68 protein-coding genes and 1 pseudogene (2 of these 69 running past the window's edge) are annotated in these 54,965 nt (G+C 49.0%); 32 read left to right on the plus strand and 37 right to left on the minus strand.

Features of this window, described 5'->3' with window-relative positions:
* Nucleotides 1-803, minus strand: the 5' portion of a protein-coding gene (locus JVX88_RS26420) for a cysteine peptidase family C39 domain-containing protein (RefSeq protein WP_211621580.1). Its footprint begins 721 nt before the window's first position; the window shows 803 of its 1,524 coding nt (coding positions 1-803); the start codon lies at nt 801-803; its stop codon lies off the left edge, out of view.
* 130 nt (nt 804-933) lie between these two features.
* Here JVX88_RS26420 and JVX88_RS26425 point away from each other — a divergent pair, with 130 nt between their 5' ends.
* The gene (locus JVX88_RS26425; protein WP_211621581.1) at nt 934-1,401 is read left to right on the plus strand and encodes a hypothetical protein; all 468 of its coding nucleotides are present in this window, start codon (nt 934-936) and stop codon (nt 1,399-1,401) included.
* Nucleotides 1,402-1,573: 172 nt separating this feature from the next.
* On the plus strand, nt 1,574-2,428 hold the full coding sequence (locus JVX88_RS26430) for a hypothetical protein (RefSeq protein ID WP_211621582.1): 855 nt from the start codon (nt 1,574-1,576) through the stop codon (nt 2,426-2,428).
* 67 nt (nt 2,429-2,495) lie between these two features.
* On the opposite strand, the gene msrB is transcribed toward JVX88_RS26430, so the two are convergent.
* The 5 genes from msrB to JVX88_RS26455 form a co-directional block, all read right to left on the minus strand.
* Nucleotides 2,496-2,783, minus strand: a complete 288-nt coding sequence (gene msrB, locus JVX88_RS26435) for a peptide-methionine (R)-S-oxide reductase MsrB (protein WP_211621583.1) — start codon at nt 2,781-2,783, stop codon at nt 2,496-2,498.
* A complete protein-coding gene (locus JVX88_RS26440; RefSeq protein ID WP_211621584.1) occupies nt 2,734-3,564 on the minus strand; it encodes an aminotransferase class III-fold pyridoxal phosphate-dependent enzyme in 831 nt (276 codons plus the stop codon). The genes msrB and JVX88_RS26440 overlap by 50 nt, the downstream gene beginning before the upstream one ends.
* 15 nt (nt 3,565-3,579) lie before the next feature.
* The gene (gene bioD, locus JVX88_RS26445) at nt 3,580-4,194 is read right to left on the minus strand and encodes a dethiobiotin synthase (RefSeq protein WP_211621585.1); all 615 of its coding nucleotides are present in this window, start codon (nt 4,192-4,194) and stop codon (nt 3,580-3,582) included.
* 77 nt (nt 4,195-4,271) lie between these two features.
* A complete protein-coding gene (locus JVX88_RS44430; protein ID WP_315875360.1) occupies nt 4,272-4,670 on the minus strand; it encodes an NAD(P)-binding domain-containing protein in 399 nt (132 codons plus the stop codon).
* Nucleotides 4,671-4,794: 124 nt separating this feature from the next.
* Nucleotides 4,795-5,352 carry a cell division protein SepF gene (locus JVX88_RS26455; protein ID WP_211621586.1) on the minus strand — a complete coding sequence of 186 codons (558 nt, stop codon included), beginning with the start codon at nt 5,350-5,352 and terminating at the stop codon, nt 4,795-4,797.
* Between the two features lie 889 nt (nt 5,353-6,241).
* Between JVX88_RS26455 and JVX88_RS26460 the strand changes: the two genes are divergently transcribed.
* Both JVX88_RS26460 and JVX88_RS26465 read left to right on the plus strand, forming a co-directional pair.
* Nucleotides 6,242-6,763 (plus strand): hypothetical protein, encoded by a 522-nt coding sequence (locus JVX88_RS26460; protein ID WP_317134449.1) that lies wholly within the window; start codon nt 6,242-6,244, stop codon nt 6,761-6,763.
* A gap of 362 nt (nt 6,764-7,125) precedes the next feature.
* Complete coding sequence (locus JVX88_RS26465) at nt 7,126-7,329, plus strand: hypothetical protein (protein ID WP_317134450.1); 204 nt, start codon at nt 7,126-7,128, stop codon at nt 7,327-7,329.
* Nucleotides 7,330-7,335: 6 nt separating this feature from the next.
* On the opposite strand, the gene moaC is transcribed toward JVX88_RS26465, so the two are convergent.
* The 5 genes from moaC to JVX88_RS26490 all read right to left on the minus strand — a co-directional run bounded on the left by moaC (nt 7,336) and on the right by JVX88_RS26490 (nt 11,227).
* The gene (gene moaC, locus JVX88_RS26470) at nt 7,336-7,839 is read right to left on the minus strand and encodes a cyclic pyranopterin monophosphate synthase MoaC (RefSeq protein ID WP_211621588.1); all 504 of its coding nucleotides are present in this window, start codon (nt 7,837-7,839) and stop codon (nt 7,336-7,338) included.
* Between the two features lie 47 nt (nt 7,840-7,886).
* Nucleotides 7,887-8,855, minus strand: coding sequence for a type I secretion C-terminal target domain-containing protein (locus JVX88_RS26475; RefSeq protein ID WP_211621589.1), 969 nt, complete (start codon nt 8,853-8,855; stop codon nt 7,887-7,889).
* A 252-nt stretch (nt 8,856-9,107) separates the two neighbouring features.
* On the minus strand, nt 9,108-9,455 hold the full coding sequence (locus tag JVX88_RS26480; RefSeq protein ID WP_211621590.1) for a NirD/YgiW/YdeI family stress tolerance protein: 348 nt from the start codon (nt 9,453-9,455) through the stop codon (nt 9,108-9,110).
* Nucleotides 9,456-9,521: 66 nt separating this feature from the next.
* Nucleotides 9,522-9,899 carry an AAA family ATPase gene (locus JVX88_RS26485; RefSeq protein WP_211621591.1) on the minus strand — a complete coding sequence of 126 codons (378 nt, stop codon included), beginning with the start codon at nt 9,897-9,899 and terminating at the stop codon, nt 9,522-9,524.
* Between the two features lie 128 nt (nt 9,900-10,027).
* Nucleotides 10,028-11,227: an alkaline phosphatase PhoX gene (locus JVX88_RS26490; RefSeq protein ID WP_211621592.1), complete on the minus strand. Its 1,200-nt coding sequence runs from the start codon at nt 11,225-11,227 to the stop codon at nt 10,028-10,030.
* A gap of 1,525 nt (nt 11,228-12,752) precedes the next feature.
* Between JVX88_RS26490 and JVX88_RS26495 the strand changes: the two genes are divergently transcribed.
* Complete coding sequence (locus tag JVX88_RS26495; RefSeq protein ID WP_263975261.1) at nt 12,753-13,031, plus strand: glycoside hydrolase family 15 protein; 279 nt, start codon at nt 12,753-12,755, stop codon at nt 13,029-13,031.
* Here JVX88_RS26495 and JVX88_RS26500 read toward each other — a convergent pair.
* From JVX88_RS26500 to JVX88_RS42335, 3 genes are all read right to left on the minus strand, one after another.
* A complete protein-coding gene (locus tag JVX88_RS26500) occupies nt 12,966-14,729 on the minus strand; it encodes a WD40 repeat domain-containing protein (RefSeq protein ID WP_211621593.1) in 1,764 nt (587 codons plus the stop codon). The two genes, JVX88_RS26495 and JVX88_RS26500, sit on opposite strands and share 66 nt — an antisense overlap.
* Before the next feature lie 195 nt (nt 14,730-14,924).
* Complete coding sequence (locus JVX88_RS26505; RefSeq protein ID WP_211621594.1) at nt 14,925-15,212, minus strand: hypothetical protein; 288 nt, start codon at nt 15,210-15,212, stop codon at nt 14,925-14,927.
* Nucleotides 15,213-15,399: 187 nt separating this feature from the next.
* Nucleotides 15,400-16,212: an acyltransferase gene (locus JVX88_RS42335; RefSeq protein ID WP_225931183.1), complete on the minus strand. Its 813-nt coding sequence runs from the start codon at nt 16,210-16,212 to the stop codon at nt 15,400-15,402.
* Nucleotides 16,213-16,377: 165 nt separating this feature from the next.
* Between JVX88_RS42335 and JVX88_RS26515 the strand changes: the two genes are divergently transcribed.
* Together JVX88_RS26515 and JVX88_RS26520 are read left to right on the plus strand one after the other, a co-directional pair.
* Nucleotides 16,378-17,142: a methionine gamma-lyase family protein gene (locus JVX88_RS26515; protein WP_317134451.1), complete on the plus strand. Its 765-nt coding sequence runs from the start codon at nt 16,378-16,380 to the stop codon at nt 17,140-17,142.
* Between the two features lie 361 nt (nt 17,143-17,503).
* The gene (locus JVX88_RS26520; protein ID WP_211621595.1) at nt 17,504-18,160 is read left to right on the plus strand and encodes a tetratricopeptide repeat protein; all 657 of its coding nucleotides are present in this window, start codon (nt 17,504-17,506) and stop codon (nt 18,158-18,160) included.
* Here the strand turns inward: JVX88_RS26520 and dnaX are convergent.
* Entirely contained in the window at nt 18,118-18,831 is a 714-nt protein-coding gene (gene dnaX / locus JVX88_RS26525) for a DNA polymerase III subunit gamma/tau (protein WP_317134452.1), read from the minus strand. The two genes, JVX88_RS26520 and dnaX, sit on opposite strands and share 43 nt — an antisense overlap.
* Before the next feature lie 248 nt (nt 18,832-19,079).
* On the opposite strand from dnaX, the gene psb29 reads away from it, so the two are divergent.
* The 3 genes from psb29 to JVX88_RS26540 all read left to right on the plus strand — a co-directional run bounded on the left by psb29 (nt 19,080) and on the right by JVX88_RS26540 (nt 22,108).
* Complete coding sequence (gene psb29 / locus JVX88_RS26530) at nt 19,080-19,832, plus strand: photosystem II biogenesis protein Psp29 (protein WP_211621596.1); 753 nt, start codon at nt 19,080-19,082, stop codon at nt 19,830-19,832.
* An 82-nt stretch (nt 19,833-19,914) separates the two neighbouring features.
* Nucleotides 19,915-21,588: a DUF3488 and DUF4129 domain-containing transglutaminase family protein gene (locus tag JVX88_RS26535; protein WP_225931738.1), complete on the plus strand. Its 1,674-nt coding sequence runs from the start codon at nt 19,915-19,917 to the stop codon at nt 21,586-21,588.
* The gene (locus JVX88_RS26540; protein ID WP_317134453.1) at nt 21,578-22,108 is read left to right on the plus strand and encodes a hypothetical protein; all 531 of its coding nucleotides are present in this window, start codon (nt 21,578-21,580) and stop codon (nt 22,106-22,108) included. The genes JVX88_RS26535 and JVX88_RS26540 overlap by 11 nt, the downstream gene beginning before the upstream one ends.
* Here the strand turns inward: JVX88_RS26540 and dapF are convergent.
* A complete protein-coding gene (dapF, locus tag JVX88_RS26545) occupies nt 22,105-22,935 on the minus strand; it encodes a diaminopimelate epimerase (RefSeq protein WP_211621598.1) in 831 nt (276 codons plus the stop codon). The genes JVX88_RS26540 and dapF overlap by 4 nt on opposite strands.
* Before the next feature lie 242 nt (nt 22,936-23,177).
* On the opposite strand from dapF, the gene JVX88_RS26550 reads away from it, so the two are divergent.
* A complete protein-coding gene (locus JVX88_RS26550; RefSeq protein ID WP_211621599.1) occupies nt 23,178-23,405 on the plus strand; it encodes an Hfq-like protein in 228 nt (75 codons plus the stop codon).
* A gap of 20 nt (nt 23,406-23,425) precedes the next feature.
* On the opposite strand, the gene JVX88_RS26555 is transcribed toward JVX88_RS26550, so the two are convergent.
* Nucleotides 23,426-23,800 carry a WGxxGxxG family protein gene (locus JVX88_RS26555; protein ID WP_211621600.1) on the minus strand — a complete coding sequence of 125 codons (375 nt, stop codon included), beginning with the start codon at nt 23,798-23,800 and terminating at the stop codon, nt 23,426-23,428.
* Between the two features lie 408 nt (nt 23,801-24,208).
* Nucleotides 24,209-24,991, minus strand: coding sequence for an ABC transporter ATP-binding protein (locus JVX88_RS26560; RefSeq protein ID WP_211621601.1), 783 nt, complete (start codon nt 24,989-24,991; stop codon nt 24,209-24,211).
* A 2-nt stretch (nt 24,992-24,993) separates the two neighbouring features.
* Between JVX88_RS26560 and JVX88_RS26565 the strand changes: the two genes are divergently transcribed.
* Nucleotides 24,994-25,716, plus strand: a complete 723-nt coding sequence (locus JVX88_RS26565) for an AzlC family ABC transporter permease (protein WP_211621602.1) — start codon at nt 24,994-24,996, stop codon at nt 25,714-25,716.
* Between the two features lie 45 nt (nt 25,717-25,761).
* Nucleotides 25,762-26,076: an AzlD domain-containing protein gene (locus JVX88_RS26570; RefSeq protein WP_211621603.1), complete on the plus strand. Its 315-nt coding sequence runs from the start codon at nt 25,762-25,764 to the stop codon at nt 26,074-26,076.
* Nucleotides 26,077-27,067: 991 nt separating this feature from the next.
* Here the strand turns inward: JVX88_RS26570 and JVX88_RS26575 are convergent.
* Together JVX88_RS26575 and JVX88_RS26580 are read right to left on the minus strand one after the other, a co-directional pair.
* Nucleotides 27,068-27,565 (minus strand): hypothetical protein, encoded by a 498-nt coding sequence (locus tag JVX88_RS26575; protein ID WP_211621604.1) that lies wholly within the window; start codon nt 27,563-27,565, stop codon nt 27,068-27,070.
* Between the two features lie 2 nt (nt 27,566-27,567).
* Nucleotides 27,568-28,422: a hypothetical protein gene (locus JVX88_RS26580; protein WP_211621605.1), complete on the minus strand. Its 855-nt coding sequence runs from the start codon at nt 28,420-28,422 to the stop codon at nt 27,568-27,570.
* Between the two features lie 154 nt (nt 28,423-28,576).
* Between JVX88_RS26580 and JVX88_RS26585 the strand changes: the two genes are divergently transcribed.
* Together JVX88_RS26585 and hemJ are read left to right on the plus strand one after the other, a co-directional pair.
* Entirely contained in the window at nt 28,577-28,801 is a 225-nt protein-coding gene (locus tag JVX88_RS26585) for a DUF2811 domain-containing protein (RefSeq protein ID WP_036006081.1), read from the plus strand.
* Nucleotides 28,802-29,129: 328 nt separating this feature from the next.
* Nucleotides 29,130-29,723 (plus strand): protoporphyrinogen oxidase HemJ, encoded by a 594-nt coding sequence (gene hemJ / locus JVX88_RS26590; RefSeq protein ID WP_211621606.1) that lies wholly within the window; start codon nt 29,130-29,132, stop codon nt 29,721-29,723.
* A gap of 15 nt (nt 29,724-29,738) precedes the next feature.
* On the opposite strand, the gene JVX88_RS26595 is transcribed toward hemJ, so the two are convergent.
* A complete protein-coding gene (locus JVX88_RS26595) occupies nt 29,739-30,095 on the minus strand; it encodes an adenylate/guanylate cyclase domain-containing protein (RefSeq protein ID WP_211621607.1) in 357 nt (118 codons plus the stop codon).
* 803 nt (nt 30,096-30,898) lie between these two features.
* Here JVX88_RS26595 and psb34 point away from each other — a divergent pair.
* On the plus strand, nt 30,899-31,069 hold the full coding sequence (gene psb34 / locus JVX88_RS26600) for a photosystem II assembly protein Psb34 (RefSeq protein ID WP_106406771.1): 171 nt from the start codon (nt 30,899-30,901) through the stop codon (nt 31,067-31,069).
* A gap of 633 nt (nt 31,070-31,702) precedes the next feature.
* Here the strand turns inward: psb34 and JVX88_RS26605 are convergent.
* From JVX88_RS26605 to JVX88_RS26615, 3 genes and pseudogenes are all read right to left on the minus strand, one after another.
* Entirely contained in the window at nt 31,703-32,341 is a 639-nt protein-coding gene (locus tag JVX88_RS26605; RefSeq protein WP_211621608.1) for a hypothetical protein, read from the minus strand.
* On the minus strand, nt 32,338-33,339 hold the full coding sequence (locus JVX88_RS26610; RefSeq protein ID WP_211621609.1) for a DNA/RNA non-specific endonuclease: 1,002 nt from the start codon (nt 33,337-33,339) through the stop codon (nt 32,338-32,340). The genes JVX88_RS26605 and JVX88_RS26610 overlap by 4 nt, the downstream gene beginning before the upstream one ends.
* Nucleotides 33,340-33,518: 179 nt before the next feature.
* Nucleotides 33,519-33,998: pseudogene (locus tag JVX88_RS26615) on the minus strand (NAD(P)-binding domain-containing protein); the annotation flags it as partial.
* 542 nt (nt 33,999-34,540) lie between these two features.
* Between JVX88_RS26615 and JVX88_RS26620 the strand changes: the two are divergent.
* The gene (locus tag JVX88_RS26620) at nt 34,541-34,912 is read left to right on the plus strand and encodes a hypothetical protein (RefSeq protein WP_211621611.1); all 372 of its coding nucleotides are present in this window, start codon (nt 34,541-34,543) and stop codon (nt 34,910-34,912) included.
* Between the two features lie 280 nt (nt 34,913-35,192).
* On the opposite strand, the gene JVX88_RS26625 is transcribed toward JVX88_RS26620, so the two are convergent.
* Nucleotides 35,193-35,447, minus strand: a complete 255-nt coding sequence (locus JVX88_RS26625; RefSeq protein ID WP_211621612.1) for a hypothetical protein — start codon at nt 35,445-35,447, stop codon at nt 35,193-35,195.
* A gap of 330 nt (nt 35,448-35,777) precedes the next feature.
* Between JVX88_RS26625 and JVX88_RS26630 the strand changes: the two genes are divergently transcribed.
* A complete protein-coding gene (locus tag JVX88_RS26630; RefSeq protein WP_263975262.1) occupies nt 35,778-36,074 on the plus strand; it encodes a VOC family protein in 297 nt (98 codons plus the stop codon).
* 54 nt (nt 36,075-36,128) lie between these two features.
* Here the strand turns inward: JVX88_RS26630 and JVX88_RS26635 are convergent, their stop codons facing one another.
* The 3 genes from JVX88_RS26635 to JVX88_RS26645 form a co-directional block, all read right to left on the minus strand.
* Nucleotides 36,129-36,572: an SRPBCC family protein gene (locus JVX88_RS26635; RefSeq protein WP_211621613.1), complete on the minus strand. Its 444-nt coding sequence runs from the start codon at nt 36,570-36,572 to the stop codon at nt 36,129-36,131.
* Nucleotides 36,573-36,743: 171 nt separating this feature from the next.
* Nucleotides 36,744-37,037, minus strand: a complete 294-nt coding sequence (locus tag JVX88_RS43330) for a hypothetical protein (protein WP_211621614.1) — start codon at nt 37,035-37,037, stop codon at nt 36,744-36,746.
* A 315-nt stretch (nt 37,038-37,352) separates the two neighbouring features.
* Nucleotides 37,353-38,570, minus strand: a complete 1,218-nt coding sequence (locus JVX88_RS26645) for a DUF3574 domain-containing protein (RefSeq protein ID WP_211621615.1) — start codon at nt 38,568-38,570, stop codon at nt 37,353-37,355.
* A gap of 47 nt (nt 38,571-38,617) precedes the next feature.
* Here JVX88_RS26645 and JVX88_RS26650 point away from each other — a divergent pair, with 47 nt between their 5' ends.
* The 3 genes from JVX88_RS26650 to JVX88_RS26660 all read left to right on the plus strand — a co-directional run bounded on the left by JVX88_RS26650 (nt 38,618) and on the right by JVX88_RS26660 (nt 40,946).
* Nucleotides 38,618-38,965, plus strand: a complete 348-nt coding sequence (locus JVX88_RS26650) for a cupin domain-containing protein (protein WP_211621616.1) — start codon at nt 38,618-38,620, stop codon at nt 38,963-38,965.
* A complete protein-coding gene (locus tag JVX88_RS26655) occupies nt 38,962-39,669 on the plus strand; it encodes a cyclase family protein (protein WP_211621617.1) in 708 nt (235 codons plus the stop codon). Before JVX88_RS26650 ends, JVX88_RS26655 begins: the two co-directional genes overlap by 4 nt.
* Before the next feature lie 92 nt (nt 39,670-39,761).
* Entirely contained in the window at nt 39,762-40,946 is a 1,185-nt protein-coding gene (locus tag JVX88_RS26660) for a DNA gyrase C-terminal beta-propeller domain-containing protein (protein WP_211621618.1), read from the plus strand.
* Nucleotides 40,947-40,980: 34 nt separating this feature from the next.
* Here the strand turns inward: JVX88_RS26660 and JVX88_RS26665 are convergent, their stop codons facing one another.
* Nucleotides 40,981-41,124: a hypothetical protein gene (locus JVX88_RS26665; RefSeq protein WP_211621619.1), complete on the minus strand. Its 144-nt coding sequence runs from the start codon at nt 41,122-41,124 to the stop codon at nt 40,981-40,983.
* Between the two features lie 557 nt (nt 41,125-41,681).
* Between JVX88_RS26665 and JVX88_RS26670 the strand changes: the two genes are divergently transcribed.
* The 3 genes from JVX88_RS26670 to JVX88_RS26680 all read left to right on the plus strand — a co-directional run bounded on the left by JVX88_RS26670 (nt 41,682) and on the right by JVX88_RS26680 (nt 43,726).
* Nucleotides 41,682-41,945, plus strand: a complete 264-nt coding sequence (locus JVX88_RS26670) for a CopG family antitoxin (protein ID WP_211621620.1) — start codon at nt 41,682-41,684, stop codon at nt 41,943-41,945.
* A 519-nt stretch (nt 41,946-42,464) separates the two neighbouring features.
* Nucleotides 42,465-43,181: a sigma-70 family RNA polymerase sigma factor gene (locus tag JVX88_RS26675; RefSeq protein WP_211621621.1), complete on the plus strand. Its 717-nt coding sequence runs from the start codon at nt 42,465-42,467 to the stop codon at nt 43,179-43,181.
* 110 nt (nt 43,182-43,291) lie between these two features.
* Nucleotides 43,292-43,726 (plus strand): hypothetical protein, encoded by a 435-nt coding sequence (locus JVX88_RS26680; RefSeq protein WP_211621622.1) that lies wholly within the window; start codon nt 43,292-43,294, stop codon nt 43,724-43,726.
* Here JVX88_RS26680 and JVX88_RS26685 read toward each other — a convergent pair.
* A complete protein-coding gene (locus JVX88_RS26685) occupies nt 43,704-45,200 on the minus strand; it encodes a DUF5995 family protein (protein WP_211621623.1) in 1,497 nt (498 codons plus the stop codon). The two genes, JVX88_RS26680 and JVX88_RS26685, sit on opposite strands and share 23 nt — an antisense overlap.
* Before the next feature lie 148 nt (nt 45,201-45,348).
* Here JVX88_RS26685 and JVX88_RS26690 point away from each other — a divergent pair, with 148 nt between their 5' ends.
* The 4 genes from JVX88_RS26690 to JVX88_RS26705 all read left to right on the plus strand — a co-directional run bounded on the left by JVX88_RS26690 (nt 45,349) and on the right by JVX88_RS26705 (nt 47,090).
* Entirely contained in the window at nt 45,349-45,732 is a 384-nt protein-coding gene (locus JVX88_RS26690) for a DUF1517 domain-containing protein (RefSeq protein WP_211628878.1), read from the plus strand.
* A 105-nt stretch (nt 45,733-45,837) separates the two neighbouring features.
* Nucleotides 45,838-46,317, plus strand: coding sequence for a flavin reductase family protein (locus JVX88_RS26695; protein WP_211621624.1), 480 nt, complete (start codon nt 45,838-45,840; stop codon nt 46,315-46,317).
* A gap of 6 nt (nt 46,318-46,323) precedes the next feature.
* Complete coding sequence (locus JVX88_RS26700) at nt 46,324-46,677, plus strand: phenylpyruvate tautomerase MIF-related protein (protein ID WP_211621625.1); 354 nt, start codon at nt 46,324-46,326, stop codon at nt 46,675-46,677.
* A 137-nt stretch (nt 46,678-46,814) separates the two neighbouring features.
* Complete coding sequence (locus JVX88_RS26705) at nt 46,815-47,090, plus strand: HAD hydrolase-like protein (RefSeq protein WP_211621626.1); 276 nt, start codon at nt 46,815-46,817, stop codon at nt 47,088-47,090.
* Between the two features lie 746 nt (nt 47,091-47,836).
* Here the strand turns inward: JVX88_RS26705 and JVX88_RS26710 are convergent.
* The gene (locus JVX88_RS26710) at nt 47,837-48,286 is read right to left on the minus strand and encodes a hypothetical protein (protein ID WP_211621627.1); all 450 of its coding nucleotides are present in this window, start codon (nt 48,284-48,286) and stop codon (nt 47,837-47,839) included.
* Between the two features lie 151 nt (nt 48,287-48,437).
* On the minus strand, nt 48,438-48,755 hold the full coding sequence (locus JVX88_RS26715) for a hypothetical protein (RefSeq protein WP_211621628.1): 318 nt from the start codon (nt 48,753-48,755) through the stop codon (nt 48,438-48,440).
* Here JVX88_RS26715 and JVX88_RS26720 point away from each other — a divergent pair.
* Both JVX88_RS26720 and grxD read left to right on the plus strand, forming a co-directional pair.
* A complete protein-coding gene (locus JVX88_RS26720; RefSeq protein WP_211621629.1) occupies nt 48,754-48,990 on the plus strand; it encodes a BolA family protein in 237 nt (78 codons plus the stop codon). The genes JVX88_RS26715 and JVX88_RS26720 overlap by 2 nt on opposite strands.
* Nucleotides 48,991-49,188: 198 nt before the next feature.
* Nucleotides 49,189-49,512, plus strand: coding sequence for a Grx4 family monothiol glutaredoxin (gene grxD / locus JVX88_RS26725; protein WP_211621630.1), 324 nt, complete (start codon nt 49,189-49,191; stop codon nt 49,510-49,512).
* Between the two features lie 167 nt (nt 49,513-49,679).
* On the opposite strand, the gene JVX88_RS26730 is transcribed toward grxD, so the two are convergent.
* The 4 genes from JVX88_RS26730 to JVX88_RS26745 form a co-directional block, all read right to left on the minus strand.
* Entirely contained in the window at nt 49,680-49,922 is a 243-nt protein-coding gene (locus tag JVX88_RS26730) for a DUF6761 family protein (RefSeq protein WP_211621631.1), read from the minus strand.
* A gap of 654 nt (nt 49,923-50,576) precedes the next feature.
* Entirely contained in the window at nt 50,577-51,068 is a 492-nt protein-coding gene (locus tag JVX88_RS26735) for a CU044_2847 family protein (protein WP_211621632.1), read from the minus strand.
* Between the two features lie 145 nt (nt 51,069-51,213).
* Nucleotides 51,214-51,774: a hypothetical protein gene (locus tag JVX88_RS26740; RefSeq protein ID WP_225931184.1), complete on the minus strand. Its 561-nt coding sequence runs from the start codon at nt 51,772-51,774 to the stop codon at nt 51,214-51,216.
* A 90-nt stretch (nt 51,775-51,864) separates the two neighbouring features.
* A complete protein-coding gene (locus tag JVX88_RS26745) occupies nt 51,865-52,134 on the minus strand; it encodes a hypothetical protein (protein WP_211621633.1) in 270 nt (89 codons plus the stop codon).
* Nucleotides 52,135-52,608: 474 nt separating this feature from the next.
* Here JVX88_RS26745 and JVX88_RS26750 point away from each other — a divergent pair, with 474 nt between their 5' ends.
* Nucleotides 52,609-53,199 carry a Uma2 family endonuclease gene (locus JVX88_RS26750; RefSeq protein WP_211621634.1) on the plus strand — a complete coding sequence of 197 codons (591 nt, stop codon included), beginning with the start codon at nt 52,609-52,611 and terminating at the stop codon, nt 53,197-53,199.
* An 85-nt stretch (nt 53,200-53,284) separates the two neighbouring features.
* Nucleotides 53,285-53,845, plus strand: a complete 561-nt coding sequence (locus tag JVX88_RS26755; RefSeq protein ID WP_211621635.1) for a hypothetical protein — start codon at nt 53,285-53,287, stop codon at nt 53,843-53,845.
* Here the strand turns inward: JVX88_RS26755 and JVX88_RS26760 are convergent.
* Nucleotides 53,781-54,965, minus strand: partial view of a WD40 repeat domain-containing protein gene (locus JVX88_RS26760; RefSeq protein ID WP_211621636.1) — the 3' portion only. The gene runs 513 nt beyond the window's last position; the window shows 1,185 of its 1,698 coding nt (coding positions 514-1,698); its start codon lies beyond the right edge, outside the window; its stop codon occupies nt 53,781-53,783. The two genes, JVX88_RS26755 and JVX88_RS26760, sit on opposite strands and share 65 nt — an antisense overlap.

Below are 54,965 nucleotides of genomic sequence, written 5' to 3' on the forward strand. Positions count from 1 at the left end.
GCAATCTCACCTGCAAACCGCTGACCATAGAAGCTAACGGGCAGATGCAAAATATGCCATAAAAATTGGCTGGACATACTGGTTGCTAACTTGATCTTCAACCGTCGCAAATGCAGCAAACGCAACCAAATTAAAACTCCGCGCAGGATCGCCGTGAGCAATACGCCAAGCAGCAAAGGGCGCAGCCAGTCTTGCATGCCTTGCACCAGAATATTATCTACAAAGACTTGGGAAAAGATCGAAATAGCTAGCCCTGGCAGCACCAGCAGGAATCCGGTCAGAACGCAGTAAGCTAGAGCTTTCCATGAGCCACGCAGACGAGCGATTAAACTGAAGAGCAGGTTGGGTTTGCTACCACCCTTTTGAAAATTTTCTCCTGGCTGCATTACTAACACCACGCCGGTATAAGCTTCATCAAACTCAGTTAATGTGACACTGCGTGGTCCTACAGCCGGATCATTGAGGTAAGCTCGCGATTGATCAAACCCTTCTACTACTAAAAAGTGGTTAAAGTTCCAAAAAACAATGTAGGGGCAAGCCAGATCTTGGAGATCATACAGTTCTTTCTTAAAGCCTTTGGCATTTAAGCCATAGCTCTGGGCGGCACTCAGCAAGTTAGACGCTTTAGTCCCATCTCTGGAAACACCACAGGCTTGCCGCAATTCCGTCAGAGGAACAATGCGGCCATAGTAGCCCAAGATGATGCCTAAGGCAGCGGCACCACATTCTACGGCTTCCATTTGCAGTAAGGTTGGAGTTTTAACCCGCGAGCGAGCTGAATGGTGGGAAGGTTTGCTAAACATATCCGATGAAATCACGCCAGTGATTAATAAATTCCGGTGAAGGATCGAAAAATAGGGAAAATGAAGGTAATCGGGGCGCGTTCTTCCACAATCACTCTCACAGTAGTAGTCGTTCCTGGCGTCAGTTTGAGTGGCGGACCTTGGGAAGAAGACCAACGATATCTACTCACGGTTGAGCGATCGGGTTCTAATCTGTAATAGTCAAGACTTAATGGCTCTCCGGGAAGGCAAGATCGCCCACGTTATACACAATTTTCGTGAGGCTGCTCGTTATGCGGACTCTCCTTCCGTTCGTCGATGGACCGAGCGGGAAGTCGAATATTTCTCTCGTTTGAACAATGACGAAGAGTATATGGAACTTGAGGTAAGTCGCGTTAACCTTGTTGATAGGCTTGCCGCAGCCCGGTCAACCGCTTTACGACTGACCGCGATCGGATTCCCGGTTATCATTGGTGGTCTCGTTCTAAATGAGATCCTCGTGGCCAATATCGGCTGGGCGATCTCTGGCGTAGCTGTTATTTCTTGGGGTATATTAAGTATTCTCATACGGATGCTCTCATCCCGCATTCCGGTCGAACTCGTTGAACCCGGCGATTGAGTTCGTGATCTCGTGCATTATTCTTTTTCACTTTGTCTCCTGTTCTTTCAGTGATCTACGTCTTTTACTAAAGACCAATGAGCAGAGACTGCGCAATTCGGAGCGTCTTTGCAAAAACGCAGGCCCGGATCGTTCAACCGGTACGGTGTTCTTTAGGCACGGAGGAGGAGATATGGATCTTCTGTATAGTTCGGAACTTCAAGATCCAGTGGATTGGGTCGGAATGAACGCGAAGTTAATATTGGCATCCGTGATGAAGGCCGGAGGATGGGCAAAGATATTTCCTGATGGAGTCCCGCGATGGCTACACAAGCTTAGAAACTATTTCAACGTTGAGCCAAGATCGCTGCGACTGGTGGACAGATCCATAAAGGACCATTGGATGAGCGAGATTCGTGCACACGGCAAGTTGAGCGGTATTGTGGGCAAGAGAACCTTGACCGGAGATGTGTATTTCGATGAGGAAGTAGAGGTCTGGTATCAAATGGGAGCGGGCGGCTCAATTTATCATTGGGGCCGGGATGTTATGGTAGCCAGCCTTGAGGCTGCCTTTACACATACGTTCAGAGGACAAGCCAGAACGCCGATCTTCAAGTTGATATGTCCGGATGGGACTGGCGGTTCTAAAGAGACCATCATTATGAATCCGCAAACGAACAAGATATATGTTCAGACCGGTACAGGTTGGCCGGGCTCACGCATTCCGGTAATGCAGGGAAGGGAAAAGATCGGCGAAATAAATAGACCGGAATTGGTGGTCAACCGGGTCGTGACCAAGATGAAGTATCAAGGTTCGTATAACTTCTCAGAGACAGCCGTTGTGGGTCTTGATGAACATAAGAAACGCGACGTAAAACCTCACGAGAAGGATCCGATCTATATCGATCCGCCCGACAGATTTGCTCCGCTGGATAAACGCGTTTTCTCCGAGGCTGTTCTGAAAGCCGCCGGTGCCAAGACAACGAGGGAAAAACGAGATCCGATGAAGGATCTTGATGACCCGCCAATGCGGAAAATGCGAGAGTAGATAAATATTTACATAAGCCCCGCTGATCCTAATTTGGAAAGGTGCTGGACGGCTTCCGGCCACTTGTTCAAGACTTTTGCGGGATCTCTTCGCCGTCAGGAAAAAACTCGAGTGAGGCGGAATTTAGACAGTAACGTTGGCCGGTTGGCGGTGGGCCGTCGGGGAAGACGTGGCCCTGGTGGCCTCCGCAGCGTGCGCAGCGGATCTCCGTGCGGATCATTCCGTAGCTCGTGTCGCGGATGTAGGCAAGATGCTCCTTGTCGAAAGGCGAGTGGAACGACGGCCAGCCCGTGCCCGAATCGAACTTAGCCACCAGTAATCCCTTTAGATAAACAAATAATATCTGGCTGAACATTGGATTTAACGCAAGCAAACCAATCGCCGGTACGACCAAAGCCTGTCATTACTTCGTCAAAGATTAACAGAGTGTTGAACTGATTGGCAATTTGGCGTAAACGCTGGAGGAATTCTGTCCGACACATCCGCATTCCGCCTGCGCCCTGCACGAGTGGCTCAATTAAGATACCGGCATAGGGCAACTGCTCCAGTTTGGTTTTCAACAGCTCAAGGACAGCATCTTCTTGAGACTGCACAGTAGTATCGCCCAGATAGGTGGCTGGAAACGGCACATACTCTACCTGAAATAACAGATCGGAGAACACTTGAGAAAACAATGAGCGTGCCCCAACTGCCATTGTGCCAAATGTGTCGCCATGATAGGCTCCGCTAAAGACAATAAACGTGCCGCGCTGCTCGACTAGTTTCACTTCTTGATTCACCCAGTACTGATAGGCCATCTTCAGCGCCACTTCAACAGCCGTGGAACCATTATCGGAATAGAACACTCGATTCAGGCCAGAGGGCAAATGCTGCAAAAGCTGCTCGGCCAACTGCTCGGCTGGGTCATGGGTCAATCCGGCAAAAATCACCTGCTCTAGGGTTGTAGCCTGCTGATAGATGGCGGCGGCAATTTCGGGATGGGCATGGCCATGCAGGTTTACCCACCAGCTCGAAATGCAGTCCATGACTCGACGGCCATCTTCTAACTCTAGCCAGATACCCTGAGCAGACTTGACCTTGAGCGGCGGTGGCGCGGTTTTGGCTTGGGTGTAGGGATACCAGAGATGGGGGTGCATAGGCAATAGAACCGGCTAAAGACGAGCGAACGCCTGTTTGAGTGTATCAGGATTGACGGCTGGTAGGGGTTCTAGTTCGCCTAAAATTGGCACCTGACCGTAGTGGGCAATCGCATCTCGGTTGCTGGGATTTTTGGGGCCATTTAGGATCACGCCTAGAATGGGTACACCAGCGTGACGCAGTTGGGCAATCGAGAGGAGGGTGTGGTTAATCGTGCCCAGCGTGCTGCGAGCCACCAAACACACGGGCAGATCGAGATGCTGGATTAAATCAATTATGAAATCCTGCTGATTTAAGGGCACCATCAGCCCTCCGGCTCCTTCCACAATCAGGTGCGGTTTGGTAGTGGTTGGAAGCTGAAAGTCGCTCAGGGCAATCTCGACTCCGTCAATGGCGGCTGAAGCGTGGGGCGACAGGGGTTGGGTGAGGCGAAACCGCTCTGGAATGAAGTGAGAATCGTCTAACCCGGTGGTTTGGCGCACGTACTCGGTGTCGGTGATTGGCTCTAGCCCAGACTGCACAGGCTTCCAATAGGCGGCTCCCAGTCCCAGCGTCAACATGGCTGAGACAACGGTTTTACCCACGTTGGTATCCGTACCTGTAACAAAAAAACGAGCGGGAAATAGCATAGGGTCGGCTAAGTCAATCGACACACTCACTGTAGCTCTCAATGGCATTCATCCTGAGTGCTTGAAAAAATTCTCTTTCACTGGCGGAATTGGCTATGGATATTGGGCCGGTGGTGACGCGCGCCAGTCTGCTGGAGGCATTGGAGTCGCTGGCATGGCGCAGTCTGATTGAACGGCGATCTGGAGCCTACACTGAGCAGCCCGTGGTGATGGAGTACGTGACCCATCGCCTGATCGAACAGATCTCCACCGAGCTGATCAGACTCCAGCTGATTCACAACCGCATCAAATACCTGAGGCTTGATTGCGAGCAGCAGGATCGGCGCGGCTATCAAGTCTTGATTCTCAGCTGTCACCTGTATGCCGTATTGCTGGGCTAAAACAGCGCGACGCTGTGCTTGCGGTTCGCTTACCAGTACAGCCTCAGGTGAATAGGACTTGTTGCTCAAAAGGCGGGATAAGAGAGCTTCTCCCATTACCCCGCCGCCAATAATTCCCAATTGAATGGACAACTGAATGAATACTCCTTAATCAGATCTCGTCTTATAGAGCTTTGAGCGCTCAACTTTTCTGATGACGAATTGATTAGGTGGACATAACCTAAGCCATCCGAACCTGGTCTGTCATCCAGGCAGAATTGGCGTTGACAGGACGACGCATCGTTGGTTGTTGAGTGGCGTTGAGATCGTTGCCATTGCCAAGTTGAGTGCTCACCTGCACACAGTTGGGCGTGAATAGGAAAATGCTTTCGCCAATCCGCTCTTGGTGACCATCGATAGCATAAGTACCGCCTGCCACAAAGTCTACAGCCCGCTGAGCCTGGTCTGGGTCCATAATCGTCAGATTCAGCACTACCGATTTCCGCTCGCGTAGCGCCCGAATCGCTTGGGGCATCTCTTCAAAGGTTCGAGGTTCCATCACCACAACTTCAGACATTCCGTTCACCGCGCCTGGCATTCCAATTACATTACTCATAGATGAACCTATACCCATATTAGTAGTAGTAGAGTCACTAGAAAGCATCGTTCTCTCCCGCATCCGCCGTCGTCGCGGTTCTTCTTCTGGGGCAACTTGGGGATGCTCTTCCTGATAGAGATTTTGGTACTCTTCTCCATCTACTTCTTCGTAATCATATTCGTAGTCTACAGGTTCAGTCATGCCTACAAAATCCCTCAACTTTGAAAAGATACTATTCACTGTTCACGCTCCATCACAACTAAGGTTAACTAGAAAAACCTCAGATTAGCCCAAGCAACATCCTCTAGCCGTGCATATGGTTCATACCGAAGATAACGAACTGGAGGTACTTTTAAGGCTACTCCTTTACCTCAACTCTCAGGTAATGCCTTAAGCGCAACTCATTAAACCACAGGTTTAACTCATTGAGTATTTTAGCCCTGTATTTAATTTATTTTGCTTGTTTCGCTTCAACCGATTCAGAATTGAGTCAACAGTATACAACCAAATCCCTGAAATCAATAACCAAACCAAAATTTAACAAAAGTAGTCAAACAGAACCGCTAAAACTATAGTTACGAGCACCAAGGACGCCAAAAAATTCGGCTACAAAACCACTTCAAAATTCATCGAAGCAATTCAGTAATCCGTATATTATCTAGCTTCAAGCAAATTAATAGAGTTAAAAACCATCGAGCCTGCACTGTTCAATAGTATGATATTCGGCTCCAATATTAAATCCGTTGAACCTAAAGTAATCCTTAAGATCAATCGCTCAATCGAGAAAAGCATTAGGCCGGTATATATACAGTTTATCTAAGCGGGAATAAGCCAAATAACAGGCCCGGAGGAAACCGGAATAACGAAAAACAAAGCCAATTTCAGCTACTTTTTCGCTTGCCTCTCCATTTGTCCCTAGTAGTGTAGCCCAACATTTTGGATCATACAAGAAAAATTTCAGATTTACCACCTGTAGCGCGACAAACTCAGAAAATGGGGTTAAGCACCCTACAGGCAGAGCCGTCGGCGCATCACCTTCCGCAAAAACGATCCGGTAGCGCTGGCCTGTTTGGATTATGGTTACAAGATCGTGCCATCTCAGTCCGACAAAGACGAAAACGGGCGATTGCTGGATGATCCGTTTGATCCTCGCTGTACCGAATGGCTGGTGGAAATTCCGGTGGAAGTCCTGTGGGCCAATCTACCCGGAGCTGACGAGATTGACATCTCCAAGTTTTCGGCTCTGGCCCAAACGGATTTCTACATGCAGGTGCAGAAATACTACACGGCTCACAATACCTCGGCCACGATTGAACTGCGGGAAAGCGAAGTCGAAGATTTAGCCAAACGGATCTATGACGCCATCCAAACCGACGAAGGCTATATTTCCGCCGCGCTGCTCGCTCGCTTCGACGATCACCAAACCTTCCCGCGTCTGCCCTTCGAGCCAATCTCCAAAGCTCAGTACGAACAGCTGCATCAAGAAGTGTTGTTGCGGCGACGCACCGATGATTTCCAGCAGTCGCTAAAACGCTATGACTCTGGTGAATTGTTTGAGGCGGGACCAGCGGGCTGCGACAGCGACAAATGCATGTTGCCAGAGCAGAAGTAGGCTAAGGGTAACGCATCTCAGTCAATCTCAGTGAATTGAGCGGAGGGTATGATGCTCTCCGCTTTTTGCTGTCATTCGTACCAGAGTCCACGTTTGGTGATCTTATCGTCCTCCAATTTTACCCAGCTAGAATGGCCAAAGCAGCCGAGTCCCTTGGGCTGCGGAGTCTGGAATCTCTCCTAATATTTGGGCTGCCTGTCGTCAGGTCACTTCTGAATCGGCAGTTTTGCCAAGCACGGCAAAGGGAATCAGTCCGGAGTATTGGTTCAATCTACTCGACCTGTGACTCGCTTGCCGAGAAAACGATTGCTCGCGCTAGGATCGATCTTGGCGAGTGTGATTAGAAGGGTTTGCGTATGTTTATGGATGAATTGACCCCAGTATTTCAGCAGCTCACTGGCTATCCAGTGGCGTTTCTAGGTGGCTTTGTTTCGGGGCTGCTGCGGTTAAATTTGGCCGAAGATCCGGTGAAAAGCTGGCTGGATCAGCAAACGGGTTCCTATACGCCCAGCACGCCCTCCAGCACCAATGGCAAAAATGGTCCCCAGTCGATCACGATTGAGTAGAATCTATCAGCCAGAAGCCAGATAATCGCCCGATTTGCCGCCGGTTTTGCGCACCAGATGAATCGCCTCGATCTGAATCGACTTTTCGAGTGCCTTTGCCATATCGTAGAGAGTGAGGGCCGCTACAGAAACGGCAGTCAAAGCTTCCATTTCTACCCCTGTTTCGGCTTTGGTTCTCACCTCGGCTTGAATTTGGTATCCGGGTAGGATTGGATCGGGCGTAATTTGAATTTCGACTTTTTGCAGCGGCAGCGGATGGCAGAGCGGAATTAAATTCGCCGTTTGCTTTGCGGCCATAATCCCCGCAATGCGGGCCGTTCCCAGCACATCACCTTTAGGCGCATTACCCGTTTGAATTGCTTCCAATGTTTGAGGCAACATCCGCACCCGGCCTATCGCCAACGCAGATCGCACCGTTACAGCCTTGTCAGAAACATCCACCATTTGCGCCTGTCCCTGCGAATCGAGGTGGGAGAGGGTAGTTGAGTCTGGTGTTGCAGGTTCTGTCATGGCACGATTACTCCTAGAAAAAAGTAGGTAACAACAACAATCGTTAGTCACCACGCGACTAGTTGTTGAAGGCCGCGATTGCTGCGATCTCCATCAGGATCAATGCGGATCACAGTGCGTGAACCCGACTGTACAACATCTACATAATCGCTAAAGGGTTGAGTGCTGCTATAGTTGCGTCTGGCAAAAATTTTGCTGAGATCAATCACATCTTCGGTAGCTGAAAAGTCGGTGATGCGATCGCTTCGATCCCGCACTGTTTCATAGACAAACCGATCGCGTCCGGCACCACCTGTTAAGGTATCATTGCCAAATCCGCCGATTAACATGTCATTGCCCGCGCCACCATTGAGCTGATCGCTACGTCTACCGCCAACCAAGATATCATCTGCCGCACTAGCTGCACTCGTTCCTAAGCGATCAAACACAACAGCACCATTGGCCTTCATGATGCGACGAGCTTGAAACTCGAAGTCATCGTTATCTAATTGCCCGATCACCGTGACACGATCCCCCCGCGCTACCGACAAACGGCGATCGTCTAAATTGGCATCGACTCGAATTCGTCTAGTACTATCTTGCAAGATAAATTCATCTTCATCGATAATCCGAGCAATTTGTCCTGCAATTGTTTGAACCGAGCTAGGAGTCAATCGATTAATATTGACGATGCCATTCTGCGGATTGAGGGTTAAGTTACTAGAGGTGTTGCTAGAGCTGTTTCCAGAGCTATTTGGATTAGCCGATTCCGGCATTAGCCGATCTAGGATAGCGGTACCGTCTGCTTGAGTAATCTTCAGCGCATCAAATTCAAAATCATCATCGAGCTGTCCTGTAACTGTTAGCGCTTGATTCAGGGTTACCGGCAGACGACGATCGTTGTCCAAATTGGCATCGACTCTGATTTGTCCAGTACCATCTTTGAGAATAAACTCGTCCTCATCGGTAATCCATTCGATGGTGCCTACGATAGTTTGTAGCATTCCGCGCTGTAAATTGCTAATGGTGATATTCATAGTTAAATTGAATCGTAAATCAAACGGTGGATTATTAGTGAAGCAACTAATGTTTAGAAACAGCGACGCAAGAGCTATCAACCGATAATCACTCAGTCAGAGAATGTAAACGGATCGGACCATCTTGGCTGGCTGACGCCCCTCGAACGGAGAAGCTAAATCTCTAGAACGGTCCTAGCTGGTTTGACTGCAGCTATATAACTTCTAGACTGTAGTGCTATCGATTGATAATCCTTTGCAAAATCTAATGAATCAATCATCAAAGATTTGAACAACATCGCCATTCTCACGGGTGAGCCGAATGGCATCGAAACTGTTGTCATCATCGTAGGTTCCGATAACCGTGACTTGTTCACCTTCGGCTAGATTGGCTTGCCACAGCGGGCTATCGTCGGCTTCTACTAAAATCTGCCCGGTGCCATCATCTAGAATGAAATCTTCATCATAGATGCGAACAATCCGTCCCGAGATAGATGTACTGTTGGCACGTTGCAAATTTTGAATTGTAGTTTGAGCCGTCATCCTAGGTTGAGCGGTGAGCAAGGATGGCACAGCTAAAATAGCGGCAAGAACGAAACCTGCTCCTAGGATAAATCTCATCTGAATTGACCTCCTGGTATTCTCTGCTTACTTTCTAGGTTGCCAAGCAAAAGTAACAAGAAGGTTTCAATGAAATGAGATGGGTAGGTGGCGGAGCCTGCGCGGAGCGCAGCGGGTGGATGGGTAGATGAGTGGATGGGTGGATGAGTCGCGCACGGCGGCCGTGAGTGGCCCGTCGTGCCAAACCGTTTCCTCTCCCTCAAGCAAAAACCGTCCGACAAGATCGGTGGCAGAAAGGTCCTCGTGGCATGCCACAGTGATCAGCGGCCGCCCGAGGCGGTGCGCCATATATTCAACAAAACGTGTCTTGCCGCAGCCTGTCGGGCCCTTTAACAATGCCGGGAGCTTTGCGGCATAAGCCGCTTCGAAGAGCTCAACCTCTTTTCCTACGGGAAGATAAAACGGTTCATCCGCAACCTTATATTTCTCAACGGCAAGTTCCATTCGGCTCTATCTTAGCAAATCAAAAGCCGGTTATCAGTTTTCACTTGTTAGTTATAAGGTATTTCTGCAGAGATCATTCGGACCATAGACTAGCTAAGAGCCGATCAAGTTCTTAAGAGATCCGGAAATTATGACCTGAATTTTGACCAATCGCCCCAGATGGCGAGCGTAACGCCAGCGGTTTGTAGATTTACAAACATGGTCTTCCCATCCGGCGAGAAAACAGAACCTGCGAATTCACTTCGCGGGAATTTCTCGCTTACATTTGCCGCGAAGTTGGCTATTCTCCCGTCGGCATTAAGTATCCTAAGGTAGTTTTTAGATTCAAGCCCGTCGTAATCGCCATCCTCGCAGATCATCAGCCGATCGCTATTCGGCATCAGGCAAATGTTATCGGGCATGAACAGAACATCTTTACTGGGCGATTCGAAGAGTAATCTCATTCGCCCCTCGTCTCGGCTGACCGGTTCGTACATCCAGATCTGGCCGGCTTTGCTGTTACCGCCGCTGGTTGCCGCAAAATAAACTCGGCCCTTGGCGTCGATCTCGCAACCTTCCAAGCGGGCAAATCGGGCGCCGCCCTTCTTTAATCCTTGTTCGTGTACCGCTAAGCGATTCACATCGGCCGACTCCGGATCCGGATCATCAATGGTTACCCAATTCACTGAATATTCGGCATTTACAGGCTGGTCGGTCCTTGTGTCAAATTCCGCCTTTTCGGCGACCGCAAGCATCTGAAGTACACCGCCATTGGCCAGTTTTCCGTAGCTCTTTGGCAGAAAACGATAAAACCCCGAAGAACCCATATCTTCGGTCATATATACGACGCCGGTTTTTCGATCGACAGCGACAGCTTCGTGCTCGAAGCGGCCCATTGCCTTGAGCGGTTCGGGTACAACCTCGCTGTTGGCGGATGCGGGAACTTCAAAACAATAGCCGTGGGGCTTCTTGAATCCGCCCGTGCGACGCCCGTCTGATTCACGCACACGCACCGTCTGCCCGAGAGTTGTTTCCTCGCAAGTGATCCAACTTCCCCAGGGCGTCGGCCCACCTGCACAATTTATCAACGTCCCGGAAAGGCTGACAAAATCACGAACAACGGTTCTTGTTTTTGGATCGATGACCAAAGTTGTAGTACCGCCGCCGCAAGTATCGTCATAATGATAGCGACTGCCTATTCCGGCATTCTCTGCTGGCAGGCTTCGGCCGGCAACCTCGTGATTCCGAACAATGCGAAGCTCTTTGCCGACCTTGAACGTCCATTGTCCGTCGTGAGCGGCTGGCGTCGGTCGCCCGTCCGACATTATTTCCTTAACACGGCCGAGCACTTTGTATTCGAATCCTTTGGGTAAAGCCAGCAGTGTTTCACCTGTATTCTTAGCCGCCGCAGGGAAGAGTTCGCCATAGCCCGCCGCCCTGTGTTTCAGGAAGACTCAAAAACGCGAGAAGAGTTTCTCAGCTTGATTCGCCATCGTCCAGCATTCTTCTAAGCTCAATTCCGGTTGGGTTGGTAATCAAAATCCAGATTTGTGATGTTTTGATTGTCAGCTCCATTAACAAATTGTGCTCGATTTAGCGGTAGAGGTGTTTTCTGACATCTCTATCGCTTTTGTCTGTTTGTATCCTGTAGTTTTTAGATTTTTACAATTTATGCGTTTCTATGCAGGTATAGCAATTCAATCTTGCTGATGAAGGCGAAAATTACTGACTGCTTCAGAAAAATTATCTGCACGAGTTGTTCTTGATCAAATTACTAAGTAGATCAACATCATTAATTTGAATTAATTTGAAGATCCGTAGCGCAAGCACCTGGCTGGTACGAGCCTCTCGCCCGCACTATATCTTGATCTTGTTAATTTGGTTGACCTACTTAGAACTGCCTGATTCCTGCTGATGGCTGCTGACCTCACAATAAAAATCAGGTAGAAATTGACAAGTCCAAAAGCACAGGTCGGTAAATAGGAAATGCAGGGGCAATCATTCTACTGATAGCGCTGTTGTAGGAATTGCCCCCACATGGCTCTGGGAAACCGGTTTCGCTGAATTCTAGAAGCCGCTTTTTAAGATTTGGTTGATAGAGTTGTTAGCGGATTCATCAGCCTCAAGGGTTACCAAACTGGTAATAAAACTTGCATAAGGACTTCATCTATGATGACCATGTCTATTTTGACGGTCCGTGACCTCGATCAATAATGTACCGAATCAAGAACACTGAATTAGTGACGCTAAATCAATAGCATTGGATCGATCCACCAAAAATGCGCTAAATCAGCAATGCCCTATCGATACAACCACTTTTGAAAAATGGAATGTAAACGTGGAATATAGGAAAATCGGTCGCGAGCCAATTCAAACGAGTGGTTCTGTTCACTGCTTAATAACGGCTCTGTTGTAATTCCATCTGTTGTAATTCCATATCATTCACTAGGTGGTACGGATTGATCGGGTGACATTCAGTATGAGATTGTTCGTTTCTATACGGTATCGGTCTATCCGTAAATTTACGGTCAAGTTCCTATCGTTCTGATAAATTTTTCAAAAATTTCTTGGCTGCCCAATAGGAAAATTGCTTCACAACCGTGTTTAATCACACTGAGTCAACTCAAGAACTATGCAACTGTAAGATAGCGATTAACGTCGATTTTGCTTTAAGCAGGTTTACCTTGTTCTAAACGCTTAGACAAGGTTAGACAAAACTTTCTAGATCTGGGGCTTTAAGGCAGGGGCATCGCTCGATCCAGTGCAATTAGGCGATAATCTTAAGGAAACATTAAGAGGAATTGTTCGCTGGCCTTAATCCTGGTTGGCATTTAGCAATTAGTTCTTGAACTCTAGCTACTGGTTAAGCTTCCTATGTGTGCTACCGCTGCTCCTCACGTCAACAGCTCTCAGCGAGCTTGGCCTGCTGATGCTCCTTCTGATCAACTCGAGGCGTATTATCAAGAAGTTCAGGCAATTATTTTAGCTCGCCAAAACCCAATTACGGGCCTGCTGCCGGCCAGTACCGCAATTACAGCCCACGGTAACTATACCGATGCTTGGGTGCGGGATAACGTCTACAGCATATTAGCTGTTTGGGGATTGGCCTTGGCCTATCGCAAGCTGGATGAGAATCCGGGTCGGGCCTACTAGCGTCTTGCCATCGGGGCTAAAAGCGACTGACCGAATCCAGTGGGTATGTCCTTTCAAGGTATTCAGACACTGATAGGTACGCACATCCCACAGTTTGACTGTCAAGTCGCTACTGCCGCTGGCGAGGGTGTTGCCATCCGGGCTAAAGGTAACCGACCAAACCCAGTCGGTGTGTCCAGATAGAATTGCTAGACATTGCCCAGTCATGACTTGCCAGAGCCGAACTGTTCTGTCACTGCTGCCGCTGGCGAGTACTTGCCCATCCGGGCTAAAAGCCACTGAATGCACACCATCCCCATGCCCAGAGAAAATCTTCAGGCATTCCCCAGTGCCCATATGCCAGAGGCGAATCGTGCAGTCCTCACTGCCGCTGGCAAGCAGACGGCCATCGGGGCTAAAGGCCACCGACCAAACGCGGCTCTTATGCTCCGATAGCTCAATTAGGCACTGTTCGGTCGCCATATTCCAAATTCGAACTGTTTGATCCTCACTACCGCTGGCCAGGGTTTGCCCATCCGGACTAAAGGCCACCGATCGAATGCCGCGAGCATAGCCCTGTAGGGTTTTCAGCCGTTGTCCGTTCTTCACATCCCACAGTTTCACGGTTTGATCATCGCTACCGCTCGCCAGAAGCTGACCATCGGGACTGAATTTGACCGAGCGCACCCAGCTTGTATGCCCATGCAGAGTCTTCAGCAGTTCACCCGTTTCCACCTGCCAGAGCCGCACGGTTTGATCTTCACTGCCGCTGGCCAAAAACTGACCACTTGGACTAAAGACTACTGACCAAACCCAGCCGCGATGCCCTTTTAAGGTGCGCCAGCATTTCCCAGTCTCTAGAGACCAGAGGCAAATTGTATGGTCACTACTGCCGCTAGCGAGGGTTTGTCCATCAGGACTGAAAGCCACCGAACGCACGCCACGCAGATGCTGCTTCAGCACTCGTATACATTCTCCTTGCCCCACATCCCAGAGACAAATTGTGTGGTCACTGCTACCGCTGGCTAGAAGCTGCCCATTGGGACTAAAGGCTACTGAACGCACCCAACTGGTATGGTTTTCCAGAATTCGGTTACACTGCCCAGTCGCCACATTCCACAAGCGAATCGTTTTGTCTTCACTGCCGCTAGCGAGCGTTTGCCCATCAGGACTGAAGACTACCGATCGCACCCAGTCCTCGTGCCCTTGCCAGGTGGCGATCTGTTCGCCTGTGACTAAATTCCAAATGCGGATTTGATTATCAGTGTCGCCAGTGGCCAACCGTTTGCCATCTGGACTAAACGCCAGCGACAGAATGCTGCCCAACTTTTCGGCGAAAACCGATTGGGCTAGATCGGCTCGCGTAAAGTTGACGCGATGCAGCGCGATGTCTTTAAGATAGGCTTGTCGCACCGTCAGTCGAGAAAAATTGCAGTCCCTTAGGTCCAAACGCATTTGTCCCATGAGGTTCAGCAGATTGCCCGCCATATAACCCGGTTTGAGTGGAGCCTGCCGCTGTTCGGCCACCAACTGCAAAAGGCGCTGTTGAACGGCTATCTCGTTGGCGAAATTAGTGGCTAAGCGTTCAATCAAGGGCTTTAAAATCAGCCCAATTTGCCGCTCGCGGATGTAGTCTTTTGCCTCAGCCTTGATCAAGGCGTGACTGTTGAGTAGCTTGATTTTTCCAGAGCTGATTTCTTCATAAACACGCTCAACCAAGCGATTCGCGCAAGTGACGTTTGAAGATCTAGCCCAAATTCCCTGGATTGGTGAATTTCAGGAAGCACTTGGGCTGTCACAGCCTTGATTTGAACCACTGATCCACCTATTGCCTATTGGCCTACCAGCTGGTAATCATAGCCTTCTGCGAAATAATCGGTGTTGGGCAGGCCAGAAAATCAGGTGGAGTAGCCACTAATGGGCCGACATCATCATTGAGCCATTCGCGATTGAGTTATCAATCATTGAGTCATTGATCTGTGAATCGCTCAGCGTAGATTCATCCAGAATCGGTGCTGAACTATCCACCGGATAGATCGCGAATGTTGCTTTAGTGTAGTTATTTGCGTAGTATGCAACGGCTTCTTCAGCTTCTGACAGGGTCGGGTACACTGCTGCTAGAGAACGAAGCGGGGTTGTTGTCAGCCAGCCCTTCGAGTCGCCTACAAGCCAGTCTTGGTGATCTACACTGATGATGTACATTTTGATGCCCTCTTAATTGTGTTGAAGTCGATTGTGTTGAACTCAAAAATTTATGTCTGAATTGATGTTACAGACGCTGTTTTTTGCCCTAAGCTGTGTTTCGTCTAATTAGATTTCTATATTTTTTTAATCTCACACAGCCTTCATAAAAATTTCAATTTATATTCCCTATCGCTCTATTTAGTGATTAAGCCGAACGTCGAGCCAGCTGTTTACCTCGCTGAGAAATCACCATAGCAGGAATACCAACCGCAACCGAATAAGGCGGAATATCTTTGGTGACAACCGCCCCAGCCCCAATCACGCTACCCTGACCGATAGTGACTCCATCTAAGACCTTGACACCTGTTCCGAGCCAGCAGTCATCTTCGATCACAATGCCTTCGTTCGTAGTGCCTTGATCCTTAATCGGAGTCATTGGATCAACAAAAATGTGATTATTAGCATAGATGCCAGAATGGGCAGCAATCATGCAATTCTCACCCACTTTGATATGGCCTGGTCCAGCCATACAGACGTAGGGGCCAATATAACTCCCACGACCAATTTCAATACAGCCTCCGTGTGCTTTGATATCCACACCTCGGTCGATACCAACGTTCTCTTGCACAATTATCTTGCCATACTCAAGGTGGCAATACATCCGCACATTATCGAGAATATAGGTATCATCATCGATTTGTATCTGACCGCCCCGAACATCTGCATCGAGACAGATCATGCGCCCTAGAAATACATTGTTGCCAATCTCGATTTGTTGTGTTCCTCGGTAATCGCTGCCCCATTCCACGCTGACAGCCTTACCCATCCGAGCAAACAGCCGAGGATACAGCAGACGCCGCAGCAGAATACCTGGTTTTTTGGGCAGCCAGCCTGCCAATCCAGTAATTAGCTCCTGCTGCACCCGCGACCACAGGTTAGAACGAGTTTGCCGATGAATTTCAGGTGCGAATTGGGTCGAGACAGACGGAATAGTTACCATGTTTCTTGATCGTTTCACTGCAATAAATTTCAAATTCTGTAACTTCGGTAAACCAAAACTGGTCTCCTAAGCTTGCTGCACTGGCGTTGGTTTACCTTCGATTTGAGTTAAAACGGTATGAATCAGTCGAACCAAATCAAATGGTTTGTGAAGAAAAGCAGATGCACCCTGTTTGAGAGCCAAATGATGCGTATTCCGATCGGTTTCGGAGCTACACACAATAAAAGGAATGGCAGCGGTGATCGGGTCTTGTTTGTTTATCTAGTGAAACAGCAGAATCCCGATACGGTTTGCTTCGTTGATAACTGCTATGGCGAGTTCGTGGCCGATCAGGAACCTCCTGCGGTGGGAGCCGATCTGATCGCCGGTTCGCTGATCAAAAATCCGGGTGGCACGATTGTTGCAGCCGGTGGCTATGTCGCCGGACGGGCCGATTTGGTCGAAGCTGCCACCTGTCGGTTAACCGCTCCCGGAATTGGCAGTGCTGGCGGAGCCACGTTTGACCAAAATCGGCTGCTGTTTCAGGGATTGTTTCTAGCCCCGCAGATGGTGGGAGAAGCGATGAAAGGCAATCACCTGACGGCCTATGTGTTCGACCAATTGGGCTATCCGGTAAATCCGCTGCCGCTAGCACCACGTCGAGATGTGATTCAGGCGATTCGGCTTGGCTCTCCCGAAAAAGTGATTGCCTTTTGCCATGCGATTCAGCAGTATTCGCCGATCGGCTCTTACCTCAGCCCTGTTCCTGCCGAAATGCCAGGATACGAGAGCGAACTAGTGATGGCGGGTGGCACTTTTATTGATGGCAGTACGTCTGAATTTTCGGCAGATGGTCCACTGCGAGAACCCTACGTCGTGTTTTGTCAAGGCGGCACCCACTGGACTCATGTGGCGATCGCCCTAGAGGCTGCCATTGAAGCGATTGGGCCAGCAAGGCTAGGAGCGTGAAGCGAGCGTGAAGCCGTAACTTGTGGAAGCCGTAAAGCAAAGTGCCCCAATTCCAGCAAACCTTTAAAGATACGTTGAAGCCCTGTCTTTGCAACCGCTTTCTACCGCAATTCTCCAAACTTTGCGAGTAAGATTTCATTAAAGCGGCTGGGCCGGGTGGAAGCTGGGAACACTGGAAATGAATCAGCTCTGCTCCTACCAGTGCGCCGTTGTGATAGAAGCCAAATCTTGCTCCTCAGCGCGTTTGATATCCATCCCCAGCTTGAACTTCTTGCTTCGACGGGGACTTCCTGATCTTGCTGGCTTTTGGCCAGTGCATCCAATCCTGTATATGGGAATCGACTCCAGGCTCAAGCTGACTATGAGTCAAAATCAAGAATTAAGAACCTGGTACGACCAAGGCAACGCTTTGTTTAAACTAGGCCGCTACGAAGGGGCAGTTGCTCGATTTGACAAGCTTTTGGACCAGCAGCCAGATCACTACGAAGCTTGGGGCCAGCGCGGCTGTGCTCTCTACGAACTTGGCTCCCACGAAGAGGCGATTGTTAGTTTTGAGAAGGCGCTCCGAATCAAGCCCAAATTTACGCTGGCTTGGCACGGTAAGGGGATTGCGCTGGCCAAACTGGGTCGTTATGACGAAGCGATTGTTAGTTTTGCCAAAGCCCTTAAGTTTGACCCGGAAAATGCCAAAGTTTGGTACAACCAAGGCCACACCTATGCCTGTCTCTACCGCTACAAAGAAGCGATTGCCAGCTTTGACAAAGCGATCGAGTACAAACCCGACAACTATCGGGCCTGGTACAGTCGAGCCGTGTCGTTGGCGGCGCTGCGGCGCTACGAAGATGCCTTGACCAGCCTGGATACGGCCCTAGCCCTCAAACGGAGCTGCTACTACGCCTGGAACTATCGCGGCCTGGTTTTGACCAAGCTGGACCGGCATGATGAGGCGATTGTGAGCTTCGATAAGTCGTTGCGCTACAAAAACGATAATCCCAATGCCTGGTATGGCAAAGCCTGATCGAGCATACTTTGAGCGTCGCGCAGACCGCCTTGGGCGATTTGGGCCACGAGCTGGATTGCATCTGGGCTAATGTCGATCGCTTCTTTGTCGGCAATCCGACTCAGGTGGTGCACCATCGCCTCTAGCTCAATCCGGCGAAAATCGAAGCGCTGGCAACGAGAAATAATCGTGGGCAACACGCGCTGGGGGTCGGTGGTGGCTAACACGAATGCGACTCGCTCGGGTGGCTCTTCCAAGGTTTTCAGCAGCGCATTGAAGGCTTGGTTGCTTAACATGTGACATTCGTCGATGCAGTACACCTTGTAACGGCACTGCACTGGAGCGAACTGCGCCCGTTCAATCAACTCTCGAATGTTGTCTACGCCGGTATTGCTGGCGGCGTCGATTTCAATCACATCTAGGGCGGAACCGTTAGCAATCGAACGGCAAACTTCGCAGACACCGCAGGGTGTTTCTGTAGGAACGGCTGATTTGAGGCAGTTGAGTGACTTAGCCAAGATCCTGGCGCTTGATGTTTTGCCGGTACCGCGTGCTCCGGTGAACAAATAGGCCGGGGCAATCTTTTGCTGGCGCAGGGCATTGGTCAGTGTGGTGGCAATTGCTGCTTGTCCAACCAGTTCAGCAAAGGTTTGCGGACGGTACTTGTGGTGCAGGGGTTCGTAAGCCATAGCGGGTGCTGAAATTCTCTCCTCTAGGGTAAGCGAGGAATGCTCGAACAGACGTACCAGTTTGGAAATTTCTGATCGATGGCTCTGTTGGAAATTTCTGATCGATGGCTCTGGTCGATGGCTCTAAGGTATAGCTACGGCTGTTAACAAGCTGTATCAGAAACAAGCTGCACCGGAATCGACAGCTTCTGCCCCATCCCCGCCGTCCTGTGGGATAATGAAGATCACATTGTGTTTAGATTTAGCCAGTGAGTAGTAACGTCCGCACAGTTTCCGAAACCAAGAGAGCCTTTTACACGCTTCATACCCGCCCGATTAACTCGATCTATCGGCGGGTTGTTGATGAATTGATGGTAGAGATGCACCTGCTCTCGGTCAATGCGGATTATCGCTATGACCCGATTTATGGTCTAGGCGTGGTCACTGCCTTTGATCGGTTTATGCAGGGCTATCGACCTGAGGCTGATAAAACTTCGATTTTCAATGCCCTGTGTCAAGCGTTGCAGGATGATGCCCAAAAATATCGCCGCGATGCTGAGCAGTTGCAATCTGAAGCCGCTGCGATTTCGGCAGATGATTTTTTGTCGCAAGTCAAGCAGCTTAACGATGCGACCGCTAGGGTACTTTATGTAAAGCAGCCAATCGATGCGTCAAGCAGTGTGCTTTACGAGGTGCTGCGGGCAGTGGCAAATAATCCCAAGTTTAAGTACAGTCGCCTGTTTGCGATTGGCCTATACACGGTGCTGGAGCTAATGGACCCCAGTTTAGTCAAGGATGAATCCAAGCGTAACCAAGCTCTGCAAACTCTGAGCGAGGTGCTGAACCTCTCCGGCGACAAGATGCAAAAAGATCTGGAGCTGTATCGCAGCAATCTGGATAAAATTGCCCAAGCTCAGATTGTTTTGGACGATATCCTCAAGGCCGATCGCAAAAAGAAAGAAGAGCGAGCCAAGGCTAAAGACACCGTAACGACACCGTCGGATTCTCAAGAGTCGAGCTGAGTGTTGTCTTGAACTGATTGATCTGCCTCAGTCTCTTACTAATTTCGCGATCGCAGAACGCAGCCGGCACCACAAAGGTCCGATCGGCGACCGGCCCCACTCCAAACTTTATAGCAAGAGCCTTCCGGCAATGGCTCTTTCGCTTCTCATTCTTATCACGTTTGTCGCGACTCCGTTGTTCTTTCTGCTTCCGCGCGTGGGCGGTGCAGGTGTCGGCTCATCCCTCGGCGGCGTTGCAACTTATTCAGGATTCTCAGATTCTGTACGTCTTGGCGGGATCGGACGGATCCAGCAGAACGATGAAGTTGTGATGAGGGTCCGGGTTGAGGACCGTGAGAAGCTCCGCGGACCGATCCGCTGGCGGGGTGTTGCCCTGGACACATTCGATAATCAAACTTGGAAACGGTCTCGTGCCGGCTCTCGCGAAAGCGTTACTAAGAACGATCGCGATCTTTTTGTTCTCGACCTCGCTGACACCCGCGAAAGTCTTATCATTCAAACGGTTTACCTCGAGCCGATCGATACGCAGGCCCTATTTGCGATCAACCGTGCGGTGGCAGTGCAGTCAAATTATCCGGTAATTTTTCGTGACCTCCATGATTCGCTTACTTTTCCGCGTTCCGGTGAAAGAACTTCGTATCGTGTTCTCTCTGATGTAAATCTGCCTTCAGAACGGGACCTCCGTCGTGATCGAGCTCCTTATCCGCCGAGTTTTCAAAACTATTTACAGCTTCCCAACGGGCTGGATCCGAGGATCGGCGAATTGGCATCGCGATTGACCGAGACCACGGAAAATCGGTTTGACGCAGCGAGATCGATCGAATTTCATCTCCAGAATGATTACGGTTACACGCTTGAGCAGCGTGCCGGCGGCGATCAGCCTCTCGCCGATTTTCTCTTCAATGTGCGTGAAGGGCATTGCGAATATTTTGCGACGGCGATGGTCATAATGCTCCGTACACAGGGGATCGCCGCCCGCGTTGTTAATGGATTTCAACAGGGGGAGTATAACGAGACTGCAGATGTTTACACGGTCCGCCAACGTGAGGCTCATTCGTGGGTAGAAGTGTATTTTCCGGGACAAAATACCTGGGTAGAATTCGACCCTACACCCGCTGCGGCACAAACCTTCGGCACCGGCACAGCGGGTTTTTATGATCGCATCAACAAGTATCTCGAAGCTCTTGAAATGATCTGGATACAATATTTCGTGGCATTTGATACGCAGGAGCAACGCTCGATGCTCACGTCGATCCGCCGCAGTATATCAGAATACAATGAACGGACGACGCCTTGGATCGAGACAGTTCGGGAGGTAGTATCCGCGTGGTGGTCAGAACTCCGCGGAGACTCCGGATTTGCTTCAAGCATCATCGCCGCGGCGATAGGACTTTCTGTGATCTTTGTCGTGACAGCTCTCTATCTGATCGCAAAGCGCATTACGAAATGGCTCGGGCTCAGGGAATTATGGAAACGCATCTTTAAGACGAACGACTTTTTAGATCAGAGCCCAACGGTAGATTTCTATCTTCGTATGGAGAACGCTCTTAGAAAACACGGCCTCGTAAGAAAAAGTTCGCAAACACCGCTGGAGTTCGCATATACACTCAAAATTCCCGAGGCGGTATTTGTAACCGAAAAATATAATCTGGTGCGGTTCGGAAATTCGAAGATCTCTTCTAACGAGCGGATGGCTCTCGAAGATGCGATCGAAAGACTCGAATCGTATGACGGAGCTATGATAAGTGCTGCATGAGAAATTTGGCATTGCCGAAGGTTTGATGACTACGGTTCATGCTATGACCGCAACCCAACCCACTGTAGACGGACCCAGCAAAAAAGATTGGCGCGGCGGACGGGGCGCATCCCAAAACATTATTCCTTCTTCCACTGGCGCAGCTAAGGCTGTAGCGCTTGTGCTACCGGAACTAAAAGGCAAACTGACTGGCATGGCCTTCCGTGTTGGTACACCGGATGTGTCCGTGGTCGATTTAACCTTCAAAACGGAAAAATCAACCAGTTACAGCGACATCTGTGCTGCCATGAAGGAAGCCGCCGAAGGCGAACTAGCCGGCATTCTCGGCTACACCGAAGATGAGGTAGTCTCGATGGACTTCCGCACCGATTCCCGCTCCAGCATTTTTGATGCCAAAGCCGGGATCGAGCTAAATTCCAACTTCTTCAAAGTCGTATCCTGGTACGACAACGAATGGGGCTACTCCTGCCGTGTCATCGACCTGATTCTGGCAATGGCCGGCAAAGAAGGACTACTTTAGACCTTGCCACTAAACACTCTGGTTGCTGGTCCAGTCATATAAAGCCGCTGGTCATCTGCCCATTCGATTTCTAAGCAGCCGCCCGGAAGTTCAATGGTGGCACGTCGGTCAGATTTACTGTTTAGAACACCGGCAACTAGAGAGGCACAGGCTCCGGTACCACAGGCCAACGTGATGCCAGCTCCCCGTTCCCAAACCCGCATTTTCAGATAGTTTGGTTTCACGACCTCGATAAATTCGGTGTTGATACGCTGAGGAAAGGCTGAATCATGTTCAAACTGAGGCCCGATTTCTTCTAGCGGGATCGCGGCCACATCCTCGACGAAGGTGATGCAGTGGGGATTGCCCATACTGACACAGGTAACCTGCCAAATTCGCCCTGCTACTTGCAGCGGGACATCGACCACTTTTGCATCAGCTGCCGTCAGCGTGGTGGGAATTTCAGCCGCCAATAGGCGAGGTACACCCATGTCTACCGTGACCTGTCCATCTGAATTGAGTTTTGGGGTAATTACCCCCGCTAAGGTGTGAATGCGGTAGGTAGCTTCAGATTGATTGTCTAGATCGGCAATGAATTTGGCGAGACAGCGAATGCCATTACCGCACATTTCCGGTTCAGACCCATCGGAGTTAAAAATCCGCATTGTGTAGTCTGTGCCATCCTGACCCGGTAATGCAAAAATCACCCCATCCGCTCCGATTCCAAAATGGCGATCGCACCAAGCAACAGCTTGTTCGGGTGTTAGGCAAGGTTCTGGGGAATGTCGGTTATCAATCAGAATAAAATCGTTGCCCAAACCGTGATATTTGACAAACTCAATCGCCATGCTGTGCTCCATTTTGGAATTCGATCAAATAATGAAAGATAGGAGATTCAATTACCCTGCGCAATTTTCTGACTCTACCTGGGATTTCTATAAGATGTAAAGCCACAATCATCCTACTTTAAGACAGATCAGCCCCTAGGTTGGTTATTCAATTCAGTAACAGATCCATAAGAGATCCGTAAGATCGATCCACATTGTTCTTCCTCTATAAACTCGATTACTTTTTCTAACCTGAAGGACCTATGCCTGAACTAGAAACTGGATTACCCAACGTGCGCCAAGTTCAATCCCTGATCCGTGAAGGCGTTGAAGTCGAACTAAAGCTGGTCACTAACGACTTACTGACCGGAGCACCGATCGGGGTTTTAAGTAAGTTGCACATCGCGTTTCATAGCAACCGTAAAGAAACAGTAAAGACCAGAGTAGCAAAAGCTTTTCTCTGGTCTTGTCCCCTGTTATCGAACTGTTGATTATCAGTGGAGCGTAACGTTTAGCGCCGGTAGTCTGGGCGAGTTGTGGAAGCAGGGTCTACATCGGCTGGGTCACGGTAGCGAACACGCTCTTCTGGTTTACGGGCCAAGCCTGCTAGGCCAAGCAAACCAAGGAGTCCCAGTAGTCCCCAGTCAAATCCATCGTTGTCATCTTCCACAGTTGTGGTCGTGGTGTCTGGAGTGGTGGTAGTACCCGTTGCCCCCGGAACCGTGGTGGTAGTTCCGGTTGTACCTGTCGTGCCGGTGGTGCCAGTAGTGTCTGGAGCAGTTCCGGTTCCGGTTTGAGCAGAACCAGAGAGGGCTAGAGGTGCTGTGAGGAGGCTCATCGCGATGGCACTGATCCAGAATGGCTTAGCAAGCTTAGATATTTTCATGAGGAAGTTCTCCTTGCTTCTACAGAGTAGAGATGATTTCTTACTGGTTAGTTGAGTACTCGTTTTTTGAGCACTTGCTGCTCATCTTTTGGGTCTAAGAGATGAGCAATAGGTTGAAAAACGGACAGGAGGAATGGGTTATTTTAGCTGCCAACTTTAGTCGTCTAAACTTTAGTCGTCAAAAAGATAGCCCGGTTATTAAGGATGACTCAGTTGATTGAGTTGGTTGATTGGTTCTTGCTCAGAAGCTGGTGAACTTTAGCCGATGCAGCAATCCAATGGAATCGCGATTCTGCTTTTAGTTTGCGCTAGAAAATCCGGTTTCATATCTAACTTTGGATTTATCTACGCTAACGGTCAGAGCTATACCTTACTTTTGGTATAGCTACCATTAACTAAAGCTGTATTCTAGGCTAAAAAGTTTTGAGCTGGATATGGAGCGATTGCCCTGCTTTGAGCAACAAAGGCAACTGCTTCAATTCCTACAGCATTCACAAATTGATTGTGAACAGGGGGTGTGGGGGCAACGCCCCCACGCAGGGGTGGAACCCCTGCACCCCGTTCAGATCCGATCAAGGATTGCTGTAGTTGGTTGTGAGACAGTAAAGGTAATGGAGAACTTGTCTCTGCCCCCCGTCCCAATTGCCAGGTTTGCGCTGCTGTATGCGCCTGCCACTGCTCCCGATAAAGTGAGCATGTTTCCAGTAATTCAGTATGGGATCCTTGAGCCATCACCTGTCCCTGAGCGATCACCAGAATCTGATCGGCTTCAGTGATAGTTGATAAGCGATGGGCGATCACCACTAGCGTTTTATTGCCCCGTGTTAATAGCCCTGCTAGTGCTTCTTGCACCAACGCTTCATTCTCTGGATCGACATAGGCTGTGGCTTCGTCTAATACAATAATTGGTGCATCTTTCAGCACAGCACGAGCGATTGACAAGCGCTGGCGTTGGCCTCCACTCAGTCGGATGCCGTTCTCACCAATCGGGGTGTGATAGCCCTGCGGCAAGGCGGTAATAAACTCATCACAGCGGGCAATGCGGGCAGCCGCCATCACTTCTGCTTCGCTAGCGTCCGGTTTGCCAATGCGAATATTTTCTAGGATTGTATCGTTAAACAAAAACACATCTTGAAAAACAAACGATACAGTATCCATTAATTGTTCAACCGGAATTTCTTGAATGTTCACGCATGGAACTTAGTCAGCGTCAGTTTTCCAGGAGAACGGCCCAGTCGGAGTTTTGGGCAGGATGTCGGGCAATTATCCCGCTGGTCGTGGGAGCGATTCCCTTCGGAATTATTTTTGGCACGTTAGCGGCCAGCAGCGGCCTCTCCCATGCTGGAGCAATGGCGATGTCTGCTTTTGTATTTGCTGGCTCCTCCCAATTTATTGCCTTAGGACTGTTGAGTGCCGGTACCGCCCTTCCGCTGATTATTTTGACCACGTTTGTCGTGAATTTACGCCATTTGCTCTACGCTGTGAGCCTAGTGCCCTATGTGCGCGATTTACCCCAAGTTTGGAAACTACCGATCGGCTTCTGGCTGACTGACGAAGCGTTTGCAGTGGCGATTGCCCGCTATTATCAACCAGATCCGTCTCCCTATAAACATTGGTTTTATCTGGGAGCGGCTTTTTTCATGTATGCGAACTGGCAACTTTGTACCTGGGTAGGGCTGACAGTTGGTCAATGGATTCCCAATGCAGCTGCCTGGGGTTTAGATTTTGCCATGTCTGTTACGTTCATTGGCATGATCATTCCCTATTTAGTTAACCATTCAATGATCGCCGCTGTTCTAGTAGCTGGACTTGTTTCTCTTTTAGCTCATGGATTGCCACACCAGCTTGGTCTCATGGTCGCCACCATTGCCGGAATTGCTACTGGCGCGCTAGTCGAGCAAATCAAAAAAGCTTGATTATTCTCCTTCCCCATTTTCTCATCCCCCATTCCCCTCACTTCTATGAATGAATTTCTCCTAATCACCGGCATGGCCATTGTCACCGTTTTGATTCGCTATCCGGTTTTGGCCATGAGTGGACGGCTTCAGCTAGCACCTTGGTTTTTGCAGCTGTTGCGCTTTGTGCCGCCCACAGTTCTAACGGCTATTGTAGTTCCTGCTGTTTTGATGCCAAACGACCAGCTCTGGCTTGATTTCACGAACGCTCGCTTGATCGGAGCTATAGCGGCTGTGGGAATTGGAGTGTGGCGCAAGAATCTGCTGCTGACAATCGTGATTGGCATGCTGGTGTTTCTCATCTGGCAATGGTTGATTTGAGCCACTATCCCCCTTTCCCGCACCAGCCAATATCACCCTCGCGGGTACTGGGCATCTTTTCAAGCAAGTGCCTAAATGGGTTTGTGAGGTAGCACTGCTCGACTGGCGCTGGGACTGCTTTCAGTAACGATTCAGCAACTATCGAGTAGGGCAACTGATCAGACGGTATGCTGATACTGAGTGGTCAACTACTGAGTGATCAACCGTGAGGTATAGCGTACAGTTTTGGACAGGATTGCTGGTGTGGAGTTTAATTGGGTTCAAGTCAATTCGTTCAAGTTAAGTACCTCGGCATAATTAAAAACCAGATTCAAAACCCTGCGCCGCCCGCTGCGCGGGCGGCGCAGGGTTTTGGGTTTTATGTTTAATTATGCTCACCTACTTAATTCAACTCATTTAATCAACCTGAATTTCTTCACTCGGTTGGTCACTCGATTGGTTCAACGTGGTATCAACTTCAATCACAGCAATCCTATCGCTTGATTTTCAACTGCTATTAAATCAAGAGGCAATTGGTAAGCCATGGTGAATAATCTGAATTCTATGACAGCTCAGCCTGAAATGACGGGGCGCTATCTGGTGCTATTTCGTGAAGGTGCAGTGAATGAAGGAATGCAAACGCTGCAGGAAGAAGTGTAAGGGTGGCTCGGTTGAGGAAGTTGTCGGGTTGAGCTGAGCATACCTAGCGCCTAACTCAATCAGCGCACTCACCAATCGAGGATCAGGGGTCTCCTCAGGTTCTAGGTTTTGTCCAACCGTCTGCACCAACTTTGTGGCAAACTTCAGCCATTGCAGCCGCGCTTCGGGTGTATCCAGTCCTGCAAACAGCTCACTAAGTTTTCCAGTCGCCTGATGCATAGCAATGGACTCAGCCTGTGTAGACTGTCTGCCACAGGGTGGCCAGAAATGCCTTGGTTCCGTCCAAGGCAGTCCCATTTCCATCAAGCAGATCTCCACGTATTCATGAGCTTTTCTGTTGCGTTTAAATTTTCTACTTATTAAGTTCTACGAATGGAGGTTTCTCAGCATAATCATGCCAATTTCTCATCTGAAAACCACCACCTGCTACGTCTATCCATCCATGTTCTGTTCTAAATGTCCCGCCTTGTTCAAATAGAACTAGTAAAGGTTCATATGGATCGGGTAAGGCAAATTGTTTGACTTGAGGCATATTATCAATAACAGCCCAATGAAGTGCCTGTTCACAGACCCGTTTTTCTGTTGCATTTACAGGGAACTGATTAAGATAGTCAAGCAATGCTTTAACTAGGTCCGAATCTGCTCGAATTGTAGGGTCAACGGAAGCAGCTATATCAGAGAAAGGACGAATAGGGTGAGAAGGAGCAAGTACCTTGGCCCAAAGAGCTGAGCGTCGCAAATACTCTGCCATTAGATCGATATAAAAATCTGAATCTGTGCAAGTCTTACGTCGCCAATCAATTGCTAGAATTCGATGATACATAGACATAGTGGTTGTATAATTTGTCATTTCTACTCTCCCATAAAGATTCGATATGTTTCGCTGACAATGTGGTCAAGGTTTGAAAGATCATCAGCTAGTGTTAAATCTCCTGACGAGCGATTAAGCCGTGTTTCCCATACAGTGAAAGGTGGTCTTTCAATATAAGCATATGGAGCAAGGTCATGTGCCCCGAAATGCTCAGGTGTCGGAAGATTTAGTCCAGTACGATTGTTGTATACGTCTGGATGGGACGAACGAAAAGGCAGTCCCATCTCCATCAATCTACTTTCCACATACTCATGGGCTAGAATTCGCTTAAAGCGTTCAGATTCTAAAGCTTGTAGATTGTTACTCATGGCTTTCATCCATAAATCAGCTATGTCTGAGTCTGGAGCAAAAAATGCTCTTTGTGTTAGATTAGGACCTATCGGTATTTCATGTTCAGTTAGGAAGAGGTTCTGTCTAGCCCTGGCGACTACATTTTCCGGAACACCAATAGCTTGAGTAATTCTTGAAACATCGTCAGTTGCTGCAACAATACGTCCATACGCAACCATATCCGCAGCTAGAATGTTCTCTGGTATCTCGGCATATGTTCTTGACAGTACTTCTAAAATTCCAAGACCTTCTTCTAAGGGCGAATTAGCTAAACTCTCCATCCAGAAGCGTGGGCTATTGCCTTCACTAACTACCTTGAAACGTTGTGCTAGTGCCTCAACTGCATCTGAACCAAATTCTAAGATTGCTCCCATTGCATCAGGATACTGAGACAACGCAGTGGCTACATCGGCATTTTGAGCAAGCTGTTCTGCGACTTGATTAACTTGCTGCCACCTCGTTCCGATGTTCTCTAACCACAGCGAGACCGAAAACAAGGCTCCCAAACAGGCTTCTACGAGCTTTGGGGCAATTGTTTGAGTTCGAGTTACGATGGCGCTACTTTTCGCTACAATGCAGCATTCCTAAACTGGCTGCCTGCGAAATCCAGTAGGTAGATTCACCTGTTTTAGCAATTCCCTAACCGAGGTAGAGGTCCCTATGTACACAACGGTCAGCATCCTGGCAGAAATCCCTGAAGAGCTGCATGAGTCTTTGCAGAGCTACCTGGAAACGCATCCAGACTGGGATCAAGACCGGGTGTTTTCAGCTGCCTTATCTTTGTTTCTGCTGCAAAACGGCAGTAGCAGCACACCAGATGCCTCTCGTAGTTACCGGCGAGCAGCACGGGTTTATCTAGATACCTTGTTTAAGCACGCGGTTTGAGCATGACGTGCAACTGGGGCAACTCCAGCTTTCCAAGCTCTGTTCATTTCCTTGAGCTATTGATTAGCTTGTTCCGTTTAGTTCGTCCTCAAGCCTAACTACAGTTTTTAGGAGTGTCCGCCTTAGGGGTGTCCGCCATCGATTGCTAGCAGTTCAAACAGAGCGTCAACTCTGATCGCACCATCCCAACATGCATCAAATCTTTACAGCTTCAGGTGGTTCGCGAAAATGCTCTCAACCAACTCGGTAAAATAGCGGATGGCGTCTCAAGCGTTCACTGCGCTTGGCGTAATTCTTTAATAAACCTGGACTGTAGAGGACATTATCCATGACATATCTCTGGTTCAAAGCCTTTCATATCGTTGGCATTGTGGCCTGGTTTGCAGGCATGTTCTATTTACCACGGCTGTTTGTTTACCATGCTGAAGCCAACGAGCAGCCAGAAGCCGTGCGGACGGTTTTGCAGCAGCAGTATCAGATTATGGAAAAGCGCCTCTACCGCATCATCATGACACCCGCTTTGGTACTAACCGTGGCGATGGCAATTGGCATGGTGGTAGTGGCTCCAGACCTACTCAAAGAAACCTGGCTGCATGTCAAGCTGGCGCTGGTGCTGGTTTTGATTGGCTACCATCACATTTGTGCTCGTTTAATGAAAGAAATGGCAGCGGGCAAGTTTCGCTTTACAGGGCAACAGTTCCGTTGGTTCAATGAGTTCCCGACGGTGCTGTTTGTGATTGTGGTGCTGCTGGCTGTATTTAAGAATAATTTCCCGACTTCAGCTGCGAGTTGGGCGGTAGTTGGCATGATTGTGGCGATGGCGGCCATTATTCAGCTCTATGCGCGTAAGCGTCGGTTGGCGCAGGAACAGGCGGCCCAAGCACTGGATCCCGAATCAACCACGGTGGCTAAAGCTGGGTAATCCGCTTGCTTAAATTCAAGCATTTTCAACAGCGACTGGCCCTAGCGTCGGCATGTTAATTGACTGCACCGCAAAGGTCAGGACAGTTTCATCGACGCCCTTGAGCTTCAGGGGACTGAATTTGGTGATCGAAACACTGTCGTCCAGGTAGTCTGCCACGGCTGCCGAAACCAGAATTGCATTGGGTTCTGCGGCTTCTTGTAGACGAGCGGCAATGTTTACGCTGGGACCAATGGCAGTGTAGTCAGACCGCTCCCGACTACCAAACATGCCCACTACGGCTGTACCTTGATGGATACCGCAGCGAAACTGGACGCGACTGATGCCTTGGGCTTGCCAGCGTTCGTTGAGGGCGTCAAGAGCGCGCTGCATTTGGTGAGCAGTGGCAATAGCACACCTTGCAGCGGATCACTCATGAGTTGGCGCGCTTGAGCCAACCATTTATCAACCGGCCAAGTTACCTGTTCCTGCGCCAAGGGCGCACCATATGGAACCCGCTCGGTGCGCACCAAATATTGGTTGTTCCCAACCGGAGTTACAGAGAGATCAAACTCCTGAGTCACTGCGCTAGCGCTCCCCTCATACTTTCCTAACTATGCCGAACGGTTTCAATCGTTTTTCGATTCAATCGTTGCTACAGGACATTTAGACTCACCTGCTTTATTGTTGCCTGTCTACTCTTGTCTGGTCTACTTTTGTCCGGTCTACTCTTACCTGGTCTACCGTGCCTGCTCAGCACCGCAACATTTTTTACTTTCCTCAGATTTATCCGGACAGAACCGCCAGCAGCCAGAACAGTGAATTGGTAGATGCACCCTGATTCAACTTCCCCCATCTCCTTTGCCGAGGTTGGGGGTTCCTTGTTTAAAGGCGCTCTTGCAGTGTGGTCTAAACCCCTAAGGTAACAGCAATGCAAACTCGATGTCAGATCAGTGATAGGTCAGATTGGTGATAGATAAGATGCGTAGATGCTTAGCCGATTGAAGATAAACAAAACAATTGAAAAATATGGTCAAGTTACAGTAGAACACGCATGAGCACTCTAGAATCCGCAAAAATCTGCAACCTTCAACCAGCATTTTTACGTGAGGATTTTCCCTAAAGTCACAATCAGTGACAAGATTGTAATTGTCTGTTACAGTCAATAAAATATTTTTGCAAGGATTGTCAGAGTTATGCCATACACGACTGAAGAGGGCGGTCGCCTCAATAATTTTGCCGTAGAGCCAAAGGTTTACCAGGCTGAACCTCCAACCAAAAGGCAACAGATCCAATATGTGATTTTGGGTACTGCTGGACTTATTTTAGTCGTTGGATTAATTTTTGTGGCGGTTGCAGTTTCATAAAACCCGATTGCTAAGCAATTACTCTATCAGACTTGCTTGATCAGAAATGAGCGAGTTGCTCTAATCAAAGCAGGTGACTGCATAAATACTTTCACAAATAAATATTTTGGAAAGACCAGGATTGCCTCAGCGCGCCTGGTCTTTTTAGTGCTTTATCAGGTTATTCAGAGTACCTGTGACGATAAATACCTACATGCATGTTTCGCTGAACCCAGCTCAGGACAATTCTTCAGTAACAGAGACAAATCCAATTGATGTCTTGCTATAGGAGTAGTTTTGCTTGATAGCACGGGTAAATTTGCAGGGAAATCTGTCTTCGAAAATCAAGATTGCAGTTCGTCTTATCCTGACTCTGGATCAGAAGCATTGAAATAAGCAGGTATACCTGAACGGAGTAAACCTACCGTCTGGCACAACCCTTTCGATGTTGACTTAGAGTGCAGCAGACCTATGAGAAAACTGCGGTATTTTTAGGTTGCATTTAATACAGCCTATCTCAGTAGAAGTAGCGACTCTCGTGTTGACGCTATTTCTGAATTTAGCCCTAAAACTTGGCATTTCATGGCAAATCTGGGAGTTTCGTCAGTTCCGTAACAGCTCACTCGTTAAGTTGAACAGTTTCTAAACCGTTGGTCAGTTTATGGTGCTTTGTTCCTTCCAGGTTGATTCCTCTTCTGCTTCTAGCGGTAGTTCCGTGACCGAGAATCCATTTCGCAACATTCTAGGATTAAACCAACAGACGTATGAACCAATGACCCGCATCCCTTCATACTTTTCAAGCTGGTCAAAGGTATTTGGCCGCATATCTTCGGCTGTGATCACGACAGGCTTTGGCAACGCGTTGCCTTTTGAGAGAACGCTGAAGATATCACGCCCGGGCGTAAAAACAAGATTCGTTATCGTCAGACCATAGTTATCGGCTTGCGGACGAAATTCTTCCACGCGCCCGGCGACCAGAACCATATTTCCCGGCACGGCCTCCGCGGGCGGGTCTGTTCGTGTAAAAACATAGATGCCTTCGGAGGTCATAGGATCTTTATCTGTGCGCGCATCCGGCGTCTGAACGAAAAACCCATTGCGGGTCCGGGCCGTTACGATACCCGAAATACGCACGATCTGTCTTTCATAAGGCGAAAGATTCGTCTTCCCCTGAACGGTGGAAATAGGCATTTCGCGCTGAGCAAAAACGCTCGCCTGTGCGGCAATTACGAACACAAATAGTAAAGAGGTGTGGAGCAATGACGTAGTGGTCCGTTTTGCAAAAAGTTTCATTCTCTATCTCTGCGGCGTTCTATTATCTCTTGAGTGCCTTTCGGGATCTTTGAGAAAAAGTCGTATCCGGTCAGGATCTCGACGGCATCTACCGTAACGCGGAAATTTCGCCACGGCGTACTCTGATTAAGCGGCGGCTGATTTGGGACGATTATGCCGAATGCGCGCGTGCCCTTATTTACTCGGCTAAGGTCATTGGTTCCATTCGGCAAGATAAGAACGACCTTCCAGGTAACCAGCGGGATCACGATCCGGCCCTGCGCGATGGTTCCGGCATTACCGTGTACGCCACTTATCACATAGATCTCGTTGCCCTGATTTGCAAGCGTGCGCGTATAGCTTTCGAACTGCTCCCACGGCCCCTGATTATTTGCAGGAAGCTGCGGCACCATATTCGTCATCAGGAACGTTGCTGAATTGTCCGGTATCGATCGCGTCCTATCGCCCGAAGGACACATATGCCCGCGGTCATAGCCTGAACCCGTATAATCCGCACTTTCGACACGATACCACCCAACCGGCAGAGCGGTATCGGGCCGAAAATCATCCTGCCGCGGAGCATCGCCCAGCCAGGTGGTATCAACGCGCCACGCGACCCAATTCGGGGTCGCCTTACTGCGGTTGTACGAAAGCGAATACTGCGGCTTCAGCATCAAATAGTTATTCTCGTTAGCGATGTCAGCGGTCGCATTGCTCGGATTTCCGAACAAAAGCGGATCGTCGTCCGGCAAGGGTGCATTTATCGTCAGGACCTGGTTCAGGTTGACGGTCCTGCCCTGCGCATCAGAGACTGTTGCCGTTACATTGCGAAAACCTCCGGTAATATCGCCCGGAATAACGGCCAGATATGAATAAATATTGTCTCCGGGGGTTTGATCTCCGTTCGTGCCGTCGTCGAAAAATTGCTGATTAGCGGAACCGCCGATATCCGTCAGGTTTCCGACCACCGCAATGCCTGTACTTGGCGGCGTGGTTGCCGGGATCACAGTAATCGTCAAACGGGTATTCCCGCCCGGTGAGACAACGTTCGGGCTTGCCTGTATGCCTGCTTGCAGCGTCCCGCCTAAGTTGCACGGATTCGTAGGTGCCGACGAATTGCGCGGAGCCGGGGCAACTATAGAAAAATCTGTAAGGTTGTTGTCGGTATCAAGGCAGCCTTCGTTCCCGCGCTTTATCGTGCAATTTTGGTGACGATGGGTTCAATTTCCCTGTAGGCCGCCTCGGTCCCCCCTGGCATCAAGCTGGGACCATTTAGTGCTCCTTCTTCGCCACCACTGACGCCCATGCCAATAAACCGGAGGTTCTGCGCTTCCATATCTTTGACGCGCCGCTCGGTATCGGTATAGAGCGAGTTGCCACCATCAATGATCATGTCGCCCTCTTCCAACAGAGGTTTGAGTTGATCCATGACTGCATCAACGGGGGCACCCGCTTTCACCATAATCAGGATTCGACGCGGACGTTCTAGTGATCGCACAAACTCTTCAAGCGAAAAAGTAGGTTTGATGTTTTTCCCTTGCGCTCGTTCTTCAATAAATTTCTTCGTGGTTGCAGCGGTGCGATTGTAAACCGAGATCGGGAACCCATTGCGCTCGACATTTAGCGCTAAGTTTTCCCCCATCACTGCCAGACCGATCAGACCAAAACTTTGTGCCATAACGACTCCGCTTTTCTCCGCATACTCTGGACAAGGTTCCGAACCCAAAAGGATTCTTGATTGGGGTCTATACCTGGGTAGCTTACATAGCTGTTATCAGGTTCGCACCTACCAGAGTAGACAATTGTTCCAGGGATCCCCCTGAGTAAAAGATTTTCTTTATCCTCAAGAGCGAAAACCATTGATAAATGGGCAAAAGTGGTTAGCTGCTATACCAAACCGAGCAGAGGGTAGCCTGAGATGTAACGGGGCGGGAATCTCCTACTTGTAGTTTGAATGAAACGCATGTGAAGCACAAAGGTATCGAACTTAACGAAATTAGGGTCACTCACTTCAGCATCTAAGCAATTTGTCGGCAAGAGGTTTCGTCGGCACCCATGTCATTTCCTGCTTTCAAAGTTCGATTCGAACTGAGATGAAGCGGCAGCAAATCGATTCTTGTAACCTTTCTTCATATAAAAGCAAATACTCACAATTGGAGACTCATTACTTAGCATTCAGACGTATCCTAGAGGACAAGCCGTTTGAAGAGCCATTTTTAAATGTTTGATATCCACCCTTTGTTTGAATTTTCCCGCAGCCACTGTATTGCCATTTGCGCCGCATTGGTGCCTGCGAATCTGCTCGCCACCTCGCAAACTATGCTGCTTGTAGGGTTCCGTCGGCCTGCCTCGCAAGTACATCTGATGGCTGCGGTTGCTAGCGTGTATGCTCTGGCGCTACTGCTGCATGTGTTTAGCTGGTTTGCGATTGGCGTGGTGATGGCCCCCACCTTCATCCTGACGTTTCTGGGCAGTCTTTGCTTAGTTATCAATTTTTGTGCAGTTTTATACCGAATACGGCTGGGAGATTTCGTACAGCACCTCCGCTATCCAGCTTCAGTCTCTTCAGTCGGTTCTACCTTGCTGCGGTGACTAGCACTGAGGGCGGATTGTTGGAGCAAATTGTTAGAGCAAACAGGTGAGTAGGCAGTTCAACGAAGCCGGTAGAATTGTGGCTAAACCTTCGTTTGCAGACAGTTTCGGTTCATTGCTCGATTCAACTTGTTCAGTTCAACTTGCTTAGTTCAACTGGGCTGCAACATAAAAGCCCCACAACTGGGTTGCAGGGCAGGGACAGTTAAACGCTTACCTCAAGTGTGTTCAACCCAACCTGTAAGAGCGACAAGAGGTGTGACGATTTTTGCGGTGTCCCCTAAAACGGTCTGCTGTGAGGGCTTCCAATCGCAGCATTGACGGAGGCTCCGGGTATGGGTACGGGCAGATTTGGCAAATAGGGCGTGTAGGAGCCGGTGATGCTGTTAAACGCGTCATACATTGCTAAATGCACAATTGCCAGAGCGCGAGCGGTGCGGGTGGGTCCACCTTGCTCTAAGGGGGCGGGTGATCCAGTATGGTCGCGGGCAACGGCTTCTAGGGCGACATCATTCCAGTAAAGAATTGCATCCATTCCTGTCTTCTCCTGTAGGTAACGATTTGGAACTCAATGCCACCATTCTGGAAAACCGCTCCAGCTTCGACATTACCCCTGTGGGTACTCTCGCTCACCCGCATAACTCATAGTCGTAATGAGTATGAATCTCTATGGTCAAATCAACTGATTTTGACTAGAGTTTTGATAGAAAAAACTTTAGAAAGTTCGGCTTCAGTGAGTTGGGTTCCACGCTATGGCAATTTTGGAGGACTTATGAATTTCCAACGATTTGAGCACATCAACCTTTCCTGTCGTGATATCAACGCGACGCGGCAGTTTTACCAAACTCTATTCCCCGATTGATATGTGCGAGCCGAAGGTGCAGGGTGGCTCCACGTGGGCAATGACCGGTTTTATCTCTCCCTTATGCAGGAGGCAAGCCAAACGCCCAGAAACCACCAGTCTTACTACAGCATTGGCATCAACCATGTTGGCTTTGTGGTTCAAGACGGTGAAGCGATGCAGGCCACGCTCGATAAACATGGCATTGAATACAGCTTGATGGATGATGCTCCAGAAACTCGATTCCGGGCCTACCTATACGACCCGGACGGGAACGAGTTGGAGCTGATCGAGTACCAGAGCAGCTATGCACTGAAATAGGTGAAGTTCTGGTGTGACAGCCTCTGAAGCAATGGTTGACATCTGACCCCAACCTCAGGGTTGATTCGTTTTTACCGCCAGATCGCGGAATCGCTGCAAGTCGGCATTAAGCGTAGACTCTACAATCCGGCCCAGAAATAGATTGTCCATCAGCTTGCCTAAAATGCCTGGGATTGCATAAGCAACCGTCATCTTCACAATGCTGTGGTCGCCTCGGTCGTAGAAGCGAATTGCGCCCCGGTTGGGTAAACCATCGACTGATTCCCATTGAATGATTTGATGGGTGACTACTCGAGTAACCCGCGATAACCAGCTAAATTCAAACCCACCGGATGCCAACTTCCACCGCGATAAATTTGGATCGTTCTCAACCACTTTCACTGACTCGATCCACTTCATCCATTTCGGCATTTGTTCTAAATCCGACCAAAGATCCCAAACAACGTTGATGGGGGTTTCAACTTCAATTTGTACAGTGTGTTCAAGCCAGTCGGACATGAGGATTAGGGGTATGAAGAACAGATAGCAGGTCGTTTTGCTGAAGGCAACTTGAGCAGATTACTCTATTTGAGCGCTCTCTTTATTGTGAGTGATGTATCGAGTTTTTCAACCGTTGCGATTTTCGTCCTTCTGTGTTCGATAGACAGCGGTTGAATCAAGGGTTAAGACCTAGGCAGCCTTGGTTGCAATGCCTCTATAAAGGTAACCAGCGAGTTTGGGCAATCCCTCTCCATAGAATTCTTCTATAGTTACTGTGGAGAACTGATTCTCAACCAGTTGACGGATGTTGCGGTTGAAGTGGCAGCCGTCTGCGATGATTTTCTGCAGCGGCGTCAGGCGATTAACGACTCCACTATTGACGAAAATTTGTCCGGCTGCATTTCGGCTGACTTCGATCGTATTGTCTAAGTTATCTCCGATGATGCTGAGGATGCCTGCGCTAAAGCTTGCAGAAACTGCCATAAAATCTGTTTCCTAATTCGTATTAAGTGGGAATAAAAGTGTCGTTGGGACGCAGTAAATCTGGAGTCAGAACATTGCTTTTGGCTCTTGAGTCGTTCCTGCAAAGTGGACGAGAGTTTGCCGTAACCAACCGAGCTAATCGGCTAGAGACTTCCCAATGGAAAGAAGTTTGTGAAAGTGAGCTATGAGATACTGACTAGTTTTTCAAAGCAGCGGACAGATCGACGATCGCGCATCCCATTCCACCAATGTTGTAACCGAATCGCCTCTGCTGATAGCGTAAAATTGTGGTGATATTCCAAGGCGGGCAATTGTTCAAAACAGGGGTAGAAGGTGAAACCCTAATTCTGAATGAGCAAAGCAATCGAGACTTGAATTACCTTTGAGTAAAGAATTGCTGCTGTCGATCATTCGATTGCTACTGCCATGATCTGAAGTAGAGTACGATCGCTGTATTTCAATGGGTACTGAACCAAAAGCAACTCCAATTTCTTCATCAACCACTTGCAGAACTGATTCTTGCTGAAACTGGCGTTTGTAAGCAGCAATAATCTGAGAGATAGATTGCTCATTCTCCTGCGTGTCTTCAGTAATTAGAGAAACAACTTTGCTTGGCTCACGAATCAACTTTTCTAATTGATCAAGGAATTGCCCTTTGGCGCTATAAACAGTCAGTCCATCGGGAAATTTTGGTGTCACAACATCATTCAAAAAATCCCGAAATTCTCGATTGGTCACTTTTCCAGTTGTGCCAATATTGCGTCCAAAATAAAGGTCAACCTGAATTAATTCGGGCACTGGATCATTATCAATCAAATCTTCTGAGCCGCCGAAACCGACTTTGACTTCTTCATTGACGACTTCCAAAACTGATTCTTGCTGAAATTGATCTTTGTACTGATTGATGATTGTGTCGATCGCTTGCTCGTTTGTTTCAGTGTCTTCAATAATTAGCGAAACTACCTTGCTCTGCTCTTGAATCAGTGTGTTAGAACTGTCCAGAAACTGCCCATCTGCGTTGTACACCGTTAATCCATCTGGAAACTGGGGAGTAATGTTTCGATTGAGAAACCGCTGAAACTGTCGCTCAGAAACTTCTCCAGTTGTGCCAATGTTGCGACCAAAGTAGAGGTCAACCTGAATTAATTCTGGCGTTGGATCATTCTCGATCGAATCATCAGCCGGATCAAAACTGACGGTGGTATCTCGATTTGCAACTCGCAGAACAGATTCTTGCTGAAACTGGTTCTTGTAAGCGTCGATGATGTGGTTGATTGATCGCTGGTTTGTCAGGCTGTCTTCATAGAGTAGGGAGACCACTTGACTCGGTTCACGAATCTGTGTGTTAGTGCTGTCTAAAAATTGTCCCTTGGCGTCGTAGACCGTTAGCCCATTGGGAAAAAGTGGTGTAATTGTTTGGTTGAGAAACTGCTGAAACTCTGCTTCTGTTACTTGTCCGGTTGTGCCAATATTGCGACCAAAATACAGATCTTCTTGAATTAGCGCCGGAGGATTGTGCTGAACCTGCGCCAATATTGGCTCTGCTTGATCAAGAACTGTTGACTGAATAAATACTGCCGATGAAACGAATTGCTCTGAATGACTTGCCTGAAGAATCAGTGTCCCACAATCCGGCTATCAAAAAGAAGGTAATGCTGCGTTTGGGTGAACTTCCCCACCTGACCAATTTCTCCCAAGCTCGGTTTGGCCCCGGCCAGGTTGCCGCAGCCCACGCTCACACCGATATGTGCGAGGTGTTTTTTGTCGAGGCGGGCACTGGACTGATTTGCATTGATAGCCAGGAGTATGCCCTGACGGTCGGCACCTGTGTGGCGGTGGAACCGGGTGAGCAGCATGAAGTACGCAATACGGGTTCCGAAGAGCTGGTGCTGACCTATTTTGGCCTGCGGGTGGAGCCAAGCCAATGAACGGTATGTCTTGGCGCGTGGTAGACCTGACCCATCCCCTCACCACTGCAATGCCGCTCTGGGCAGGCGATCCAGCTATCGAAATCCAACCTTGGGCTAGCTACGACCAGGAAGGCTACTTGATCAATCGCCTGACCATCGGCGAGCATAGCGGTACCCACTGGGGCACACCCAACAGTTTCATTCCTAACGCCAGAAGTGCTGATCAGTTTACGGCGCAGGAGCTGGTGGTTCCGGCAGTAGTGTTGGATAGGCGTGAATCAACTGAATCCAATCCCGATTACTGCTTTTCTTTAGCTGATCTCGAAGCTTGGGAGGCTAGGTATGGGCTAGTTCCGTCCGGCAGCCTCGTGATTCTGTTTACCGGCTGGCAAGATCGCTGGAACCATTCTCCTAGCTTTTTTAACCGAGATGCGCAAGGAACCTGTCACTTTCCGGGCTTTGGGGCAGAGGCCGTGGCCTTTCTGATTGCAGAACGCCACATTGTTGGCCTGGGAACCGATACGCATGGAGTCGATCCGGGAAGCGATCCTACCTACGCTGCTAGCACGGCTATCTACGAAGCTGACGGCCTAATTCTGGAATGTTTGGCTGGCCTCGATCAACTGCCCCCGACTGGGGCGATCCTGGTAATCGGAGGATTGCCGGTTCAAGGTGGTTCGGGCAGCCCTGCTAGGGTATTAGCTTTACTTCCGGCAGTATAGAAGGTTACTTGACAACTGACTGCTGCATCTCATAGCTGCTTGGGAATCTTGAGTATGGTCCTGCTCTAGACTTCCTTATGGGTAAACTACGATTGACTTCAGCCAACTCGCGGCAGCAGTTGCAACAGCTCCGCTTTCAACAGCACAACACTCTACGCCAATCCATTGCTGTGGGACAGGTCGGGTTGCTGACTTGCGGAATTTTGCTAACCCTATTGGCAGGTCATAGTACCGCCCACGAAGGCTATGCCCGTCAGCGCCTCCAATTTCAGCGAGAGCGGCTTTCTAGGCCAACGGCAGAGCAACCGCCTGCATTTAAGCCAGGAACACCGGGAGTTTGCCATCTGTATCAGTTGTCGGGCTATTTAGCGATTGGTTCACAGGGGCAGGTAGTGCCCTTGAGTGAGTACTGTGAGCAGCAGCGCAACTGGGCCTGGTACGAAACCAGCGACTTTTGGCAAGAATTCCGTGAAGTGGCCAGTGCGGAAACGCTCAGCTATACCCAAACTTTAGACCGAGACAAAGTCGAAGCCTACGCCCAGTCGATTTGCCCCTTTTTGGTCAACGGCGGCACAGTGCAGGAATTGGCCGAGATCAGAACAGATGCTCAATTCCCGGCAGATTTTGAGCAAGCGGTGACCGAGGAAACCGCCGAGCTGGATTTGATCATGCTGACGGCCCAAGCCCGGATCAAACGCCTGCCGCTGAGCGAATTCCAAAACCTGAGCGGACGCGGTCTGATTGCCCTAAAGCTGAAGGACGACGATGAACTGCGGTTTGCCAACTTGGCCGTCACCGATGAGCAGTTGCTGATCGCCACCTCGACCGGACGACTCCTGCGCTTGACCGTCACCGACGAGAATGTGCCGGTAATGGGCCGAGCTGCCCAAGGTCAACAAGCCCTGCGCTTAACCAAACAGGAAAAACTGGTGAGCTGTGTGGTGCTGAATCCTGAAGATGAGCTGCTGATTGTCACTGCTCTCGGCTATGCCAAACGCATCAAGATCCGCAGCCTGCGACCCGGCCAGCGCGGCGACATGGGCACCTATGCAATTCAGTTCACGACTAAAACCGATCAATTAATTGGCGCAGCTCCAGCCCTCCCCGATTCAGCCGTCACCGTCCTAACCGATGAGGAGCGACTGGTGCGGATCGATGTTGAGCAGGTCAACCACTATGGTAAGGATGGCCCGGGCGACCGGGCTATGAAGCTGCCCAAGAAGGAGAAACTAGTAGAAATTTGCAGCTTAGAAGTGCATGAAGAAGCTGAAGATTAATCAAGAGAAATCAAGCTTGTTATTGCCGAATTGGTCAAGGGCATCCTAGCGTTACCACCTGAAAGTCGGCACTTTCCGATTTTTCTGTCATAGACAGTATCGTGATTACCTCTTGCAGTCGCTGCCTACGGTTACTGTAGGAGGTTTCTTCGAGCTTCTGCTGTTGTTTAGTATTCACAGGTAAGCACTATGACCGTAATGGATGCTTTCGCGGCTCAGGCAGTGCCTGATCGGTTCGGCCCACGATTCATGGGCAATTTGCCCTGCGGCAAGTCAGTGTAAGTTCTCTACGTCAGTTTTCTACAAAAGCGCATTTCAAGTTATCTCCCAAATGATTGAAACGCGATACACAGGGGCTTGGGTCTCTGTGTTTTTTAATGTTTCTGAAAGCTAGAGACAAAAGCTGTGGCTGAATCAGGGAGGTTGAAGCAGAAGGCTAAAATCAAGGTGCTATAGGCTTTAGGGTTAGCAGTGTGAGGATCGAGGAAATCATTTGGCTAAATGCAGTTATAGAGAAGCTATCTGTAAAGCATCGTGTGGAGTCCAATGAAGTAGAAGAGGTTTTTAGCAACAAACCAAAATTTCGATTCGTAGAGAAGGGCAAGCGTAAGGGAACGGATGCTGGACACTATTTAGCAGTGTTCTTTATTTAGTGTTATTTATTTATTTACAAGCCCTCCGCTCAAGCTTTGATCTTAAGTGCAAGAAATATGGCAGATAAGGAGAGGGAACTGTATGGCCGAAAGTAATTCTAAGAAGCTACCTCAATTTGATTCAAATCAAGAACTTGTAGATTTTTTTGAGTCCCATGATATTGGTGCTTATGCAAGCGAACTACCAGAGGTATCGTTTGAGGTTGACATCAAAAGGAAGCATTATTTGGTTTCAGTTGATGGGAATTTGATGAGTCAGCTCTTAGAGGTAGCGAAAGAGCAGCAAGTTTCGGTTAAGATACTTTTAGACTATTGGCTGAAAGAGAAGCTCCTGAAAGTCAGCTAAGACAGGCAGTACAGAGACTGAACGAACAATAGTCAAATAGCGAACCAGGACATTCGTGAGCCGCCAGCATCCAGAGTTTTGTTAGTCAATCAGGGATTTGACCTGTGATTTAACCTATACATCAACCTATGCATCAGTATTCATCGCTAGTGCGCTATGGCAATAGATGAACATTCCCCTACATCTCTTCTCGATTGCTATAAGTAAAAGATTTGTGAATTCATCTTGAATGTCCTGAAGTTGACCAGTTGTCCTGAAGCCCTTTTCAAACTTGGATGCTGCCGCCCTGCGACGATTTTACCTTTGCAGATGAATTAACTTGCTCATTGTTTATGCAACGGTGTTTGCATATTTGTGCAAAGAACTTCTCCAACCTTGACAACCAATTTGCCACAAAGCAGTACTACTAATTCAGGCTCATTGATTTATTGTACTAATCAAACAGGCATAGCTTATGGAACATCTATAGGTTCAATGCATATGTTTTAACATCTACACTATCTCCACTCTGTGATAACCATGGGTATACCCACCCAAGAGCCTCAAAAATCCTTTGAGCAATGCTGGTTAGAGGTACGTGCCCGAGTTCTAGCTTTTTGCTATCGACTGATGCAGAATCGGAATGATGCGGAGGATCTGTTTCAAGAAGTTGCTATACGTGCTTGGCGAGGCTACAGTAGCTTTCGTGGAGAATCCTCTTTCTCAACTTGGGTACTAACGATTGTCCGACGAGAAGCGACCCGACGTTTGAAGCACTCAAAACATTTGCTGCCATTGCCTCAGCCTGAAACCATACCGGACCCAGAGCGAGATGATCCCGTTGATACTAGTTTCGTGATTCGAGCAATCAAAGAGGCTGAGCAAATGCATATCCTGAATTCCGATGAAGCAAAAGTACTTCAGATGAGATTGCAAAATTCTGAGTTGACTTGGCGTGAGCTAGGAGATTCACTGGGGCTATCAGCCAATGCCTGTGCTGTGAATCATACGCGAGCCTTACCGAAGCTAAGAGTTTATTTATTTATGTATCGACCTGAATGGCTTGGCGGTGATCTGGCGATCAGGACTGCGTTTGCTCAGGCCCAGCGGATGACCCAATCTCCTCTAAGCAGAGAGGAAGCAGAAGTATTTGAACAGATTGTCTTACGTCAGAATCATAATTATTCTCGTTCGGGTTGGAAAACCAGACTTTCCTCAGCCTGTACCAAGGTGATTCGGTTTATTCATTTGGATTAGGTAGATAGAAACCCATGTCCCAGCTTCCCCACCAACTCCCTGACCTGCCTGACTTGCCGGAGTTCTCGCTCCTCCATCAGCAACCGTCTAGACCAGTAACACTAACTCTAGTGAAAATCGATCAGCTACCAGTTGGACCATTAGATGCAACTGGAATTTGTACTTGGTTCGTTGATCTTTTTGGCGGTGTACTCCCAGTTGCTTCCCTTTCGCCACAGAGTACTTTACAAGATATAGAGGAATGGTTAGAAGGACAAGGCGTACCCGTGCATATTGAACAGGCTGCATCCCTGGAAGATCTGGCCTTGTACATTGAGTCAGGTCGCTGTGCCCTACTTTTGCTGCAGGAACCAAATCAGCCCTGTTTAGATAATTTTTTAGATGATTTTGCTATATCAGCTATATCAATTGATGGTTTCTACACGCTTGCAGTTGCCTGGGGACTCGTGCGAGAAGGGATTGAGGCATCTCTTCAGGTGTATGTGCTTGGCCCTACAAACTCCGCCCTGCTTCAACAGAGCATTATTGACCAAGTCGCTTCTTAGCCTTTTCCCAGGCTTCTGCTCGCCAACGATAGACTTCGTCAATGTCAAGACCGCCCCCCGCTAGCTGTGCTCCCGTTCCAATGATGAACTGACCCACTTCCGGACGAACAGGAAATGGACCCCGACGCGACAACTCAAGGAAAAAAGCAGCCTGAACCATTTCAAAAATAGGACGGTTATTTTCAAAAAAATCTTTCCGAAAATCATCGAAACGAAGATTAGATAGGCAATACTTCATTGTATACGAGCGATAAGCTTGCTCAAGTGCAATTGCCATATCTCCCTGAATATGGGCTGCCACTCCTGTCACAATACTCTTGAGTACCTGATTTGCAAATCCAGAGACAGAGTTCCAACTGGGCCGACCAGCAGCTTGGAAATGATTGATCCACAGTTGACTGATCTGGTCTAGCTTCCCTTGCCAGAAATTTTGGAGTGATTCGTGGTATAGATTGTAAAAGATAGGAATAAAGTGTAGGACAAAGCCTGGATGCTCAAACCGTTGGACTTCCGCAATCTCGTAATAAGTAATTAGCTCATAAAGTTTTGCGAACCAATATTTGTTATCCAGAATCGTTTCTGTGAATCTTCCGCGTGCATCAAGTGCACCCACGCTTCTTAAAAAGCTTTTAGCAACATGGGCACTCAATCCAAGAGTTTTACGAGCCGCATCAAGTTCAATCTTCAGTGCATCTTTTGAAGCGTAAGGACAGCTTGGCTTCGGCGTGTAAATCTCAATCACCACCCCTCTGTTGGTAGCCCGCCCCTTAACAGTACTGTTGTCAGTGATATATGTACCCGGAGATGCTGAACCGACAAAAATTGTTTGTGATCGGGCATTTTTCCCCAACAGTTCATAGACACGTTTGGCTCGACCTTCTCGGAGAAAGTTGTTGTTTTTTTCTTTCCCAATGCAATCGCTATATCCAATGATGCGCAGTCGATAATTTGGATTCGTTTCAAACTTGCTCAGCCAGTCCTTTAAAAGTTGCTCTTGTTTAGTAGATTCTTTAACACCATGCCAATTCACGCCAAAATCAGCAATCTCCAAACCACGGGTTGTTAAACGAACGTCAACCGGCAAGTGCCCCTTCTGAGTTTTTGAAGTTTTTATTTCGCCTGGTTTGTAGCCAGAACAAACATGGCCGGATGTTGCTTGACCCAACCCCGAACCATTCAAGGCGGCTCTTTGAGAAACTGGCCTACCAGATTGCGAGGCGAACCACTCCCAACGGGCTTGACTGAGTTCACATTGGACTTTAGCTCGCTCCTGAGCTTCAGACCCAACCGCATATCCCTGAGGAAAAGGGAACTCCTTCAGTTCTGGAAAGGCGTGCAGAATACCTTGAAGAGACGCAACAAGCTGTTTCTTGCTAATTTTCCCCATGCGGTATTTTCCAACCATCTTGGCTATCAGTTTTTGCCCTTGCACCAAACGCGAGATCACTTCTAGTTTTCGCTCTAGTTTTTTCACCTTCTCTAACGGCGTAAGCGATTCTCGACTCAGCGTCCTCAAGACGGTTACCCCCGCGCAATTGCGTTTGTATTCCTCTTGCAATCCTTTCCCAATCGACTCCATAGCTTGTCGGTAAGGTAAAACCTCTCCAGGCTGTTTCACTGAACTGGAACCCGGATCACGATCAGAATGTTCTGCATCAGCTCAATTATTTGAACAGCTCTCGATTCAAGAGCGCAGTAAGCTCAGCAGCGAAACCCTGGTCAATGTAGGTGGCAATATTCGTCGCCAAGCCCTCCAAGTTGACAAAGACGCGGACCCAGCCTCCTATATTGTTGTGACACTGCTAGTCGGCACAGCAGACGACCGACCTCTGGCTAACCCAGTTCATTCCACCGAAGAGTTGGCTGCCGTTTTGCAGCGCTTGGGAGGCATCACACCCGCCTATCTGATGATTTACGAGTTGATCTGGTCGCCGCAGGATGCCAGCGACAGCCTTTCGCGTGAACAGCTTTTGACCCATTATTCAGATCTAGTACAAATTGCCTAACTGCTCATAAGGCTTAATCGATAAGGCTTGATTGAACAGGCACGCCCTTCATAAGAATCTGACAAGGCAGTACACTGAACGATGTAGCACTGGGAGGACGATCACTTGCTAGACGAACAGGCTAAGAAAACAATCCTGCGAAAAATTCCCCACGGGCTTTATGTTTGTGGCGTCAAAGATGGGGATGAAGTGAATGGCTTTACGGCCAGTTGGGTAATGCAGGCCTCGTTTCAACCGCCCTTGGTGGTCAACTGCGTCAATCGCAACTCTGGCTCCCATGCCATGATTCAGTCCAGTCAGGTGTTTGCCCTTAGTTTCTTAGAGGCAAGTCAGAAAGAACTCGCGCAAAAGTTTTTCAAACCGCAGCGGCGCGTCGGCAACAAGTTTGAGGATGTCGAGTTCTACCTGGGTGAAACCGGCTGCCCAATCATTTCTGATTCCTTGGGCTATGTCGAATGCCGCGTTGTGGGCACAGTTGAGCATGGCGATCATACTGTCTTTGTCGGAGAAGTGATCGCCGCAGGCGTGCATCGAGACGGCGAACCACTCCAGTTAGAGAGTACAGGCTGGCAGTATGGAGGGTAATGTTCTATGCCCCTAATCAAAGTCCAAACCTCTGCTGCTGCACCGGACCAAGCTACGGTTGAAAGTTTGCTAAAGCGTCTATCTGCTAGTTTGGCGAAACATACAGGTAAGCCAGAATCCTATGTGATGACTGCTTTTGAGCCAGGTCTGGCAATGACCTTTGCAGGCACAACCGATCCGGTTTGCTATATCGAAATTAAAAGCGTGGGGACAATGAGTCCAGCTCAGACGACAGCCATGAGTCAGGATTTTTGTCAGCAGGTGAATGCAGCCCTCGGAGTGCCGACCAATCGCACCTACATTGAGTTTGCTGATGCCAAAGGCTATATGTGGGGGTGGAACGGAGGTACGTTCGGTTAGCATTGTCCGTAAAGATTTTGTTTTTCTGCATAAAGATTGAGCCTTTCTGTGTCTATGGATTCTGGTCGTTGAAATTATTCTTGTTAAGATTCGTTACATCGGCGGCAAGTTCATAGGACTAGAACGAAAGGGAAATTATGCTGAATGCTCTATTGTTCGATCTAGACGGTACGTTAGCTGAAACCGACTCGCTCCACTTTCAAATTTGGCAGGACTTTCTGCTTGACTATGGATTGGTGATTGATCGGGCTTTTTATAAAGCCAAGATTAGTGGGCGGCTGAATCCGGACATCATGGCCGATCTGCTGCCGCAGTTGAGTTTGGCTGAGCAGAACGATTTTATTGAGCGCAAAGAGGCTGCCTTTCGAAATCGTGCTGATGCGCTAACGCCTTTAGCGGGTGGTAAAGATTGACACGCGCACCCACTTCCCCCATCAACTGCGAAGCCATATTTTCAACCGCTTTTTGGCCACTTTGGTAGGCAAAGTAGCCCACGAGCACCACGGTTCCCAGGGTTTGTAACACGAAGGGAGCAGCCACTACTAAACGTAGCGGAATTTTCTGAGAAAGCAGAAGGAGCCGTCGGGGAGCAAGAAACTGCATAGCCTGTAGCTTGAGGGTTCGCTTTAGAACAATATACAGCGGCCCCACAGAAAATGGATATTCGAGTACTAGTTATCTTCTCTCGCTCGCAAATACTTTCCTGTCAAACTTCCTACATTACTACTTTCAAATTCCCACTTTTTGGACTTAAACATCCACTCCTAATATCTTTAACTGAATTTTTGGTTGTCGTTAACGGCTGCCAAAACCCGATTTATATGTGCGGTTAGCTTGTTATTTTTATCACTTCTATTAGAATTGATCACTTCTCTCTAAAGGGGGATGACAAAATCCCCCGTTCAATGATACTAAGAGAAGCCTGTACGCTCAAACTCTTCAATCAACTGCCCGCTCATTCCATTTCCAAGCCTGCACAGAATTTTGTGTCAATCTGATTGCCTCGGCTTCGTCACTGCCCATCCCCATGTCAACGGTAAGCTAGGCGGGGAAGTCTGCGTGTGCGGACTCGCAAGAGGTTTAATCCACTACCCTGCGGGAACGCAAGCATATGAGTGGACTTGCTTGATTAGCCCGTGCTTTGCCGAGGCAGTTGATGCTATCGGTTGCCGTCTAATTCGCTCTCTAGCTCGCCATCTGACTCACTTTCCAGGGGAGATGCCCCAACTCCAATGTAGGGTGCGCCTCCTTCGTTGCGGTTCTGACCACGAGTGCCAAATACTTCTCCAGAATCGCCACTCCCACTGTTATCGCTAGCACTAGCGCCACTGTTGCTGTCATTGGAGCTTGCGTCAGAGCTATCGCGGCCAGAGGAGTTTGAGCCATTGTCTGAGCCATTGTCTGAGGCGCTGCTATTGTCACCACCGTTATCCCCATCGCCGTTATCGGATTGAGCGAAAAGCTGTTCTGAAGCGTCTGGAGCTGTTTGTCCTAATCTTGCAGAAACCGTTTGCGGCAGAAGTGCTAGGGCCGGTAGGCTCAATAGAATACTAATGCTAGTTGCTCCTGTTAGGCCAACTAGCGCTGCTAATTGTTTGTCAAGATTCATATGCAGTCACCTCGTTTGCTTAAAAGACTAGTTGAACCACTAGTTAAAAGAACCATTTCGCGCAGCATCGACTAGCAGCGAAAACGTCCTACTAGCGCTGATTTGAATTAATTGAGAGCTAAGTGAATTGATTGAGAATTAACAAGTGAGACTAATGAACATAGCGGTCATCCGTCTCATCCGAAAAGCTGTTAGACGCTCCAGCCGTGACATCGTCATCATCGTCCGGCAGAGGATGATCGGTAGAAGGAATATCGGTCGGATAGGGATCGGACGTACTGGGAACATGACCTTCAACCGTGCTGTCGGCCACACTGCCAGCGGCATTGGGGGCTTCTCCAGCGGCAGCGTTGCGAGCTTCTTCTAACGAAATGGTCGGGTCGGAATGGATGGCAGCAGCCCTCATACCAGGATTTTCAGCTATCTCTTCTGGTATCCCTGAATCATACTTTTCTGCTTTGTTAGTCATGATTTTCGATTCACCATTGCCCGATGCCCAGGTCCAGGTGCAGGACCTTACGGGCGGTGGCGATCATTATCAGGTAGTCGTTGTTTCTTCGTTGTTTGAAGGCAAGGGCTTGGTGCAGCAGCACCAGTTGGTCTACCGCGCTCTCCAGCAGGAAATGTCTTCCGAGGCGATTCATGCCTTGACGATGAAAACCTACACTCCTCAAGCTTGGCAGGCCCAGCAGCAAATGGTTTGATAAGCATATCTATTGCTGATTTGCTTGCAGATGGAAATTCCTGCGTGGACTGCTTGCCGGTTTGATAGACCGGTTTGACTGACAGAATTCTCGATAGTTGGGATAGACCAAATTGGAGCAGTCCTCTGACCCTAGAGTCGGGGGAACCGATACCATAGAAGCGTGGACTAAAAGCGTAAACAAATACTTGTAGAAAATATGACTCCAGAAGTGCAGCAGCGAATCGATGATTTGGTTCAGAACAATAAAATCATGGTGTTCATGAAGGGCACAAAGCTGATGCCCCAGTGTGGCTTCTCCAACAATGTTGTGCAGATTTTGAATGTGTTGGGTGTTCCGTTTGAAACCTATGATGTGCTGTCCGATCCAGACATTCGGCAAGGCATCAAAGAATATTCCAATTGGCCCACAATTCCTCAGGTTTACATCAATGGCGAGTTTGTTGGCGGCTCCGATATCATGATCGAGCTGTACCAGAAAGGCGAATTGCAGCAAATGGTCGAGGTTGCTCTAGCGTCCTGATAGGTGAACTTTGCAGGGTCTCCTAGAGCCACTAAACATAAACCCTCTAGAAGCTTCGTCAAGCTGATCTAGAGGGTTCAATAACTGTGCGGATAATCAGGATCATCAAAAAAACCTCAACCCAGATAACCGCGGACAGACCGGAGATAAGTGCGCCATTCCTAACCCTAACGATAATCGGGTTCTGTTTGGGGCATCTCAAAGTTGGATGGATCGTAGAGATAGCGAATCACTTCCTCTTCCAAACGGTTAATTAAATAGGGTTCAATTGCATCAGCGTGACGAAGAGCCGCTAGGTAACCATCCATGTAGAGGCGAAGCTCGTCAAACCGATAGCCACGATTCCATTGCTCTACTAGAGCATCGGTGAGCCGTTGATAATAGCGAATTGCAAGGGCATCCTGAAGCATAAATTAGTCAAACCATTGCCTAAACGACAGCGATTCTGAACGATGTCCCAGTAATAACTTCCCAATAATAATTTTCCAGTGAACTTCTTACAAATAGCAGCGGCGCTATTGAATGAAATGGGAATGGGATAGAACAGGTGTAGCCAATCGATCGATATTGAACTTCCCCCTCAGCGAAGGTACCTAGGTTGTTTTGCTTAGATGCATTTGCGATTTACACTGAAAGCCACACGCCTAAGCGTTTTATTGCGTAGATAGACAAGTGTGGACTTACTTTGTATTTTACCTGGAACTCTCTGAGAATTAACTGATTTTTTACCTAATGCTAAGATTGTCTCTCGCAAGATAGAGCTAGAAGCGGGTGTAAGCACGGACTGCTGCCGCTCTCAGAATCTCTCAGACGCAGGTAGCAGTGGTTACAAAACCTTGACAAATGCTTTGTTAGCCTGGAAATGCAGACCTCTAACGAGATTTCACCTGTGGGAGCTGTTGGCGTCCAAATTGTTGAGGGTAATCCCCATTTGCGATCCCTGCTCAGGCGAACGCCAAATCAGTCGTGTTCATGCCGGTCCATTGCCTTGCAAGTTACTGATGCTGACTGTAACAGAGAGTCTCTCCATCTTTGCCAAGCTTCTGGTCAGATTAAGAATTGGCTTAAGAATTGGCCCCATTGACCTGAGGGTTGACAGGCATGGCTGGCTGAGACCGTTGAGGTAGCGGAGGCACAGAAGGTTGAGCACGTGATTGGGTCATCTGCTGAGCTGGATTGGCCACAGGTTGACGCTTAGGAAAGGCGCATTCCACCGTAATTTTGATGTTGCATCCCATCGTTCCAGCCGCGATATAGGGCACCCCGCCAGAGCCACTGACATTCATGCCAAACTCTAGCGTCACCTTCTCAACCTCTGCCAAGGCCGCGTCCTTAAAGGCATTCAACGTGTACTTTGTGTAGGTTCTAATCGTGCTCTCAATGGCTTTGAAACTTTGAGCAATTTGAGCATCTGGCGATCGGCCAAAGCTGCCCTTGGCACCACCCCGCTGCACTTCCACGTCCGGTTCAACCACCTCAGGCGCAACTACGTCGTCGGTAGCTTCCACATAAATGATCGTATCTTCGTCGATTTGAATCGCTTGCAGCTTACTCATGCCAAAAACACCCCTCGATAATCTGTTCAAATGTGGCAAAACTTTGTCACATTTCTCGAAGATAGGCGAGCCAAAGCCGAAGCTGAAACGGAGTCTTACCCCCTATCCCACTCCTGGAGCAGAGCATTTGCAACCATTTAGAGTCTCACCGTCGCCCTAGCCATTCCCGTAGCCGTACTCGACTGGCAATATAGATGGGGAGCTGATAATGTTCTGCCAGCAGCCAACCTACCATCAGCAGGTGAATGCCAAAGGTGCAGCCTAACCAAACGCTAGGAAACCAAGATAAAACACTGCCTGGCAAAGGCGGAAATAAAAACGCCATCAGCCACACAATCGAGGCCGGCAGCAACACGAGCACAATGCTAGCGAACCAAACCACGGCGGTTAAGCTCGGATCATCGCGATAGGTAGATTGCCAATTGCGCCCAGTCCAGCGCCAGGTCAGAGGCTGAGAACTATCTACAACCTGCACGGTTTGGTTCTGTAGATTAGCGGTGAAAATATGGCGGCAAAAGTTACAGGCAAAGGCATCCATCAGCGTTAAAGCCGAGATCTGCCCATGACGACAAACCGGACAAATATAGCTATCCTGCAAACTTAGACTGCGCGACTCAGAACCGCGTTTAGCCGTTGCACTGACTCTTGCAGAAGAGAGTTTATTTGAGGGTGGAGATGAATTCCAATCTGGAGATGGCTGTGTCATACAGGCCGATCATTAAACAAAGTGGACAGAGGTAGCTTGTAGGAGAGATCGGCTAGCAGTTTATCTGCAAATGTCAGCCTAAATGTTAGTCTACAGCGCCCCAATCAAAGCACTGCTTGAACCAACCGACCGCACAATTTCCCGACCTCCTTGCTCTAGGATAACAACGGGTTCCAATCCCATCTCCACTCGCTTAACTAAAACCTTACCATTGACCAGTCGATCCCCCACCGTCACATAGCGGCTCGTGTGTTCCTCCGGCACTTTTACAATCACGTTGGTTTTGCCACCCACTTCGATCACACCGCTAATCTCAATCGTTTCCGCTGTGCTTTCCTGGGGTGCAACTGGGCTAGGCACATTCACCGATGGTAGCCGTAGAGCTGGTAAACTGCCGCTGCTCGTTGTTGATAATCTGTTTCTGCCTGGTCCAGCACCTCATCTGTAGTTAGTTACACAATGCCTAGAACAGGAAGAAACATTGAGCATCCCAACGTCCGGATTCCACCTTCTGAGATGGAGATCCTGAGAAGCTACTGTGAAGAAAATCAACGCACACAATCTGATGTAATTCGGGAATTTATTAGAAGCCTGAAAACTGTTGCTGCGACCTCAGAGCCAACTAAGCCGGATTAAAACAGGTTAGGAGGGAGCATTGCTTTGCTCTATTGCTTATCAACCTTATTCAGCACGCAATCCTACATTGTTTTGAAAAAGGAACATTGGGCCGATGGTTCAACGAGCTGGGTCAGTATTGGGGACTGTGAACAGGCTGAAGAGAATTGCTGAGCCATGCCAGAATTAGAACGAGTGTGATCTCAAGTCAGGTGAACCATGACGACCGCAACTGTACCGTCAACCTCTGATCAGCGGATTGTGCTGTCTGGGCGCACTTGGGAGCAGTTCAAGCTGATTCAGCAAGGCTTTGAAGACTCACCGGGTATGCGCTTGGCTTATTACAAAGGCACGATTGAAATTATTATGCCGGGACGTGAACATGAGGTTTTTAAATCTCTGATTGGCTTTCTGCTGGAGCTTTTTTTTGTGGAGAGAGGTATTGAATTTGAGCCAACCGGGGCAATGACGCAAGAGCGAGAACGGGTCGTTTCAGCCCAGGCTGACGAATCCTACTGCATTGGCACCTCTAAACCAACGCCCGATCTCGTGGTTGAGGTGGTGTTTACGAGTGGTGGAGCGGCTAAATTGCAGCGCTATCAAGCTTTGGGCGTGCCTGAAGTATGGTTCTGGCAGGATGGCTTGTTCAGTCTATATCGTTTGCGCACAGACGGATATGAGCGAATCGAACGCAGCGAAATTCCCGAACTGGCTACGCTGGATCTGGAACTGCTGACTCGCTGTGTGCTGATGGGTGATTCCAGATTAGAAGCGATTCGCAAGTTTCGTCAGGCGATTCGTCAGGCGTAGCGTGCTTCATCTCAGAAGACCGTAGCCAAGATTGGATTTCGCTGGTACGCTTAACACTAAAGCCGAGCGTAAGCGAGCCGTTGCTATGCAGATTCTTCATGGCACTTGGATCCCGGAGGCAGACGACGCATTCACCCAGGATGGAGCTTTCTATTTGTGGGTAGAAACGACCGAGCGGCACAAATTTCGCCAACCTAGTCAGCGGCATCCGTACCAGTTGGTAGCGCCTGATCTTGCAGAATTATTAACTCAGGAACTGGGCGTTCAGCCGCCCAATTACCGCAAGCTAGAGGATTTTATTTCGCCCCAATACTTTCTGCTGCCTACGGTAGACAATCAGCCGCTGCCTTCGCTGGAGCTTTCTCGCTATCTGGAACTAGAGTTACCAGAAAGCTTTGAGTTGCAGTACTGGCAAATCGACTGCTACAAAACCGTGGCTGCAGCCAAAACGGGTGGCTATGTGAATTCGGTGGTGAGTTTGCTGAACGATCTGCATTTTCTAGCGCTGCACAATTTGGCCGAGATTCAGTTGGGAACCGATCTGCTGTTTTGGTTTCACTACACGCAGGCTCTAAAGCGAATTATTTACCGAGATCAATACATTCCAGCCCTGAAGTATCGCCCGTTGGAGCCGACCGCAGTTTGATATCCCAAAAAACCGCAACCGGATTACTGCCGCCAATTGCGAGCAAGGAACTATCGGCACTAAAGGCAATCGTCAGCACCCGGCCAACCTCTGGATTCAGCGTGGCTTGTAATTGAAAGCCGTTACTATGGCGCTGCCACAACCGCACGGTTCCGTCATCGCTGCCGCTGGCTAATAGGGTACCATCGGGGCTATAGGCAACGGCTTCTACTGGTTTCGTGTGTCCTGACAGAATATCTAAACATGTTCCCGTTGATATATCCCACAGCCGCACGGTTTGATCTTCGCTACCGGTGGCGAGCTGTTGAGAATCGGGGCTAAAGGCAATTGTAAACACGCGGCCTTCATGACCTTCTAGCACAGCCAAACATTGTCCTGAAACCCATTCGCCGCTGCGTCCTGCTGTGATTCTCCCCATTGCTGCCTGCTCTGGTTTATCAGCATAAACCGAACTGACATCCCACAGTTTCACAATTCGGTCGCCGCTATTGCTGGCCAGGATTAATCCATCGGGGCTAAACACAACCAAACGCACGGCTCTGGTTTGACCGCGCAGCGTTTTGATACAGCGTCCCACCTTACTGCCCTTCGCTGAGGAATCATTCGCCTCCACCTGCCAGAACCTTATCGTTTGATCATCACTGCCGCTGGCGAGAAGCTGACCGCGTGGGCTGTAGTTCACCGACCAGACTCGGCCCGTATGGCCTTCGAGGGTGTGAATGCAGCGCCCGGTTGCTAACTGCCAGAGCCGAATCGTATGGTCTTCGTTGCCGCTGGCTAGTTGCTGTCCATCTGGGCTAAAGGCCACCGACCAAACCCAATTGTTGTGACCTTTCACCGTTCTTAAGCAACGGCCTGTATCGACTTCCCAGAATTTGATCGTCTGATCATCGCTGCCGCTGACGGCGGTTTTGCCATCCGGACTAAAGGCCACCGTTAGCCCCATGCCCGTATGCCCCTCAAAACTGCGAATCGGCTCCTCGGTGTGAAATTCCCAAAGGCGAATTCGGTCATCGCTGGCGCTGAGCATAAACTGGCTATCGGGACCAAACGCCACCGACCAAGTGCGGCTATTGCAAACAAACACGCGCTCGCAGTCGCCCGTGCTCAGGTCCCAAAG

The organism is Leptolyngbya sp. 7M (genome assembly GCF_018128485.1).

Bases quoted from the DNA above. Each gene is read 5' to 3' on its own strand.
- JVX88_RS26430 (WP_211621582.1), top strand. From the start codon at position 1,574: ATGGATCTTCTGTATAGTTCGGAACTTCAAGATCCAGTGGATTGGGTC.
- msrB (WP_211621583.1), bottom strand. From the start codon at position 2,783: ATGTTCAGCCAGATATTATTTGTTTATCTAAAGGGATTACTGGTGGCT.
- JVX88_RS26440 (WP_211621584.1), bottom strand. From the start codon at position 3,564: ATGCACCCCCATCTCTGGTATCCCTACACCCAAGCCAAAACCGCGCCA.
- bioD (WP_211621585.1), bottom strand. From the start codon at position 4,194: ATGCTATTTCCCGCTCGTTTTTTTGTTACAGGTACGGATACCAACGTG.
- JVX88_RS44430 (WP_315875360.1), bottom strand. From the start codon at position 4,670: ATGGGAGAAGCTCTCTTATCCCGCCTTTTGAGCAACAAGTCCTATTCA.
- JVX88_RS26455 (WP_211621586.1), bottom strand. From the start codon at position 5,352: ATGACTGAACCTGTAGACTACGAATATGATTACGAAGAAGTAGATGGA.
- JVX88_RS26465 (WP_317134450.1), top strand. From the start codon at position 7,126: ATGGATGAATTGACCCCAGTATTTCAGCAGCTCACTGGCTATCCAGTG.
- moaC (WP_211621588.1), bottom strand. From the start codon at position 7,839: ATGACAGAACCTGCAACACCAGACTCAACTACCCTCTCCCACCTCGAT.
- JVX88_RS26475 (WP_211621589.1), bottom strand. From the start codon at position 8,855: ATGAATATCACCATTAGCAATTTACAGCGCGGAATGCTACAAACTATC.
- JVX88_RS26480 (WP_211621590.1), bottom strand. From the start codon at position 9,455: ATGAGATTTATCCTAGGAGCAGGTTTCGTTCTTGCCGCTATTTTAGCT.
- JVX88_RS26485 (WP_211621591.1), bottom strand. From the start codon at position 9,899: ATGGAACTTGCCGTTGAGAAATATAAGGTTGCGGATGAACCGTTTTAT.
- JVX88_RS26495 (WP_263975261.1), top strand. From the start codon at position 12,753: ATGTGTGCTACCGCTGCTCCTCACGTCAACAGCTCTCAGCGAGCTTGG.
- JVX88_RS26505 (WP_211621594.1), bottom strand. From the start codon at position 15,212: ATGTACATCATCAGTGTAGATCACCAAGACTGGCTTGTAGGCGACTCG.
- JVX88_RS26515 (WP_317134451.1), top strand. From the start codon at position 16,378: ATGATGCGTATTCCGATCGGTTTCGGAGCTACACACAATAAAAGGAAT.
- JVX88_RS26520 (WP_211621595.1), top strand. From the start codon at position 17,504: ATGAGTCAAAATCAAGAATTAAGAACCTGGTACGACCAAGGCAACGCT.
- dnaX (WP_317134452.1), bottom strand. From the start codon at position 18,831: ATGGCTTACGAACCCCTGCACCACAAGTACCGTCCGCAAACCTTTGCT.
- dapF (WP_211621598.1), bottom strand. From the start codon at position 22,935: ATGGCGATTGAGTTTGTCAAATATCACGGTTTGGGCAACGATTTTATT.
- JVX88_RS26550 (WP_211621599.1), top strand. From the start codon at position 23,178: ATGCCTGAACTAGAAACTGGATTACCCAACGTGCGCCAAGTTCAATCC.
- JVX88_RS26555 (WP_211621600.1), bottom strand. From the start codon at position 23,800: ATGAAAATATCTAAGCTTGCTAAGCCATTCTGGATCAGTGCCATCGCG.
- JVX88_RS26565 (WP_211621602.1), top strand. From the start codon at position 24,994: ATGGAACTTAGTCAGCGTCAGTTTTCCAGGAGAACGGCCCAGTCGGAG.
- JVX88_RS26570 (WP_211621603.1), top strand. From the start codon at position 25,762: ATGAATGAATTTCTCCTAATCACCGGCATGGCCATTGTCACCGTTTTG.
- JVX88_RS26575 (WP_211621604.1), bottom strand. From the start codon at position 27,565: ATGACAAATTATACAACCACTATGTCTATGTATCATCGAATTCTAGCA.
- JVX88_RS26585 (WP_036006081.1), top strand. From the start codon at position 28,577: ATGTACACAACGGTCAGCATCCTGGCAGAAATCCCTGAAGAGCTGCAT.
- hemJ (WP_211621606.1), top strand. From the start codon at position 29,130: ATGACATATCTCTGGTTCAAAGCCTTTCATATCGTTGGCATTGTGGCC.
- JVX88_RS26595 (WP_211621607.1), bottom strand. From the start codon at position 30,095: ATGCAGCGCGCTCTTGACGCCCTCAACGAACGCTGGCAAGCCCAAGGC.
- psb34 (WP_106406771.1), top strand. From the start codon at position 30,899: ATGCCATACACGACTGAAGAGGGCGGTCGCCTCAATAATTTTGCCGTA.
- JVX88_RS26605 (WP_211621608.1), bottom strand. From the start codon at position 32,341: ATGAAACTTTTTGCAAAACGGACCACTACGTCATTGCTCCACACCTCT.
- JVX88_RS26620 (WP_211621611.1), top strand. From the start codon at position 34,541: ATGTTTGATATCCACCCTTTGTTTGAATTTTCCCGCAGCCACTGTATT.
- JVX88_RS26625 (WP_211621612.1), bottom strand. From the start codon at position 35,447: ATGGATGCAATTCTTTACTGGAATGATGTCGCCCTAGAAGCCGTTGCC.
- JVX88_RS26635 (WP_211621613.1), bottom strand. From the start codon at position 36,572: ATGTCCGACTGGCTTGAACACACTGTACAAATTGAAGTTGAAACCCCC.
- JVX88_RS43330 (WP_211621614.1), bottom strand. From the start codon at position 37,037: ATGGCAGTTTCTGCAAGCTTTAGCGCAGGCATCCTCAGCATCATCGGA.
- JVX88_RS26650 (WP_211621616.1), top strand. From the start codon at position 38,618: ATGAAACGAATTGCTCTGAATGACTTGCCTGAAGAATCAGTGTCCCAC.
- JVX88_RS26655 (WP_211621617.1), top strand. From the start codon at position 38,962: ATGAACGGTATGTCTTGGCGCGTGGTAGACCTGACCCATCCCCTCACC.
- JVX88_RS26670 (WP_211621620.1), top strand. From the start codon at position 41,682: ATGGCCGAAAGTAATTCTAAGAAGCTACCTCAATTTGATTCAAATCAA.
- JVX88_RS26675 (WP_211621621.1), top strand. From the start codon at position 42,465: ATGGGTATACCCACCCAAGAGCCTCAAAAATCCTTTGAGCAATGCTGG.
- JVX88_RS26700 (WP_211621625.1), top strand. From the start codon at position 46,324: ATGCCCCTAATCAAAGTCCAAACCTCTGCTGCTGCACCGGACCAAGCT.
- JVX88_RS26705 (WP_211621626.1), top strand. From the start codon at position 46,815: ATGCTGAATGCTCTATTGTTCGATCTAGACGGTACGTTAGCTGAAACC.
- JVX88_RS26710 (WP_211621627.1), bottom strand. From the start codon at position 48,286: ATGAATCTTGACAAACAATTAGCAGCGCTAGTTGGCCTAACAGGAGCA.
- JVX88_RS26720 (WP_211621629.1), top strand. From the start codon at position 48,754: ATGATTTTCGATTCACCATTGCCCGATGCCCAGGTCCAGGTGCAGGAC.
- JVX88_RS26715 (WP_211621628.1), bottom strand. From the start codon at position 48,755: ATGACTAACAAAGCAGAAAAGTATGATTCAGGGATACCAGAAGAGATA.
- grxD (WP_211621630.1), top strand. From the start codon at position 49,189: ATGACTCCAGAAGTGCAGCAGCGAATCGATGATTTGGTTCAGAACAAT.
- JVX88_RS26730 (WP_211621631.1), bottom strand. From the start codon at position 49,922: ATGCTTCAGGATGCCCTTGCAATTCGCTATTATCAACGGCTCACCGAT.
- JVX88_RS26735 (WP_211621632.1), bottom strand. From the start codon at position 51,068: ATGAGTAAGCTGCAAGCGATTCAAATCGACGAAGATACGATCATTTAT.
- JVX88_RS26740 (WP_225931184.1), bottom strand. From the start codon at position 51,774: ATGACACAGCCATCTCCAGATTGGAATTCATCTCCACCCTCAAATAAA.
- JVX88_RS26750 (WP_211621634.1), top strand. From the start codon at position 52,609: ATGACGACCGCAACTGTACCGTCAACCTCTGATCAGCGGATTGTGCTG.
- JVX88_RS26755 (WP_211621635.1), top strand. From the start codon at position 53,285: ATGCAGATTCTTCATGGCACTTGGATCCCGGAGGCAGACGACGCATTC.